The following is a 57,671-nucleotide window of genomic DNA, read 5'->3' on the forward strand; positions in this document are numbered from 1 at the left end:
TTCAGAAGAAATCCAACAAAATACCTTAAAGAGGCTGAAAATAGGTATTGTGCGTTAATTGGTCAGTCGTAGTTTTTTTTATGTTTTAACATTAACACTCAAACTTTTAACATTGACTGTTAAAAGTTTGAGTGTTAATGTTGTAAGTGAGGAGGGGAATCATGAAAAAAATAAAGGCAGCCATCATTGGAGCGGGTTTTATTGGTAAAGCTCATCTCGAAGCAATACGAAGATTGGGCTATGTAGAAGTTGTGGCTATCGGGCAAAGTAGTGAAAAGCATGCCGAAGAGTATGCAAAGTCTCTGCATATTCCTAAAGCTTACGGTAATTATATGGATTTGCTGCAAGATGATGAGATTGAGGTTGTTCACAACTGTACGCCAAATCATCTTCATTATGAAATAAACAAACAAACGCTTCTCCATGGCAAGCATCTTCTATCTGAGAAGCCACTAACTCTTACGAGTAGCGAAGCAAAAGAACTTTATGAATTAGCCCTTGAGAAAAGGTTAATTACTGGCATTAATTTTAATTACAGGCAGTTTCCAATGGTACAACAGTTAAAGAATATGGTGAATGATAGTGATCTTGGAGAGATTCGAATTATTCGTGGGAGTTACTTACAAGATTGGCTTCTTTATGATACTGACTACAATTGGCGCATGGAGCCTCAATTCGGGGGAGAGACGCGTGCGTTAAGTGATATCGGTTCCCATCTTTTCGATCTCGTGCAATATGTTACCGATCTTAGAATTACTGAGGTTCTTGCTGATCTATCCATCGTTCATCCGATTCGCTATACATCAAGTAAAAACGGAACATCGTCTGAAACAAATGATATTTTAAAACAAGTGGATATTAAAACGGAAGATTATTGTTCGGTTTTGGTGAGGTTTAGTAACGGAGCTCGAGGCGTTTTCACAGTATCACAAGTATCTGCCGGTAAGAAAAATGCATTGGAGATTAATTTGGATGGCTTAACTTCTTCGGGGACCTGGAAACAAGAGGAGCCTTTTAAATTACAAATGGGCTATCGGGATAAGCCAAGTGAAACGATTTTAAGAGACCCCGCTTTACTTAAAAAGAAAGCATTACCCTATCTGCACTATCCCAGTGGTCATGAGGAAGGTTGGACGGATAGTCTTAAGAATACGATGCAGCACTTTTATGATGCTGTATTCAATAACTATGAAACGCCTGCGGATTCAGTTGCTACACTCAAAGATGGCTATCAAGCAATGCTTATTAATGATGCTATCATTAGAAGTGTTAAGTCAGGAACATGGGAAGCGGTTGTATCCGTGTAGTACAAATACCATTGAAAATCGACCTATGATCATGAAGGATATGACATAAAAGGAGACTGCCGAATGGCAGCCTTTTTAATTAGGAAGAATCGCCGCTCTGCTTCCTAGTCGGAATGGAACGGCGATTTCTATTTATATAGGTGAAATTCGATAATGATAGGTTTACGCGGGCGGTACCCAAATCCAGGCATCTTTGGCATAGCCTCGCTGTTCCCAGTAGCCCGTATGATCACTGTCAATGAGCTCGATCCGGTTCAGCCATTTTACTGATTTGTATGCATACATTTGTGGAACCACTAGTCGAACAGGGCCTCCCATATCTCTGGGAATTGGCTTGCCATCTAGCATAACCACAACCATCACGTCCTCCATCCAGGTTTGTTCAATGGTGATATTGTCCGTATATACGCCATCCGCTGAATAAAATTTCACCATCTTTACCCCCTCCTTAACGCCTGCAAGTTCCAACAGTTTGTTCAGAGGAATGCCCTCCCAGGTACAGCTATTGACTGACCAACCTGTGACACAATGAAAATCGCTGATCTGTACTTGACGGGGAAAAGCCAGAAATTCGGTCCAACTCCATTGAAAAGGCTGATTAACAAGCCCGTCGACAGTGAATGTCCACGTATCGGGATTAAACTTGGGTATGTCTGTCACTGTATAGATCCGGAAGCTGCCCTTCGCTCCGCCCCCCTTCGGTGGCAGTGAATCCGACAAGGGCGTCGGCTGTAGAAAATCCACCAACAAGGATTCCTCTTCTTGAAGTGAGGAGAGGTTGGAGCCCCCTACAGCAGAATTCAGCCAACGGATAAAAGGGGGCATGGCGAACCCCGCCAGAACCACCGCCACACCTGTTTTAATGAAGGATCTACGAGATATGTAGCGGAAAATTCTACCCGTTGTCGGCTCATAGGTACCTATCTCCCTGACATCAACGGGTTTGCCCAAGGTGGAAAGTTGATTCCTAGCCGCTTCACGGGCGGCCTTTCTCAACCAACGACTTCGCGTGATGGAGTGGTAAGTGGCATATGGAATACCGATCCATGTCAATAAATCATGGATCAATAATGCCGAATTATTCCAAATAGGCGGAAATGACCGATATCTCCATAAAACAAGACCAGACACAATCCATCCTGCCAATAGTACAAGTACTAGCATCAGATTTCCTTGCTGGGCTTTGCGGGCAGTCAGTAGGCGGAGATGCTTGCGGATGTACGGCAGATATATAAGTATTAAAGCCAGAGATACCAATCCAGCTGCGATATGCAGCTGCTTCAGCCAAACCCGGCCCTCACCTAATAAAGCGCGCATGGGTGGTAGGTAAAGTAATATACCGCTAATTGCTAGAAACAATAGGATCCAAGCATTTGAAGAATGCAACTTGTGCAGTTTAAGACCCAATCCCTGCTTTTTCACACGACTCCCCCCTTATTGTAAGCAATGTCTGTTAAATTCGCTTTACTCAAAACCATTATAAGTACATTTCACCCCAAATTGATATCATTTTAATTTGATATAATTTTTTACGAGTAAGTCCCAATAGGTAGATTCCGAGTCGATGATTGTGTCATAACACTGTTAGTATAACAATGATTCTATCTCTCTACATTTTCGGTCTTTTTTATAACAATTCGTGGATCATTCATATATCAATATCATGGCTGAATTGTTACGATAGTAACAGAAATAAAACAATTAATGAAATACAGGAGGGGTAACAATGTTTAAATGGAAACGTTCTCTAGCCGTATTGGCTACAACAACTGCTTTGGTAGGATCACTTGCTGCTTGTGGTGCTAGCGACAAAGGAGCAACTACTAGTTCAGCGCCAACTGCCGCACCGACAGAGACAGCTAAGGCATCCACAGAGCCAGTTAAGCTTCGCATTATGTGGTGGGGGGCTCAGAATCGTCATGACGCAACTTTGAAGGCTCTCGAATTGTACACGAAGAACAACCCGAACGTAACGTTCGAACCTGAGTACTCAGGTATGGACGGTTATTTGGACAAATTGTCCACACAAGCAGCTGCTAACAATGCGCCAGATGTTGTACAGCTTGACCCGGGCTGGACGCCTGATTGGGCTGCGCGCAAGCAATTAGTTGAATTGACGCCAACTGTAGATGTAAGTAAATTTGATGCCAAACTGATGGCAGGCGGACAATCCGGTGGTAAACAATACGGTATTCCTCTTGGCTCTGTTGCCTTCGGTATGATTTATGACAAAGCGGCAATGGATAAACTAAGCATTAAGAATCCTGCTAATGGTTGGAACTGGGATGAATACTTTGCACTAGCTAAAGAATCCAAGTCGAAATTACCTAGTGGAACTTATTTCACAAAGGATTACGGCGGTAATTACTTCGTTTACTCAGCCTATCAGTATGCAAAAGGGAAAGGTTCGGTTGTCTCCCCAGATGGCAAATTTAATGTAGATCAAGCGACTTACCTAGAATGGACTAAGAAATTCGAAGAATTGCGCAAAGAAGGACTTGTTCCTCCAGCTGACGTAAATGCCTCTGACAAAGAAAATGATCCTAAATTGGATCTAATGGTTTCAGGCAAAATCTTAGTACGCTATGCGTTCTCTAATGGATACGGTACGTATGATAGCTTGAAAAAAGGTGCCTACGCTTTGGTGACTATGCCTCGCGCTTCCGCTCCGGGCGGTTGGTTGAAGCCTTCGATGTACTTAGCTGTTAGCGCAAACTCGAAGAAACAGGAAGAAGCTAAGAAGTTTGTTAACTGGTTCGTTAATGATACTGAAGCAGCTAAAATTTTGGGAACAGTACGCGGTTTGCCTGCTAACAAGGACGTTTCGGCTCTTCTTCAAGCAAGCTTCAGTGACCAAGATAAAGTCGGTTTGGATCTGCTTCGCGCAACAGAGAAAGACGGTCAAACTTGGGATTCAACAAGCGGCTGGACTAATTTCATTGACAAGGATTGGACATTGGTCGGTGATCAACTTACTTTTGGTAAAATTACCCCACAACAAGCTTTTGATCAGTTGAAATCTGCATCGAAATCATACGAAAAGTAGTCTAAGTCAGATACCCTGGAACGGATACTTGTTCCAGGGTATCTTTTAATCTTTTGGAATGGGATTGGAGGATATCATGGAAAGTCTAATACTAACAGCCAGAAGCGCAAAAAGCATGGATTATACGGGTTTGCAAGATGCTGGGTTAAGCGCTTTGGTAAATGTAATCGGTGGAACGGGCAGCCCCAAAGATCCCTACCAGGCAAAGATATTAGTAAGCAATGAGGGCAGTGCTGCATGGTCAGGGGTGATCCATGTGGAATTACCGTTTGCGAAAAAAGAGCCTCGTTATTTCCTTCCTGCATTCATGTATGGCAGAAATCGAGGGGAAGCTCCCCTGAACGTGCCCAAAGAATTTCCGAGATTAAGGGACGGAAATCCGCCACGTCCGGCATCGCCTTGGTGGATGGTGAGAAGTGATCGGCTGTCTCACCCTGCTGCATTTGTATATGACAACAGGAAAGTATACGGACTAAGTGCCAGCCCTTATTTCATCTATGGAAATGGCGTGAAGCAGCAGTGGAAGCCTGAGATCGAAGGGGAATTTTATCAGTACGGCGGATATTCGTGTTCCCTCTCCAAAGGAACTGTCGGTTATACGCTTGGTTATGAAAATGCGCCGTGGTTGTTCATTAAGGCGACGCTAGTGAAAGATCGGGCACCTCTTGAAGAGAATTGCTTTGAGTTGGCCGCAGGGGAATCTGTGGCGTTTACAATAGAGTTATTTGAGTATGAGGCTGACTCCGAATTGGGCATTAATGCAGCGATGCAAGAGGTCTATTATCGCTATCATCAAAGCCCGAGAAAAGCCAGCGATCCAATTACAACAGTAGCCGACTTATCAAAGGCAATTTATCAGTATGCCTGGCTTCCAGAAGACAGGAGTTATTCAGGATTTGTTATTGAAGATAAAGAGAAGGGTGGATATCGATATAATAAAATATTTTCGCTGACCTGGACAAATGGATTGTCAGTAGCAGTACCCGTTTTAATGGCAGCACTGCGGCTCGATGATGAGTCCATGCGAAATCAGGCTCTTTCAAGTATTACTAATATGGTTGAGAATTCTCTAAACCCTGCTACGGGTCTTCCCTTTGAAACTTATGAGAATGGCACTTGGTCCAACCGCGGTTGGTGGTTTGACGGCATGCATACACCAGGGCATACCTCTTACCTGACAGGTCAGGCTATGTATTATATTCTCAAAGCATATGAGTACGAAAAACGTATGAAGCAATGCATCCATGATGATTGGCTGGCATTTGTAACGAATATACTTGTGAAAGTGGAGGGAACAAAAAATACAGATGATGAATACCCTTACATTCTATCGGAAACAACAGGCGCTGGCATAGAATATGATGCCTTCTGCGGTACTTGGTGTATGGCGGCAATGGCGTATAAAAGCTGGTTGACAGGCGATAAGACATATATTGAAAGCTTACGGAGAAGTGAAAGACATTATTATGATACCTATGTAAAGCGAATGGAGTGTTACGGAGCTCCCCTCGACGCAGACAAGGCAGTAGATTCAGAGGGTATTCTAGCTTATATAAAGGCACTTCGATACCTGCATGCTCTTACTGGCGATAAGCTATATTTGGAGCATATGAGAGATGCGATAGACTACGAATTCACCTTCAAGTTCTGTTACAATTCGCCGATAAAGATACCGCCTCTGAGTAAACTCAGCTGGTCGAGCTCTGGGGGAAGTGTCACTTCTACAGCGAATCCGCATATCCATCCCATGTCAAGCAACATTGTTGATGAGCTGCTGTACTACGTGGAGAACACGAACGATCACTATGTTCGTGATCGGATGATGGATACCATCGAATGGGGATGTCAGACTTATAATCGGTACGATAATGAATTTGATTATGGGAAAAAGGGTTGGATGTCCGAGCGTTTCTGTCATTCAGAAGGGCTGCTAACAGAGACATATCGCGATGGTTCGCCGGCTAGTACCTGGTTCTGCCTTATGCCATGGGCTAGTGGATGCATTATAGAAAGTCTTTCAGGGGACATTTGGGAATACAAATACTGAGGAAATCATGGGGACAACACGAGGAGGATTTATTTATACATGGGAACTTTATCTAACTTACATACTGGCAGCGGCTATCAAGCATGGCTAGGATACCGCCAATTGTTACCTGGAGATCGTTATGATCAATACGCGGACTATAGCCGAATTCATGTAACGGAAAAGGATGCCGTTATCCAAACCGCAGTATCTGAATTAATCTATGGACTAGAGGGTATCTTGGGCGTGAAGCCCGAAATTGTCGCCCAAGAGAAACATGTCATTGCCATTGGCACATTTGGCAACAATCCTGTAGTAGATCGTATAGTTACACCGGAGAAAATTGCACGAATTGGACAGGAAGGCTATGTCATTATAACGGATAAAGAAAACGCATGTGTGGCAGTTGGTGCAACTTCCTCTAATGGTGTTATATACGGAACTTTCCACTTGCTTCGTTTGTTAAGTACAGGATCGGATATTAACGAATTAGATATTGTTGAGAACCCAATCAATAGGTTACGGATGATTAATCAGTGGGATAATATGGACGGTTCCGTGGAAAGAGGGTATGCAGGTGAATCCATCTTTTTCAAAGACAACCTGATTGTAGAAGATCATGACCGTATCCGAGATTATGCCAGAATGCTTGCCTCAGCAGGGCTGAACGGTATTGTGATCAATAATGTGAATGTTCATAAAGTGGAAAGTAAACTGATTACAGAATTTTTGCCTGAGGTGGCCAAACTGGCAGCTATTTTCCGTAAGTACGCAATCAAGCTCTTTCTATCGGTCAATTATGCCAGCCCTATTGAAATCGGCGGTCTGACGACTGCGGATCCCCTTGACTCGGATGTGCGCCAATGGTGGAGGGATAAAACAGCTGACGTTTACGCAGTTATCCCGGATTTCGGCGGCTACTTAGTAAAAGCCGATTCGGAGAACCGACCGGGACCTTTTACTTACGACCGAGATCATGCTGATGGCTCCAACATGCTGGCTGAAGCATTAGAGCCTTTTGGTGGCATGGTTATTTGGCGTTGCTTTGTGTATAACTGCAAGCAGGATTGGCGTGATAGAAAAACGGATCGTGCTCGAGCCGCCTATGATCACTTCAAGCCCTTGGACGGTCGCTTTAAGGATAACGTCATTTTGCAGATCAAAAACGGTCCCATGGATTTCCAAGTCAGAGAACCTGTATCTCCACTGCTGGGAGCCATGCCATCCACAAATCAAGTGCTAGAATTCCAAATTGCCCAAGAATATACAGGACAGCAACGACACTTATTTTATTTGATCCCTCATTGGAAGGAAATCCTAGACTTTGAATCCTACACCAAAGGTAACGGATCCACCATTAAGCGTATTGCTAGTGGTGAGGTTCATGGCAATCGGTTGGCAGGCATTGCTGCTGTTTCCAATATTGGAAATGACATGAACTGGACAGGACATTTGCTGGCGCAAGCCAATTTGTATGGCTATGGTAGGTTGATTTGGAATCCAGACTTGACTTCTGAGCATATTGCCGAGGAATGGATCAAGCTTACGTTCGGGAATAATGCCAATATCATCCATGTAATTAAGAACATGCTATTGAGTTCGCCCGCTATCTATGAGTCCTATACGGCACCGCTAGGCGTTGGTTTTATGGTCACTCCCCATACACACTATGGCCCTGATGTAGATGGATACGAATACGCCAAATGGGGGACGTATCACTATGCCGATTGGCATGGAATCGGTGTAGATCGGACACTTGCAACAGGTACGGGATATACATCCCAATACAATTCACCTAATTTTGAACGATATGAATCGCTAGCCCATTGCCCGGATGAACTTTTGCTTTTCTTCCACCATGTTCCGTATACTCACGTTCTTCAATCAGGTAAAACCGTTATTCAACATATATATGACACGCATTTCGAAGGTGTGGAAAAGGCGGAGCAGCTTGTTTCACAATGGGACAGTCTAGCTGGAACCATGGATGAGGTACTGCATAAGCAAGTTGCTGTGCGAATTGAAGAACAAGTGGAGCATGCCAAAGAATGGAGAGATCGGATCAATACGTATTTTTACAGAAAAAGTGGGATTGCCGACAAGTCCGAACGATTGATTTATTCCTAAAGTAATTCTCTCTATGTATCGCACTACGAGGAAGCAGCCATGGCTAGCTTCTTCGTTTTTCGTTATATTTTATAATAATTCGATGATTTCCCTACTTTAGACAAAGATGAGTGACTTATATAATTAAGTTATAAAATACCGATTATAAAGAAAGTACAGAGGTGATTATACTTGAACAATTCTACTATCGTTGCTGCAAACGGGGCTGAAGTGAAAAAGAAGCGCAAGTTTTTCAGCAGATGGGATGCCCCGTTAGCAGGTTATTTGTTTATTGCTCCATGGTTAATCGGATTCTTTGGTTTGACGGCGTATCCTATGTTTCTATCATTGTATTATTCTCTTACCGATTATACGTTGCTCGAACCCATCAAATGGATTGGTTTACGGAACTACACCCGTATCTTTACAGATGATCCGAGATTTACCCAATCAGTCAAAGTAACATTTCAATATGTGCTGGCATCGGTGCCGTTGAAATTGATTGCGGCTTTGTTGGTGGCAACACTCTTAAATAAGGCAATGAAAGGTATTTCCTTTTACCGTACGGCGGTTTATTTCCCTTCTCTCATTGGTGGAAGTATTGCCGTATCAATTTTGTGGCGTAATATCTTTGGTGTTGACGGCATCTTTAACGAAATTCTATCCATATTCGGTATAGTAGGAAAAGGTTGGATCACGAATCCAGGTTCAGCCTTGTGGACGCTGATTCTCCTAACAGTTTGGCAGTTTGGTTCAGCCATGGTTATCTTCCTTGCAGGATTAAAGCAAATTCCAAACGATCTTTACGAAGCCTCATCCGTTGATGGTGCGAACAAGGTTTTACAATTTTTCAAAATTACACTGCCAATGCTTTCACCGATTATCTACTTTAATTTAATTATGGGTGTTATCAATTCATTCCAAATGTTTACTTCCGCTTTCGTTATTACCAATGGCGGTCCGATGAATTCTACGTATGTATACGCATTGTATCTATATGAGAGGGCCTTCAGTCGCTATGAACTCGGATATGCTTCAGCTTTAGCGTGGATTATGTTGGTCATGATTGTTATAGTAGCAGCCATTATTGCTGGCACTTCGAAATATTGGGTCTTCTATGAAACTGACACAGGAGGGAAGAAAAGGAAATGAACATAAAATGGAATTCTACTGTCCGCCACACCCTTATGATTATGTTCAGTATTGTTATGGTCTATCCCTTGATCTGGTGGGTAGGCGCATCGCTTAAATCCAATGCTGAGCTTGGATCGCCTGGCATCTTTCCTTCGGTTCCCAAATGGAGCAACTACACGGATGGATGGCATGCAATTCCCGGGCGCACATTTACTGACTTTTATCTAAATACTTTCGGTCTTGAAGCCATGGTTTTAATCGCAACGCTTTTTTCAACTACCTTGGTAGCGTTCGGCTTTGCTCGTCTAGATTTCCCATTAAAGAATCTCTGGTTTTCTATACTTATGATGACTTTAATGATGCCTTCACAGGTACTCATTATTCCGCAATATGCAATGTTCCACCAACTGGGTTGGGTAAACACCTATCTTCCGTTTGTGGTTCCTCACTTGGTAGCAAGTGGAGCGGGCGGTAGTTTCTTCGTCTTCCTGCTGATTCAGTTTATCAGAGGTATCCCAAAGGATCTTGATGAGTCTGCAAAGATTGACGGTTGTTCATGGTTTGGTATATTCTGGCGTGTGGTTCTGCCATTGACACAACCCGCAATTGTAACGATTATGATTTTCTGCTTCCTCTGGAACTGGGACGACTTCCTTGGCCACTTGCTGTACTTAAACTCGGTAGATAAATATACCGTAGGTTTGGCGTTGCGGATGATCAACGATGCGCAATCAGCTCAAGAATGGGGCCAATTGCTGGCAATGTCTCTAGTATCCATTCTCCCTGCAACAATCGTATTTACGTTTTTGCAACGTTATTTTGTTGAGGGCATTGCGACAACGGGTATTAAAGGTTAAGATTAAATTGAATATGCAAATTGGACGGTAAAGAGACGAGTTTCCTTCGTAGCTTTACCGTTTTCTTTCACAGTAATCAAAGTTGGGAGATACCCCAGATGACTAACATTTTCAAGAAGTTTCGTATTGAGAGCCTGTTTTTCCGCAGCTTTTTTGTTCTTATCTTTCTGGTTCTAGTCAGTATTGTGTGGACAAGCTACAATATTTCTTCTAAAGCTCTGGTGAGAAACACCTCCCATTATCAACAACAATTGTTGGAAGAATTGAACAACGAAATTTCAACACGGCTAACCATGATTGAGCAGATTTCCTTGTCCACTTCCCGTGACAATGAATTGATTAGACTTCTTTGGAATAGTCAGGATGAATTCGATCGTCACCAAAAAGCCGATAATGTCCAGAATGCGATGGCCAATCTTACGTATTCCATTCCGATCATTCAAGGTATTGATCTGTATATGGAGCGTCCTTTCCGAAAAGAGGAAAACAGTTATATCCAATTCTGGGACATAGAGGATTTGGATAATCGGAGGGAATGGAGTCAGTATTTGGACAAGAGTGATTTTGCCTGGACATCTGAGTATGAAATTCCTAGCTTCACGGGGAATGTGCCAGTTCTTAGTTTTGGGCGGAAAATATTATTTAATGATACTTTTTTAGGTGTCGTTGTTATTCATGTAAAAGCGGAAGAAATCCGAACCCTGTTAAAAGGCCGCTCAAGGGACTCCAATCGGATTATGACAGATAGTAACGGGCAGGAAATACTGAAAATAGGTGAAATGCAGGAACAGTTGGAAATGAGTAAGAGGGTGAACATGGAAACCGAGAAATCCGGCTATATCCATATTCGTGGGAATTCCACGGTGGGAGATTCGCTTTTGGTGTATTCGAAGTTGAATGATTCCAATTGGACTTTAGTCGAGATGACACCGTGGAATCAGATTACTGCGAGTAGTATCCGTTTGGCGGAAGTTATCGGTATCATTGGTGTTGCCGCTGTGCTGCTGATGTTGATGCTGACCCTCTATTTAAGCAGACAATTTACAAAGCCGATTAATATGCTGGTCTCTGCCATGAGCTCCTATTCGATCGGTGGTAAGAATCAGGATTTGCCAGGGGATTATCAGAATGAGTTTGGTTATTTATTTGCCGGTTACCGAAAGCAAAACGAGCGTATCGAGGATTTGTACGTATCCCTCCAGCAGCGATATGAGCAGCAGCGCAAAGCTGAAATTGAAGCGCTTCAGGCTAATATTAACCCTCATTTTCTCTACAATATGCTGGACCAGCTGAATTGGATGGCCATTGAAGCCGGACATGAAGAGCTTAGCCGAATTCTGGAACTAATGGGACAAATGTTTCGGATCGGCCTATCTAACGGAGACAGTTTCATTCCGATTGCAAATGAATTGGAGCATATTAAATGCTACCTGGAAATCCAGCAACTTCGCTGGGGGAACGGTCTTCATTATGGCATTGATGTGCCCGTAGATGTTATGGAACTGTATATTCCTAAGCTGACATTGCAGCCCTTCGTAGAAAATTCTATCGTTCATGGATTTAACACAAGGTTGGCCGGTTATGTCCATATTCAGATGAACCGTTTGGAGAACTCGCTTCAAATCATCATCGATGATGACGGTATTGGTCTCCAACAAGTGGTGGAGAATAAGAGGAAACGTCATACAGGTGGCTACGGTGTTCGCAATGTAAGGGAAAGAATTGCTGGTTATTTCCGGCATATCTACGGTGTTGAGTTGTATGAGCGGGAAGAAGGGGGAACTAGGGTAGAAATATTCCTTCCGTTATTGACGGAGCCTCCTACCAAATAATTGTAATTGAAAAATGAAGGAATGAATGAAGTGAAGGAATCGTGATATTTTATAATAATTTGTGCATCATTCCTATTTAAACCTTTATACTAGGTCGTTATTATGAAGATGATGGCACTCAGAAGCGAATAGGATCCAGTCATACATGTTAGGCTAGTTACTCTTAAATGCTACGAAATGCAATAGCTAAAGGAGGTAAATATGGTGTGGAAGATCGCGATTATTGACGATGAACGCCAAGTGCTTCAAGGAATGAAGCGTGCCATTCCTTGGGATGAATTGGAAGCAGAGTGGGTTGGGGAAGCCATGAATGGCGTCGATGGGTTAAATATGATCCGAAGTACACAGCCGGATATTATTATAACGGATATATACATGCCCCTTATGAATGGCTTAGATATGATTGAACAGTTAAGAAAGGAAGATTTTCCTGGAAAGATAATCATCTTGAGCGGGTATTCTGATTTTGAACATGCTAGACAAGCTCTGAGGTACAACGTCAGTGATTATGTATCAAAGCCGATTAGCATGCCAACGCTAAAAGTGATTATAAACAAGGTGATCCAAGAACTGATGGATGTGGAAGAAAAACGGATAAAGCAAGGCGAGTTAGAGCACAAGCTGATGTTGTACGAGCCGTTTATTGAGAAGGAATGGGTGCGTTCAGCTGTGGTTGGTACATTGGAAAGCGCTAACCAAAGCGGAGAAATCTTGCCTCAGCCGTATCGTTTCTGGTCCAATACTAACCATGCCGTGATCGGGATTGAACTCGTTCGGGATGAAAGGGTACGCAAATTTTCAGTATCGGATTGGAACTTATATCGATTCGCGGTTAGTAATATCGTTTACGAGTTGGCTCGAAAGGTATTTCCATCTGTCGAGTATACAGAGCTCCACAGCACTCGTGCTGTATTAATCATTCATCCGGAATTGGATAACAGTGAATATACACACACAGCGATTAAAGATTTGAGTATTCAGATTATTGAAAGCGTTGCAAGTTATCTGAAATTGATGAGTCGTGTCGGAAGCGGTAGCATCAAGTCCGATTGGACCCAAATGCCAGATTCAACAGAGGAAGCATTCCGTGCGATCGATATGAGACAACTGCGGGTAAACCCGTCCTTTGAGTTTTATGTATATCAGAGAGAAGCGGCGGCTGAACAGGAGCAGGTCGCATTGTTTCCAGTGAAATTCTCATACGAGCTTGCGAATGCCATGAAGGGTGTCCAGAAAACGAAGGCTCAGCAGCTCGTTGCTGATTATATTGGAGAATTGGAGAACCAGGTAGGGATAAGATCTGAATATGTACAGATGTTAGGTAGTGAATTATGGGGGATTATCTCGTACTGTCTGTATGAGGCTGGACATGTACTTGACGATCTATTCACGAACGACCAGATTGCGAAGGAGATTAAGGACTTAATCCAGCCTGATCAGCTGCAGAAGTGGTTATCAGAGAAAATTTCCATTATTTGCGACAGCAGACAATGGAAGGGGAGCAGCAAACACCGTCAAGTCGTTGACTTCATTACGCAATATATTCATGAGCATTATGCGGAGGATTTAACGCTGGCTATTCTCTCGGATAAAGTGTTTATCTCACGGAACCACCTGTCGATCATATTCAAAAATATGACCGGTGAAACCTTCAACACCTATCTGACTCGTGTCAGGATTGAAAAAGCTCGCGAACTGCTTTTGGAACGAAATATGCTGGTTTATGAGGTTGCAGAGAGCGTTGGATACAAGAATTTCCCTTATTTCAGTCTTCTTTTCAAAAAAATGACAGGCATGAACCCGACAGATCTCATTAAACTATAATCTCGCTACCTGTTCTACTAATGAGTTACTGACAGATAATATATACACCCAAAGGAGTGGAAGTGCGTGATTCGTATTGCTCTTATCGGAACAGGATCCATTGCTGATGCCCATCTCGAAGCTTACACTCGTTTTCCAGATCGCTGTCAAGTGGTTGCCTTAGTAAACAATACGGTTGAAAAGGCGAACAAGCTAAAAATGAAATATGATTTGGATTGCCGGATTATACAGGATTACAGGGAACTTCTAGAATTGGATGAGGTGGACTTGGTCTCAATCTGCATCCCTCCACAGCAACATGCTGAAGTGACGATAGACTGTTTGCATGCAGGCAAGCATGTACTCCTTGAGAAACCAATGGCGATGTCATTGGAAGAATGCGACAGAATGATTGAAGCTGCGGAGGAATCGGGGCGAATATTGTCTGTAGTTGGGCAAAACCGTTATTTCGATCCAATGATGAAACTCAAAACTACGTTATCATCAAGCCTGGTCGGCAGAATTATCCATGCCAAGGTGGAATCACATTGGTGGCGAGGTCACAATTATTATGATCTGTGGTGGCGAGGTACCTGGGAGACGGAAGGCGGTGGATGCACCCTTAACCATGGTGTTCACCATATTGATATCCTGCAGTGGATGATGGGTATGCCCGAAACCGTACAAGCTGTTATGAGCAATGCTATGCATCCGAATTCGGAAGTAGAGGATCTATCAATAGCCCATTTGTCTTATTCTAATGGCAGCATGGCCCAAATTACATGTTCGGTCAATCATCATGGCGAAGAGCAGGAGATTGTTTTTCAAGCAGAGAACGCAAGGGTTTCTGCTCCATGGAAGATAAGTGCCTCGACGCAGCTAGAGAATGGTTTTCCGGAACGCAACACCGTATTGGAGCAGAAGATCGATGAATTCTATAACGAGTTAGATTCATTGCCTTTTACGGGTCATTCCGGTCAAATTCATGAAGTATTAAGCAATATTGAAAATGATTCACGAGATGTCATGATTGATGGTATTGAGGGACGGAAAGTCATCGAATTGGTGACTGCCATCTACGAAGCGGCTATAACAGCCTTACCGGTTCAGCTGCCTTTAACGAAAGAAAACCTGTTGTATACACGTGAAGGTATTCTCGCTCATGCCCCCCGTTTCAACCAAAAGCTATCCATGACTTAATTCTTTAGTCACGTGAGATATTTACATATTTAGTTAAATATTGAATTATTTAGGAGTGAGTAAAATGGCAGTGAAAATCAGCATTATCGGAGGAGCTGGCTTCCGTGCGCAGTATTTTTTGCGAATTGCGCAAGCGTTACCGGAGAGTTTCCAGATCATCAGTATGGTGATAAGAGACGTATCTAAAAGGATAACGATGCAAGAACAATGGAGAGTACCGGCCTATCCTTCTCTAGATGAGCTACTAAAGTATGAGCAACCGGACTTCATTGTACTTTGTGTAAGCGGCTCTCAGAGCCTAGATTACCTGTTTAAGCTAGCGGAAATAGGGATTCCGGTTTTGGTAGAAACCCCGCCTGCTCCGGATATGCAGGGATTGGAACTTCTTCATGACAAGTTAACATTGACAGGAGCACGCGTACAAGTAGCTGAACAATACCAATTTCATCCCGTGCAGGAAGCGCGTTTGGCCCTAATCCGTTCGGGCAAACTCGGAGTTGTCACGGAAACGACAGTCTCCATCTCCCATCTTTACCACGCCGTCAGTTTGATCCGTCGAATGCTAGGTATCACCTTTGAAGAAGTCAAGATTAAAGCCATGCGTTTTGAATCCAGATGGGTTAGCGGTCCTACACGGAACGGTCCACCAACGGAAGACAGGATGATTCCGATGCAAAGGGATATGGCGTGGTTAGATTTCGGAGATAGATTGGGGATTTATGACTTTACCAAAGACCAGCACCGTTCTTGGACTCGTTCCAACCATCTCTCCGTAAGGGGAGAGCGGGGAGAAATCTTCGACAACCGGATTCTGATCCAGCAGGAGAACACGGTGCCATTGCAAATGGAAATGAAACGAGTCAACCGAGGCGAATATGAAAATGCAGAAGGTTACTTCCTGCAAGGAATTCTTTGCGGAGACCAATGGTTATATCAGAATCCTTTTGCTCCTGCTAGGCTTTACGATGATGAAATTGCTATCGCAAGCTGTCTGGCGAAGATGGCTGCCTATATCAATGGTGGTTCAGAGTTTTACAGTTTGTCAGAGGCTTCCCAGGATCACTACTTGGGCATGATGATTGAAAAGGCGATAACTACAGGAGAAACCGTGATCGCTGCAAGACCATATTGGGCTAAATAATGCGGACTATATATTTTCGGTCTATTTTATAACAAATCGTGGATCATTCATATATATTACTTATTCCCTAGTTGTTACTATAGTAACAGGCAGGTGAGAATATATTGATCAAAATTAGAAGGGGGAACAAAATCGAATTCGAGCATTCCGAAACGTTTTGGCTATAACAAATGCAGTTTAGAATTGCTGCTATGGAGCTTTAGCGAAGATTCGAAGATGTACTGTGTGAAAGCGTATTCAAAAAGTTAAGGAGGAACATGTAGAATGAATATAAAGAATTGGCGCAAGTCGCTTTCAATTAATTTGATTAGCGCTCTAATGCTCTCGGCCATCGCCCCTATGGTGGTTTCACCTTCCGTTCATGCAGCGGTAACCGCTGCACCAGTAACAGCCAACTGGTATACGCAATATCAGACGATGGATGGTTTAGGTGCTGCTTATGCCTTCACAGATTCCGTCCATATGATGCAGCTTGCTTCAGCAGGCCATCAGGATACTGTCAGACATTTACTGAATCTGACATTCAGTGAGAAAGACGGAACTGGACACGATATCGTACGTGTCATCATCGGCGATAACGGTGGCCTCACCACGGCTAATGCGACAGCAACTAGCCCAGGCTTCAACCCTTTGACTGGCTTGCTTGCCGATGTTACAAAACCAGGATTCGATATCCAGAACAATCCGATTCCTATGAGAGGAACGGCCGGTCAGTACGGATATAAGATTGAAGCAAGCGACCGTTTCTATGACGGGAATACGGATAGTATTTGGCCCAACGAGCCTGAACATGCCCCAGGTACACTGGTACCTGTAGAGGGTTTTGTATGGGATTCCCCATCTTGGAATCAACCGATTGCTAATGACGACGGAGGCCCAACCAATCTCTTGAGTGCGCCAGGCCAAGATCCAGTAATCATTAAAAACACACCACGAACACGGAAAGAGCTCTTCGACTTCGATCAGGTATGGACAATGCTTCAGGCTCAGCAGTATGGCGTGAATCAATTCTATGCCTGCACATGGACTGCGCCTTATTGGATGAGTAATTCATCAACCAATGCACCTAACAAAATTATTCGAGCGGACGTTGCTACAATCGATGGAAAGCCAGTAAAAATATATTACCAAGCTTTTGCTGATTATCTTGTCAATTATATCCGAGGTATGTGGGAGCAGTACGGCATTCCCATTACCGATATCAATCCGTTTAATGAAGTTGACCTTGCAGGCGGAAGCGCTGCCTATGTGACAGAAATTATTGACAGCTACGTCGGTCCTACCCTGAAGAAATCGATGCAGCCAGGCGGTGCGCTCTACGATATTAAGAACCCAAGTGGTAAGATTATAGATTTCATACCTAAACTTGCTGCTGTAGATGGTACCAACCTTAGTGCGTCTTTAAGCAGAGGCGGCGCAGTATTTTCTGAAACTGACCCGGGTAATGCAACAGATAAAAATCCATATCTCGACACGTTTACGACTCACTTGTATGGTACGGTCGGTATCGGGACAGATGACACGAAACTGTACCATACTGGTGACTTTTCCCAAAGTCCATTGGACTATACCAAGGATGGATCCAAGTATCCGGAATATCTGACGAAATATAAGTTATGGCAAGCCGAATTTATGAATCAGGATACTGGTGATGGTTCTGCAGGTGCTTATACGCAAAGGTATAACAATCAGAATATCAATGATGCTGTTCGTTGGTCCAACCTGTTGACCAATATGTTTACCAGTAATCCGGGTTTCAATGGTTTCGTCTGGTGGAGCATGTGGGATAGCAACGGAGCAGATGGTTCCGACCTGATTCGCTTCGCACACACCAATTCCCAACAGAAGGCTGGGCACGCAAGTACACTAACTGGCGAATACCGTTTGTTTAAACGCTTTTACGGTTATGGTCATTTCTCTAGATTTATTAAGCCGGGCGACGTACGCTTTGATGTGACACGCGCACCTGCAACCGATATTAATGTTGTTGGTTTCAAGAATCCGATGAATAATGATTTTGCGATGACAGTGTCAAACGCGAAGAATGATGACAGTGTTCAGCCATTGGAATTCACATTGAAGGACTTCCCTGCAGGTACCTCAAGCGTAACTGTGTTCCGCACTTCGGGTAGTGAGAACCAGAAGAAGCTGGCTACGATTCCTGTCAGTAATGGCAAGTTCGTTATCGACATCCCTTCGGCTAGCATCGTTACCATTGTACCGTCACAGGGCACATTTGCCACTTATAACGGTCTTGATGGCGAGCGCGATATTTTCTCTTCGCTTGAAGCGGAAGGAAATGACAATAGCGTACCTGGTACCACAACAGGTGATGCCGGTCGTGCCAACGAGGCAGTCACTTTGAGAAATGGAGACTATCTAGCCTACAAAAACCTAAACTTTGCAGATGGTTCTGCTAACGGCGGTGTGGTTCGTAGACACTTGTTATACCTGACCGCACAGACGAAGGCAGCTAAAGGTGGCAATCTACAAGCCTATGTCTTGCCTGTGGGAACATCTGTGAACAACACAGGAGATATCTTATCTCAAGGAACCAAAGTAGCTGATATTTACGTGCCGGCTAATGATAAATTTGGCAAGTTTCAGGATATGGTAGATACAGGTGATCTTAGCGCATATGGCCATAAGGATCTCTATATCGTAGCTGCTGCGAGCGGATCCAGTGATACGATTACCGTAGACCGTTTCTTATTCGGAGCCAACGATTCCGATTGGAGTACAGCCGCCAACAACTCAACGGTTTCCATACCAGGCAATATTCTACTTAATGGAGACTTTGATACGACAACAGCCTCCAATACAAACAATTGGTCTGCAGGTCGTTATAACAATGGAACGTTTGAACAGACCGTTACAGGACCAGTTTTAACAGCGGATAACATTCAGAGCTACTCGGGTATATCTCGATATCTGAAAAACAGCAACACATCGAAAGTAGCTGGATCTGGAAAAATTGCCAACCGTGTCAACGCCCAAGGGCAGTATGACGGATTGTGGCAAGATGTTACTGGTAAACTGGTCAAGGGAGAAAAGTACAATTTCAAAGGGTACTTCCTCGCCATGAAGACTAATCCAGGAAGCTATGATATTGCTGCTGAAAACCCTGGGGACGTTGAAGCCCAACTGGTATATTACGATAGTTTAGGTAATCAACTAGGCATGACCCCAATCAATGGTCGCGATATGCCTGAACCGTACGCAGCTCGTGAGGCCGGGGATCCTGCTTATTGGAATAATGGCCAGTTCGTTGGCCGCATCCTTGAGGGCGGACCACTGAGCTTAACCTCCTTCCAGCCTGTAGATATCAAGATAGCAGACTGGCATGAGACACCGAACCAACCATTCACTTATAGTGAACCAGATGGTACTGCTAAGGTTGTTTTGGCTCTATATGCGAAGGATTCCAACATTCTTTATGCAGATCAACTATCACTAACACCTGATTTGATACCATCGTACAGTGTTTTCATTGATGGAGCGCAACCTTCCAACTTTGATGCTAATAAGTTTGACTATACGTACACGGTAACTGGAAGTACAATTCCAACTGTAACGGCATCTACGAATGATAAAGATGTACAAGTAAGTATTTCTCAAGCGGATAGTACGCAAGGTACTGCTGTTGTACGTTTTATTAAAGGTCAAAATGTGAAAACCTATAAGATAGCACTTAGTACTACTGAGGTCGTAAATTTTGCCAATGGACTTCCAACGGGTTGGAAGGTAACGAACCCAACGGATCCTCAGAATCCTCAAAGTGCCCTAACTTATAGTGCAACAGGAGCATCCGTCGCAACTCAAAAAGCGGATACGGATTATCCAATTAGCCATAATATCCTGGAATTCCCGGGGACAGCTAATGGGAACTGGACACTTTCTGCGAAGCTCACTGTGAATAAAGCACTAAGTGATTCTTCATTTGCAGAGAATACACAAATTGGTTTAGGGATGAGCCGAGCTTCCACGGGTGAATTCTTCCGAATCAATGCAAGAAAGAATAGTACTTCTATTAAAATCAATAATTCGGATATGGTGGGTACAACACCACATTCCAATACGACTGGCCAAACAACCTTAAGCGGCACAGACTATTATCTTCGCATTGTAAAGACTGGCAATGATGTGCAAGGGTACTATTCAAGAGATAATGGTTCAACTTACTCACCATTAGGGAATACTTCGTCCAATGTCGCGACGACTTTCTCTCCAGCTTTCTTTGATGATGCCAAACTGCAATTGTATGCAGTCAATCTTAGTGCGACAGCGGATTTGCAAGCAACATTCTCCAATGTGACATTCGTGAAGACATTGGCTAGTTCAGGCGATGTTAGTGCGGATCAACAGGCAGTAGAACAAGCAGCATCGCTAATCGGTACTACGATTACAGTTCCGAATGCAACGGGTGATGACGCAGCAACACTGAAAACAAAAGCTCAACAATTACTTAATAATGATGCTAATTTAGTTTCACTTGGGGTTACCGCCCAAATCCTCGGATCAAATGGTGATTATGTACTTAGCTTATCGAAAGGAACCTCAACAATAACTGTAAATGCCTTTACTATTATTGGGCAAGCAGGATTCTCAGCGGCACTAACAGGAACAACGACTGTTACTACTGGTCAGTCATTTAACGTAAACTATGGATTAGTAAACGTAACACAAGGCGTATATGCGCAGGATGTAACGTTAAACTTTAACGCTTCCCAACTGGAGCTTCAAGGTGTTCAATCCTTGAAAACAGGTGTTATCGTAGCAGATAGTCAAGTTATAGCTCCGGGACAAGTTCGTGTTCTGGCATACTCTCAAGGAGTAGCGAATGCCGTGTACGGAAGTGGGGACCTTCTTCAATTCCAGTTTAAGGCACTTTCTACATCCAGTACGGTAAATAGTTCCGTTTACCTGACTAATGTTAAAGTATCCGACGAAATCGGAACTGTTACGAATGTGAATAGCGGTGCGCCGTATACCGTTACCATTGAAGCAATCGTAATCGATAAAACTGCTCTAAATAGTGCTATTGAATCTGCAGTCGCGAGTCGCGATGCGGCAACGTATGGTCCTCTGTGGGGACAATATCCATCCGGCTCCAAAGCGGCATTGCAAGCAGCTATTAGCTCTGCACAAGGAGTAGCATCGAATCCAACTGCTACACAAGATCAGGTCAACCAGTCGGCCATGATGCTTAGCAGCGCACTGCAAACCTTCACGAATTCTATTCTTACACAAGCTACAATCGGTGATTTAGGCTACTTAGCTAACCGCTATAATTTAACTTTCGATGCATCGGACTGGAACGAAACTAAGCGTTATGATAATAATCATAACGGACGAATTGACATCTCTGACCTTGCGTTCATCGCAAGACTTATCCTGAATTACTAAAGCAAGCAATGGTTTCCGGAGGAAGGTTATATAATACCTTCCTTCCGGTATTTCGGAGGAGAGGATGAAGAAGGTATGCTTAGAAGACAAGGTTTGATGGGTAGTGTTCTTGCAATTATGTTTCTATGCACAATGTATTTGCTTCCTGTATCTCCTGTACATGCGGAGGATTCACCTCAGTTAGTTCTGACAACAACTTCCGACTCAGTAACTGTTGGCAGCGAACTGAAGGTTACTATTCGAGGCCAGCAGCTAAATGACTTATATGCCTATGAGTTAAACCTTACGTATGATTCGACAAAGCTCAAATATATAACTGCTGTAAGCGAAGTGAAAAATGAATTTACAGTCCCTACCATACAAAACGGAAATCAACTTCAATTGGCACACACAAGTGTAGGACCCAAAAGAGGATTAGATGGGAATGTTAACTTATATACACTTACATTTGAAAGTCTTTCTGTTGGTTCAGCCGACATTTCGCTTGATAAGATCACTTTAATTGATTCTCAATTGCAATCTTCAGATGCAGTCGATGTTTCTAAAAAAACGATTAACATTGTGAATAGCAATAGCGGAAATGGTGGTAACGGTGGTGACGGTGGTAATGGTGGTAACAATGGTAGCGGTGGAAGTGGAAGTGGAACCACTGACCCTATTAGTGAACCAGTAAAGATTACAGATGATGGTAAAGGTAAAAAAATAATTGAACTTCCGGCTGCTGCCAATGAAGCGAATATACCGTTGAACCAAATTGGAAGTGATCCCCAGACACATTTGGAGATTAAGAAAGATAATCTTAGTGTGGAGCTTCCTTCTGAGGTGTTGCAGCAATTAAGAGGTAGTTTATCACTTGAACAATGGAATGACAGCAGGCTTTTATTCACTATGAAACCTCTTTCAGATAATGACGCAGATACACTTATAGACAAGAGCCAACAGTCTTATAATGTTGATTTAAAACCTTCTGGCAACGTATACGAATTCAGTTTACAACTAGTCACAGGTGGGAATGAGATTACGTCATTGAAAAATTTCACAACACCTATCACTTTGCGATTCAAAGTAGATCCTTCCCTAAATGCTAAACTAGTCTCCATTTATTACATTGCGGATGATGGAACGCTTGAGTTTATAGGGGGTACCTACGCAAACGGAGTCATATCTGCCGAGGTTTATCACTTTAGTAAGTACGCTGCTATAGAGTACACTAAAAACTTCAAGGATGTACCTAATGTTCACTGGGCGAAAAATGTGATTACAGAGCTTGCTTCCAGGCATATTGTAACGGGTACAAGCAGTACGGATTTCGAGCCAGAACGTCAGATTACTAGGGCTGAATTCACTGCCTTACTGGTGAGAGCACTTCATTTAACCGACAATGGAAATAGCAATTTCTCGGATGTGTCAGTATCAGACTGGTTCTATCCTGAGGTTTCGATTGCAGTGAAGTCTGGCATTGTTGAAGGAAAGAGTGAAACGACTTTTGCGCCTGAAGCATCGATCACACGAGAAGAAATGGTCGCTATGCTTATGCGCGCATATGAAAAGCAACACAATAATACTGCTGTGCCTTCTGTAAACGCTTTTGACGATGAGGATGCTGTATCTTCATGGGCAACGACTTATGTCAGGAACGCGAGAGCGTTGCATCTTATTGAGGGAAGAGAGGGCAATTTGTTCATACCGAAAGGAGTCGGAACTAGAGCAGAAGCCTCTCAAGTTATTTATAATTTCTTGGGGCAATAAAGCTGTAACTCTCGAGTTAGGCAATTTAATGTTTCTTGCTTTCCCCAACAGACTAATAGCCCTTGGGCGCTCCAGTATGGGCGTTCAAGGGCTGTTAGCTTTAGAATATTATATTTGAAAGGATAATTTCTATGGAATATCTCGGGATTAATCCTCAAATTGAATTATTTATCAATAGAAACTCCACACCTAATTGGATTATTGAAGATGCGACAACAGATTTCTACGATTTAACTTATATTTTCAAAGGAAGGGCTTACTACCGCATTAACGGAACGGTGTATGAAGTCAATCAAGGAGATCTCCTGTGCATCCCTAAAGGCAGTCGTCGAAGTGCAACCACGGACACTGCAAATCTAATGATCAGTTATGCGCTGAATATCCAAATCTACGATAGGGAAGGCAAGGATGTTAATTTGCCGTTTCCTTTAATATCTCATATCGGTGAGCCCGAAGAATTGCATTCATTGTACAATGAGCTGACATTTGAATGGTTAAAGAAAAATAGAGGTTATGAATTGAAAACACGCGCATTATTGCTTATGATCCTACATTACTATTTCAAGGCCTTATACTATAAAGACAACAATGTGAACATAGACAAACGAATACAGCGATCCATTAGATATATTTTGAGCAACTTGCAAAATCAAATAGAAGTTGAGGTGCTAGCATCCATTGCTGGCTTGACCACAGCGTATTTTGGCACTCTTTTTAAGAAATACATGGGTGCATCTGTTAAGGAGTATATTAACAAAATGAAAATTAATAATGCAGAGAATATTCTCCTTAGCGGTGAATTTACCGTGCAGGAAGCCGCTTATAAATGTGGCTTTGAAGATATTTATTACTTCAGTAAAGTATTCAAAAAAATAAAAGGTTTCCCGCCATCTAGAATTCTGATAGAGAATAGTAGGTCAGATCGGCAGGAAGTTGAAACTTTAAGCAAAAGGATTTCTGAAACGAATGCTGTCTGAACAACATACTGAATGTAACCGCTTTCCAAAAAAGTACAAATGATCGATTATCCATCCATGGCGTTCATTCTAAGGCTTGTATATCATATTATTAGTAGTCATTTTTTAAGAAAAGGAGTAAACAAAGATGAATTTTCAAAATCCCTTAATTAACGTCTCACGTATGCTGGTAGTCATGATGCTTCTCTCTGTATTTGCGTTTGCCCCCGTCCCTGCCGCCGCAGCTGGAGGCGAACTGACACATGAACTGAACGACCTTATCGCAAAAGCCGAAACTTTAAAAAGTGGTAATGAGGAATTCCCGCTCCAGATTAGCAACACGGACGTTGGATCCGATGTGAACAAAGCGTTCCCCTGGGTGTACGCTAACGAACTCAAAGATCTTAATAACGCGCTTGAGTTCGCGCGCAATGCGATGACTCCCACCAGCGAAGCTATAGCCAGTCTGCAAAACGCCATAGTGAGCTTCACTGGGAAAATCAAAGCGGACGGTTCAGATCCCTATTTCCGTCTTGATCCGGGCCCTGGTAAAGTACCTGTAAATATTACTGCGCCAAGCAATGTCTGGACCTCAAGAACCCCGCTTGACAACCGTGTCCCTGCTGACTTTGCTGGTGGTACATACAAAATGATTCCGTATCCATTTGCAGATTCCCAAGGCAAATCTGATGTACTCCAGATCAATTACGTCCATAACGGAAAGACCACCTTCGGAGGAATGACTCTTCAGTCTCCGTTGTCTCCAAGTGTTGATGTTCCCGCAGGCTCAAATATTGAGTTTGATGTGTTCTATCCCAAGAGCGCGCAGGGAAAATTCATGAGGTGGAGAATTAGGAATGCCGGTTCTGACATCGATTCCTATCTCAGGGAATACGAGTACAACAACCTTAACCCTGACTGGATTGGCTCCTTCAACGGTGAAACTTGGTTGTTGAAGCACACGAGCATTACCGCCACTACAGGTACTTCCTCAAACTTCATTCTTGAGCTCCATGGCGAGAATGGGCGTCCCGCAGAAACGGGTATGCTTCTTGTCGGCAACATCAAAATCACCGCACCGGACCCTAACGGCGTTGCGCTTCCTAACGTTGTTAACAAGGAAAACCAGAGTGTCGTAACGCCTTTAAAGAATGTTTACAACAAGCAGAATGGCACGTTCATGGTCGGTACGATCGGAACTGGAGCAGTAACCGGAACCAGAGCTAATCACTATGAAATCTTTGTCGACGGCAACAATCTCAAGGCGGAAAGCACGCATCCCCGCGGCCCAAGTTGGTTAAAAAGCGTTACTGGCGAGGCGCTGAGCGGTGCAACCACCACGCCTGGTGTAGGTGAATACAGTTTCCCGACGAGCTCTTATCAAGCAATCAGGGATTCCGGAACTCCTGGACAGTATAAGTCCCACGCCCACGTTTTGGCATGGTACAACCAGGCCCCTGCGTGGATGAGACAGATGATTCCCGCTACCCTTACCCTGGGATATAATGGAACAACTGATTACTACGGATTGGGCAACGGCGTTACAACTACGGTTAAAGTAGACAAAGAAATGGCCAGAAGAGTGCAGTTTAACCACACTATGTATGTGATGCGGCACTTCCTGACCACAGATACGAAGTATGGCTCAAGTGAATCTCGCGGAGTAATTCCCATCCATTCATGGGATGTACTTAACGAAGAGGTTCACGAAAGCCGTCACAGCGAAACGATCCCCGCGGATCCGAACAGCTGGAGACAGTCACTCAAAAATACGAACTGGCTTTCTGCAATGTCGGATGATCTAATTGGCGGCGATATCACCGAGCATTACATTTACCTGCTCTTCAAAAACGCACACATCGCGGCCCCTAACGCTAAGATGGCGGCGGCTTACAAAGCCAACTACGCTAACCTTCCGGCGTACATGAAGCTCGACGGGCACGACAACGTAGGCAGCATTGATGCGTATATCGTAAATGATCCTCCGAAACTGACCTATAACGATTACGACATTTCTAATCGCACTAAAGCGAGAACTGTATACAACATGATTCGCGCAGTGAACACGGCATGGCTCTCCGATCCGCTGTATGACGGAAGACCCCTTATCGAAGACATGGGTATTCAGGGACATGATTCGATTGGAAAGACACTTGCAAGCGATAACCAATATGCCATGGCCCTCTATGCTTCTCTTATTGACGAAGGCCTTCTTTCCGGTATTGCCTACTCAGAACTTGACCTTAAGGCACCGACTAGCACCCCAGGCGGCGGAGCTGTCGCTCCAGCAGTGCTCAATGTCAGACAGTCTGACGCCCTTGGTTATGAGTACGCCCTGATGTACAAACTGTTCAATAGGTTCGCCCCTTACATCGATCACATCATCAGCTGGGGTGTAGCCGGTTCAGGATGGCAGGGAAGCTATGTGCTGTTTGACAGTCAGAGCAATGCCAATGCCGGCTACTATGGCGCCGTGAATCCGGACAGATTCGTTCTTGGACATTCATACCTAGAAGATTTCTTTAAAGGCGAATACGAGAAACTTCAGAACAATTATGCGATTGACCTTGGCGATCTTGGAATCTATACACCCGGTAATGGAGAAACCAATTCGCTTACAGCAACAATCGCAGCTAACGATAGTGTGACACCTGGAAGTACTTTCGCAGCAGTTGTTGGCCTGGATAGCGTGACACAAAGCGTATACGCACAGGATATCACACTAAGCTATGATTCCAGCGTGTTCGATTATGTCAGTGCAGCGGGTACAAACAGTAACATTCAGGTTCTGAGAGAAGATACGGCTACCCCTGGAAAAGTGAGAATCATTTCCGTAAATCTCGGAGGGCTAGCTGGAACCAGCACAGCTGTCTTGAATGTAACCTTTGGAGTAAAGGCTGGTGTTCAGAATACTACTGGGATCATTGCAGTCTCTGAAGCGAAAATTGGCGGTTCCGATGGAACCGTAACTACTGCGGTACCGAGCAGTAAGACTATTTCCGTTAGTGCTGTTCCACAGGATAAAACTGCTTTGATTGCAGCTGTTATGAGTGCACAAACGCTGTACAACACAGCTGTAGTTGGTATTAAACCTGGCCAATATCCGCAAGCAGCTAAGGATGCATTCCAGGTAGCAATCAACGCAGCAATTGTTGTAAGAGACGACACGAATTCTACTCAATCACAAGTAGACGGCGCTCTCGCAGCACTTAATAGTGCCACCGACACCTTCAAGGCCACGGCTTACAAGTCGACAGACATTAGTGGAAAAGATGGAATCCCAGATGGCGTCACTGATGTAGGTGATCTTTCGACGGTTGTTACTTACTATGGCAAGAACTCCACTAGCGCAAATTGGACAAAAGCTAAGATCGCTGATATGAACAACGATAATAAAATTGATATCTGGGATCTTGCGTATGTCGCAACCAACATCAAGTAATGCGTTCGTTATGAACTTAGCGTGCAAGCAGGGAGATGGATGTAACTAGTTCTATTGAAATGAGTGAAGTTGTCAAAGCCTCCGGCTGCGGCAAATTCACTCATTTTTTTGTTGTTTTAGAGAGTAGACATGAATTAGCTGTTCAATTCGGCCTTCCTTAAAAAAGCGCACTTCTCGCTTAAATTTCTGCATCAGAAATCTGGTACAATAGCTTTATTATCTAAAGCCAGGAATGAGGCAGGATCATGACATCGAACCCTTTTCGAGTGCACAAGAGCATATTCGCCAAATTTACGCTTTCCTTTATTTCGGTTGGGCTTATCCCCTTAATTATCCTCAGCTACATCTCGCTGCAAACTTTCAGCGGATTTATGGAACGCTACGCAACGAACAATTATGATCAAATGCTGCTCTATGCGAGTCGGAATGTTGAAGATATGTTCATGAAATACAACAACATCTCTAAACTTATGTATTCCTATGGGGTAGGTGGGCAATATGGCCAGTTAGGGCAAGCGATTGCGGCACTTAGCAAGGAGAACGATTATCGGTTGACGATGACGGTCAACGATTTTCTACAAACGATACTTTATACGGACCGCGACCTGCTGAGCGTCTTTTTCGTTCAGCCGAACGGCACTTACCATAATTTAACCAAGAATAATGCGGCCTTAGATTATCAATATAAATACCCAAGAACAGAATGGAAATCCCAAATGGAGAAGAACCGTAATGGGCTTGCCTTTTTCCCGACGCATAAACAAGAGTATTACCTAGGGGCCACTGAGCAGGTGATGACGTTTGGGCGAAATTTAACGGATGTACTGGGTTCATCCAAAATTGAAGGGGATCTTGTCGGTACATTTTATATGGACGTTGGACTTGGGGCATTCCATGAAATTTTCAAGCAAATGTCTCTGAATAATCGTGATCGCGTCTATGTTGTAGATGAACATGGCATCATTCTCTACTGCAATAATACGAGTGAGATCGGAACGATGTATGAAGCCAATCTCTCGGATGATATACTGCATTTACGGCAGGAAACGGCAGCAAATCATCTGCAAATTATCGGTGAATTTTATAAAAAAGAAATGTTTCTTAAGCTGGAGCAACTATTACAAACGATTACAATCGTGATTGGATTATGCATTGTATCTTTGATTGTCGTAGCTGTATGGTTCTCAAACCGGTTTTCTAGACCGATTAGAAGCATTACGCGAGAAATGGCGAAGGTCGAATCCGGCAATTTCGATACTCAAGTGACGGTTCAATCTGCAGATGAGTTAGGGCTGCTGGCCCATGGTTTTAATAAAATGGTAGGGCGTTTGCAAGAATACATTAACGTCGTATACGTTGCGGGGCTTAAGCAGAAGCAGGCGGAACTAAACGCCTTGAAAAGTCAGATACGACCTCACTATTTGTACAATACGCTTGAAGTCATCCGAATGAATGCTATTGCAGAAGATGCGAATGAAGTGGGCGATATGATATTATCGCTCTCCCACCAACTTAAATATGTGCTTGATTATGGCGAGGAAACCGTCCCCATCCGAGCGGAGAAAGCGAATGTGGAGCAATACTTTCAATTGATGGTGATTCGGTACGGGGAGCATAGGCTTGTCTTGGATTTCCGATTCGACAGTAACTTATTAGACTGCGCCATTCCCAAGCTTTCGCTACAGCCGATTGTGGAGAACGCGATCTATCACGGCATCATGCCTAAGCAAGGGAAAGGTACGATAAGGATCACAATTGAAAAGTCGGAAGCCAATCAACTCTTTATTTCCGTGGACGACGATGGCGTGGGGATGAGTGAGGAGACATTGGCATCCGTTCAACATAATCTGGGGCAAAGTAGTTCGCTGGATACGGGGAGCAGTATTGGACTCATTAACGTCCATGAGCGCATCGTGGCCCTGTATGGAATGGAATATGGCGTTGAGATCACTAGCAGCAAGCATATAGGGACTACGGTTCGGCTGGTCCTTCCTATAACGAGAGAGGTGAATAACCGTGCTAAACGCCATTCTGGCTGATGATGAACCGATCATTATTAAAGGCTTAAAGAAACTCATCCCGTGGCAAGAGCTCGGTATTAACATTATCGGCGAAGCGATGACCGGTCGAAGCTTGATGGAGCAAATCGAGCTGTTCAAACCAGATCTCGTCATCACAGATATTTCTATGCCTGACGGAACAGGAATAGATGTGATTAAGCACGTGCAGAGCTTGCAGCTTCGGACGAAAATTATTTTCATCTCTGCCTATCAGGAGTTTTCGTATGCAAAGGACGCTTTAGCTTACGGCGCCGTTGAATATTTGGTCAAGCCGATCGAGAAGAGTTTGCTGCTCGAAGCGGTTCAGAAAGCGATCACGCAGCTGCAGGAGGCGACCGAAGATCAAACATCCAAAGGAAAGTTGGCCGTTTATGAGCAAAAGGATAAAAAAACGCAGCTCGAGGAGCTATTCGATCGTTTAACCCAAGGGGATATCGGGCCGGAGGAAGCAAACCGCAAGCTGCAAGCGTTGGGGATTTCGTTAAATAGGGCGAGTTTCTCCGTGTTTTCTATGGAGTTAGAGCGGTTGCAGTTACAGGACGGCAGATGGGGCGAACATGAGATGCGGTTGCTGCTATTTGCGGTGTCCAATTTGGCGGAGGAGCTGATTGGTTATTACGGGAGTGGACTTGTCATTCGCAAGGCTGAGAACCTGTGTGTGATCGTGAATCACGAGAGTAGCTGCGCGGATATGAAGCAGCTTGCCAGCGAGATGCGGGATAAGATGCTCTTTTATTTGAAAGTCCATGTGACGATTAGTATCGGGAAGCCGGTTCACTCGCTCGAAGACATTCGTTATGCCTATAAGTCCGCAGTGGATACAATGGCTCGCAGCTATTTTGAAGAGGCAGGGACAGTCTTAGCGTGGACCCGGCATGAAGGCAATGATCGACTAGAGTCGAATGTAGAGCAAGCCAAGCAAGCGATTATTCAATCCGTTATTGCGAAGGATAAGGCACATGTCGAGGTGTTGCTCTCTGATTTCTTCAAAGATGTCCACATCCATGCTAATGGAAGCAAGGAAACGGCTGTTATGGCTGGCTATTCCTTGCTTATTGACATCGTCAATGAACTGGCTGAGGTTGGGATTGCGATAAACATTTCGCCAGAGGTGAGGAAGGACTGGCTTCAGCAGATGCATCACTGTTCTCGCTTTGCAGCTTTGACCGATTTCCTGACCATGCAAGTCATGGGTATTCTTGATCAAGTCAGCGGCTCGGGCGGCTCCCGAGAAGCGCAGCAGATGAAATGGATCAAAGAATACATCGAAGAGCATTACAAACAGAATATTACACTCGAAAGTATAGCTTCCCAGGTTTTTATGAACCCGTATTATTTCAGCAGTTTCTTCAAAAAACATATGCAGGAAAACTTTAAACAGTATGTGACCAACATTCGGATGAAGCATGCGGTTAGACTGCTGCTGAATACGGATCTACTTGTGTATGAAATTGCCGAACAAGTTGGCTACCAGAATCCGCGGCAGTTCAGCGACATGTTCAAGAAGTGCTACGGCAAGCTTCCGCATGAGTATAAAAGTCAAACTAAAAGCTAGGATGTCGAAAATTGCGACAACCTAGCTTTTCTTTCTAGCCTCTGTAGGATGCCCAAGGAAAGCTGCTTTTTCCATTCGCTTAACCTTTTGAAGCTTCTTAAATTCATGCATATCAAGCTTAAAAAACTTCATTCAAACCGTTTTCACCGTATGTTAGTCTTAATTCATGGAACAGAATAACAGAAGATGCGGCTTCGCGAACCGCCTGGCTCTGTTCAAAGCATATGCAGAACAAAGGGAGGTTTACATATAATATGATTAAAATTTTTTCCAAAGTACTCGTCAGTTCGACAGTGATTGCATTGATATTAGCAGGCTGTGGTAATAGTGAATCTACAGATACGAAATCAAGCTCAGCGCCGGCAGGCACGGCAGCAGCGACCGCCGCTCCGAAGAAAGATGTGACGTTTAGCATCATTTATGCAACTGGAGATCCCGCTACTAAACAGGCCGTAACGGATTCCATTGCTGCTTTTACGAAAGCTAACCCGAACATTAAAATTAAAGATTTAAGTGAAACGACATCTGCTGCCTATCTCGACTTTTTGAAAACAAAGGATGCGGTTGGCGAATTCCCGGATCTAGTTGAAATGCGTGATACGCAGTTGTTCGCCGATGCCGGGAAATTAGCGGAACTGCCGAAGGAACTGCAAGGGCTGTTCGATAGCGTACCTCAAGTTAATGGCAAAGTGTACAACGCACCGATCTCGCTCCCTGCGCCACAAGGGATCATCTATAGCAAGAAAGCTTACGCAGATGCAGGCATTACGGATGAGCCTAAGACATATGCCGATTTCATCGCCGCACAAGAAAAGCTGAAAGCGAAAGGCATTTCTCCGATCGTCGTCGGTGGTAAAGACATCTTCCATTGGGGCTTCTGGGTGAATAAATTCCTGATTGACGAAGTGTTTATTAAAGATCCGGATTGGAACTCCAAGCGTTCGGAAGGGAAAGTAAGCTTCACGGATCCCGGTCCGGCGAAAGCCATGCAGTTGCTAACGGATTTGTTTACGAAAGGATACGTGGACAAAGGTTACATGAGTACAGCGGATAACCAAACGGCCTCGATGCTAGTTACCGGCAAGGCAGCGAGCTTGTTTTCCGGTCCTTGGATGTTTCCGACCATTGCACAAGCAGATCCGAAATTTGACTTCGGCTGGTACCCCGTACCTGATCAAAACGGCGCTATCAACGTTGTAGGTGTAGCACAACCAAGTGGTTGGTCGTTATCGAACGGGGCAGCGAAAGATGCTGACAAAACAGCAGCAATTACACAGTTTATCCAATTCTTCTTCAGTAAAGAGCAATATCCGAAATATTTGAAAGTGGCGAGTGCAATTCCGTCTACGAAGGAAAAAGTGACATATGAAGCTTCTCCTCAGCTTCAAGAAGTACTAACGATGATGTCTGATCCTAACGTGAAAAAATCACTGCAAATTAATAACTTCTGGGGTGCGAACCAAATCCCGCCGCAATTCCGCAACTGGTTCTACAAGTCCGTTCAAGATTGGCTTGTGAAAGGCGATTTCAGCGTAGATAGCCTGAAAAAGGCCGACGCGGAGTGGGACACTGAAGTGAAGGCAATGAAAAAATAATGGCATAAAGGCTGCACACGGAGAACCTCATCTTAACAGCTGAGGTTCTCCTGCTAACTAGGAGGCTAAGAGAATGACTACCATACAGCCTGTAAAGAGAAAAAGAAAATGGCTATCCTTTTCCATCGTGTTTCTTATTCCTGCATTGATTCTTTATACCGTGTTCGTCATGGTTCCAACAGCAAGCAGCATATACCTTAGTTTCACTTCTTGGGATGGTGTTAGTTCAGATATTCGCTTCATTGGTTTCGATAACTTCGTCGAGATGTGGCACAGCGAGCGCGTCCATAATGCGTTGAAGAATACGTTGATTCTTTCGGTCGTATTAGTAGTCTTGGAAAATATATTAGCACTACTGCTGGCGATGCTGGTGGATCAAGTTCGATGGTTCCGCAACATGTTTCGAAGCATTTTCTATTTTCCAACCTTATTGTCCGGGATTGTCATGGGGTTTGTCTGGACGATCATTATGAATTATAACTTCGGTGTCTTATCGCAATTGTTCGATAATATGAACCTTCCTTTTCTCAAAATCGATTGGCTTGGAAATCCGGATTATGCCTTGATGGCAATCATTCTTACGACCGTATGGAAAGGCGCAGGCTACTATATGATCATTTATCTAGCCGGTCTGCAAGGCGTTCCGCCAGAGCTGACAGAGGCTGCGAGCATAGACGGAGCCAACCGGTGGCAGCAATTCCGCCACATCACATTTCCGCTGCTGGCAGGCGCATTTACGGTGTGTATGATGCTATCGATGATTGCGTCCTTGAAAATATTCGACCAAATTGCCGTTATGACGGATGGCGGCCCTGGTTTTGCAACGGAAACGCTGACGTACATTATTTATAAAGTCGGCTTCGGCGAGTTACGGCAAGGTTTTGGTACAGCGCTATCGCTTGTGCTTTTCACATTGATCCTAATCGTATCACTGATTCAGATTAAGCTGCTGCGCAGCAGGGAGGTGCAGTTATAAGATGAAAAAACAAAAATCCATGCTTGAGCTGCTCATCTTTGCCCTGACGCTAGTTCTTGCCCTCATCTTTTTCTTCCCGATTTACTTTAGTTTGATCTCTGCTTTTAAAAGTAATGGTGCGATTATGCGCGATGCCATTGCTTTCCCGACCAGCTTGTACGTAGATAGCTTCGTCTACTTATGGACGAAAACGGATTTCCCACGGGCAATGGTGAACTCGATTATATTGACGGTCACCTCGATTGTTGCCATGATTTTGGTCATTCCAATGGCGGCGTACGCGATTGAACGTACGCATAAAAAATGGACCAATGCCATCTATGTGTACTTTCTGGCTGGTTTGATGATTCCGTTCCAGGTGTATATGATTCCGTTATTCAAAGAGATGAAAATGTTTGGTTTGTATGGCACGTTGGGAGCGCCAATTCTAATCTACGTGTCCGGTTCCGTCGGCTTCGGTGTACTGCTGTATACCAGCTTCTTGAAGGGCATTCCCCAAGAAATTGAAGAAGCCGCTGAAATCGATGGTTGTTCCAGATACGGCATCTTTTGGCGAATCGTATTTCCGCTCCTTGGGCCGTGTACAGCAAGTTTAGTCGTACTTAATGGCCTCGGTATTTGGAACGATTTCCTGATGCCAAGTCTCGTACTGCCGTCGGATAAACCGAAGACGATGATCGTCGAGATCTTCGGCTTTGTCGGTGAATACGCATCACAATGGGACATGGTCTTTGCGGGTACAGCGATTTCCATTATTCCTGTCTTGATCGCTTTCATCGCGCTGCAGAAGTATTTCGTGAAAGGGATTGCTGCAGGAGCTACAAAGGGATAGACGAGGAGAATATAGACAAACCAGAGAAAGAGGGGAAATGGGATGTTGGACGGAAACAATCAAGTTTGGTTACAGGCAGTTATCGACAAGATCACAATGAAAATGGACTGGGTGAGCGAAAAGTCGAGACATAAGATTCCATATACCACAGTGAACGGGACGCATGATAACCGCATCGTAGATAACCCATCAGGACTTGAATCAGACGAGATCAATTGGTGGACCAATGGGTTCTGGGGTGGCATGATGTGGCTGATGCATCACGAAACCGGAGATGATAAGTACAAGGAGATTGCGCATATTTCGGAAGGAGAGATGGATCGTTGCTTCCAGGAATTCTATGGCTTGCACCATGATGTCGGATTCATGTGGCTGCCGACGAGTGTGGCGAATTATCGGGTGACGGGGAATCCGGAATCCCGCAAAAGAGCGCTGCATGCAGCGAACTTGCTTGCTGGCCGATTTAATCTGGCAGGCGGATTCATTCGGGCATGGAACGATCTGGAAGAAGGCGACACAAGAGGCTGGGCGATTATCGACTGTATGTTTAATATCCCGCTCTTGTATTGGGCTTCGGAGGAAACTGGCGATCCACGGTACAAGCAAATCGCGATGAAGCATGCGGACACAGCGATTACTGCGTTTGTGAGGCCCGACGGATCGGTCAACCATATTGTGGAGTTCGATCCCTTCGTGGGGGGCGTAGTCAAAACTTACGGCGGTCAGGGCTATGAAGAGGGTTCGTCTTGGACGCGAGGTCAGACGTGGGCGCTTTATGGTTTCATGATGAGCTATATCCACACGCAGAAGGATGAGTATCTGCAAACCGCGAAACGGATTGCCAACTATTTTATCGCAAATATGCCAGCTGACGGTATTATTCCTGTTGATTTCAGACAACCGAAGGAGCCGAAGCTTGAAGATGATACAGCCGCGGCCATCGCAGCATGCGGATTCATTGAAATTGCCAAAGTCGTTGGCGAATTTGAAAAAGAAATGTACCTAGGTGCAGCGCTGAAGTTGCTTCGAACCTTAGATCAATCTCGTATTGACTGGACGACGGATAATGACTGTCTCATCCAATACGGTTCGGCATCGTATCATAATGAGAAGCATCATCACCCGATTATTTATGGCGACTATTATTTCATGGAAGCCATCTTCAAACTGAAAGGAAACGATTTGTATCTATGGTAATTCAGAATCCGATACTTCGCGGTTTCCATCCGGATGCTTCCATCATCCGAGTAGACCATGATTATTATATTGCAACATCGACGTTCGAGTGGTTTCCGGGCGTGCTCATTCATCACTCGCGGGATTTAATGAATTGGCGGCCTTTGGTCCGTCCCCTGGATCGTCTCAGCCAATTGGATTTGCGCGGCGTGCCAAGCTCAGGCGGTATTTGGGCGCCATCATTAAGCTATGATAATGGCACGTATTACTTATGTTTTACGAATGTCGTAGGCCGTAAGGGCGTATATAAGGACTTACACAATTATGTGGTGACGGCACCGTCGATTACAGGGCCTTGGTCAGATCCGATTTATCTGAACGCAAGCGGTTTTGATCACTTTTTGTACCATGACACGGATGGCCGTAAGTATGTGTTTAATATGCAGTGGGATTTTCGTAAAAATAAACGCAGATTCGCCGGCATTGTCATGCAGGAGTTTAGTTTGGCGGAAGGCAAGCTGATCGGAGCTATCAAGCAGGTTACGGAAGGCACGGACCTAGGCGTAACGGAAGGGCCGATGGTGTACAAGAAGGACGGATATTACTATTTGTTGCTGGCCGAAGGCGGAACGGGCCCGATGCACGCCGCGACGCTCATGCGAGCTGAGTCGATAGACGGTCCGTATGAAGTCGATCCCGACTATCCGATCATGACGACAAGAACAAGCCCTGATCATCCACTGCAAAATGCGGGACATGGTTCTTTGGTGCAAACGCAGTTAGGCGATTGGTACATGGTGTTTATCTGTTCGCGTCCGCTCAAAGACGGAAGTGGGCTTAGTCCATTAGGCAGGGAGACTTCGCTGCAAAAGGTCGTCTGGACGCAGGAGGGTTGGCTGCGTTTGGCATCAGGCGGAAAGCAGCCACAGCTGCTGATTCCGGAGACGGAGCTAACGCCGCACCCTTGGATGCTAGAACCGGTCCGCGATGATTTCGATGAGCCGCAGCTCAGCATCCACTGGCATTCGCTTCGTGTTCCCTACGACGAGTCATGGATAAGCTTATCTGAGCGCTCTGGATTTATGCGGTTGAGGGGAAGAGAATCGCTGACCTCCTTGCACAATCAAAGCCTTGTGGCAAGGCGGATTCAAAGTTTCCAGTGCGAGATGACGACGTGCGTGTCGTTCGAGCCGCTTTCTTTTACCCAAATGGCAGGTCTTGTCCTCTACTATGATGAGTCCGATCATTACTATTTACGCATATCGCATGATGACGAGCTGGGGAAACACCTCGCGATCATCGTAAGCGATCAAGGACACTATGAAGAGCTGGATGTTTATTTGCCGATTCCAGTAGGAGAGAGCATTTATTTAAAAGCTACGATGGATTTCGAGCAGATTCAATTCAGTTACTCGCTGGATAGTCATTACTGGCAGTGCATCGGGCCGGCGTTGTATGCAGGTAATCTAGCGGACAGTTATGCGAAGAAATTATCATTTACTGGTGCTTTTGTTGGGCTTTGCGCTCAGGATCTAAGAGGCACTAGGCTGCAAGCAGACTTTGATTTCTTTGATTACAAGGAATTGGATTAATAGCGACGCGCAAATAAATGATAGTGCAATGAATGTAAATCGTCAGTTTCCTTAGAGGAACTGGCGATTTTTTCTCTATCTTTAAGGAATAAGTAAAGAAAAAAGGGTTTCCTGTAGAAGGGTGGAAGTAAATGGAATGAGTTATTGTACGAGGAAGACGATACTGCACATAGATTTGAAACCCATGGAGGCTTATAAATGATGAGAAACAAATTGATAACTTCGCTTGTCCTAATGGCAAGTATATTAGTGCCGACAAATTCCATGGCTAATGGAACTCTTATTGAAGACGCTAGACTAGAGTCAGCTATAAAAAGTAAGTTGAACGTTACTGAATTAACTAAAGAGAATCTGAGTGAGTTGCAATACCTGCTAATATATAAGGACAATAATATAAAATCATTAAATGGAATGGAGTATGCAACTAATCTCGGGCAATTTTTAGTACAATACAATCAGATCTCTGATTTAAAGCCAATTGCAAATTTAACAAATCTATGGTTTCTAAGTCTAAATCATAACGAAATAACAGATATTTCTGCTGTAGCTAATCTGAAAAGACTTAATACCTTAGGTTTGGATTTTAACAATATCATAGATATCCGTGCATTAAAGGGGCTGAAAATTGGAAGTTTGTCTTTGGAAAGTAATCCATATTTAAAAGATATTTCAGTTATGAATCAGATGCAAAATATCCATAAACTGGACCTAGCCAATACTTCCGTTGCTGATCTGACGCCATTAATACATCATCCGATCAACTCCTTGAACATTTGTGATACCGAGATCTCAGACTTGTCTCCATTAACAAAAATCCAGAGTTTAAAGACGTTATATTTGAAGAATCTACCGTTAGACACAAGAGCAGAAGAAGTATTAACACTTTTGAAGGATAAAGGTGTAGAAATTGTTGTTCCTGATGAATTGATGTCCAAAAGCAACATTAAAGTGAATGGTGAAATACAAAAATTTGATGTAGCTCCTACACTTTCCTATGTTCGAACTATGATGCCTATGAGAACCATCTTTGAGCTTTTAGGCGCCGAAGTAAGCTGGGACGAAAAGACGAAGAGTATACTAGCAAAAACAAACACTAATGTAGTGAGTTTAACACTAGGATCAAGAAAAGTAGTGGTGAACGATAAAGACTTTTATTTTGAAGTTAAACCACAACTGTATAAGGACACAACAATGGTACCGCTTCGCTTTATAACGGAAACATTAGGAGCATCTTTGGAGTGGGAAGAATTAACTTCTACGATTAACATTAAAACGAAATAGTGTAGGAAGCTCCAGTACTTGCAAGCTATTACTTCCCCACTTGTTGGAATTGCCGGTGAGTATTCCGCCATTCCTTTTGGTATTATGATATGTACAACCAGTGTACTGGCCATCGTCGTCTATATCGTCCTTATTAGGAAGGTGGAGACTGTAGGCGTTGTAAGCAACACATAACAATTACGTAACTCACAAGGAGGCTGATAGAAAATGGAAATTAGAAAAGTCGGGTCACAACCTTCAGGCAAAGGACCATCGGAGTATTTCACGGGTACGGTTCGCATTGATCCACTGATAGAAGCAGCAGAGCCTGCTCGTGTAGCAGGAGCAAGTGTTACTTTCGAGCCAGGTGCGCGGACAGCATGGCATACGCATCCACTCGGTCAGACGTTAATCGTAACGTCAGGAAAAGGATGGGTTCAACGATGGGGAGGTCAGATCGAGGAGATTAGTCCTGGTGATGTAGTTTGGTTCCCGCCTGGCGAGAAACACTGGCACGGAGCTTCGCCAACCACAGCTATGGTGCATATAGCGATTCAAGAGCGACTGAATGGGAAAGCTGTAGAATGGATGGAGAAAGTCAGTGACGATCAATACCAAATGCAATGATGTAATTATAATCAAATGTCAAACAACAAAAACGGAGCTCCGCGGCGGGTTAGCAGGCTCCGTTTTCCAATTAATTATGGCGTATCGAATTGAAAACTAAGCTCCTTCATTACTTTCCTACGATATACGCCAGGGGTAACGCCAGTGAATTTCTTGAACAATTTATGAAAATAAGGCAAGCTCTCATATCCGCAATTGTGCGCAATCGTATCAATACCTAAATCGGTCGTTAACAGAAGTTCCTTAGCAGTTGAAATTCGCTTGGCGTTCACATAGTCGGTGATATTCATACCCGTTAATTGTTTAAACACCCTAGATAAATGAGCGGCTGAGACTGATGTATGCTTCGCTAGAGACGAAAGTCCAACGCTTTGGTCTGTGTGAAACTGGTCTAGATATTGAAGTATGTTGAGTAACCAGGAGGGGCCGACATCGGACTCAGCCAGTTGATGGCGGGAATCTTTCAATATCAAACGATTAATGATAATTAAGAGGCTATTTAAATGTAGCTGAACTGCGTATCTAAAACCAGCTTCGTGTCGTTCCAATTCTTCATGAAGTTGGTTGAATTTATCTTCAATAAGGGGGCGCACGGCTGCTGGGATCACAAGCTTATAGCTCTTATACTTGCGGGCACGCTCAAAAACTTGCATATTCGTGAACGAATCACCAGCTGAATAATGTCCGATCAGTTGCGGATCAAAATAGACAGCGGTGGCTGTAACTGGAGATTCAGAATCAGGCAATGCCTGATGAATGGTATTGCCAGGAATGATGAAGAAGTCTCCTTCATTCATCTCATAGAGCATTTGGTTTAAGAAGAATGTCCCTTTTCCACTATACACATACACCAATTCGTACCGATCATGCAGATGTTCGGGTAGTTCTCGATTTGGTGTTTTGGTGTCCTTAAATACAAGGTCAAACGGCAGGAGGTGGTCGTTAAAAAAGTTCTTTATCAGTGGGTTTTGCACCTTGTGAACCTCCCTAGTTCAGCTTGCTTGATTTTTATTCCGTATTTATAGAATATCAAAATAGAGTATGTTTGTGCAAAGGTAAAGAATTAACAAATGCCATAATCTTGGTACAATATGAGGTATATACTCGGAAATAGAAATTTTCATCAAAGGAGTCAATCATCGATGGACGTTGTTTACCAATTTGAAGAAGTAGCGAGACTTCCCTTGCCCGAGGATAACTGCGCCGTTGCGATTCGCCAATTGAACGCGGGAACCGTTATTCTATATGAAGGTCAATCCCTTACCTTGGATTATACCGTAATGGAAGGCCATCGGTTTGCTGTGAAAGCGATTGCAGCTGGTGAAAATCTACTCTCGTGGCATTTGCCTTTTGGAATAGCGCTTAAACCGATTCAACCCGGTCATTACGTAATCAATGAAACCGTATTGGAAGCGCTTAGTGTGCGCCAGTTGACATTCGCAGTGCCAGATGCGCCCAATTTCGGTGATCAAATTCCTCCATACATCTTTGATGAGGAGAACTTCCAGCCAGCTCCAGCTTCGCCAGCTTATACGGAGACGCCTACGTTCATGGGCTATCGCCGCCATGAAGATCGCGGAGTTGGTACACGGAATTACATCGTATTGCTCGGTACCACCTCGCACACGGGGAGTTATGTGAATGAGCTTGCTGCTCGTCTACAAGCCGATTGGAAGAACGATTCAAATATAGACGGGATAGTTCCCGTCGCGCACACGGAAGGCGGCATTGAGAAGCCGAATAACGTGGAGTTGCTGCTAAGGACTCTCGCGGGGTTCATGGTCAACCCGAACGTTGGCGCGGTATTAGTAGTCGATTATGGGAATGAGTCGGTAACGAACAAGATGGTGGAAGCTTACGCTCACGAACATAACTACCCGATCGACGAAGTGCTTCACAAGTTCGTTTCACTCACAGGGAGTTTTGAGGAGGAGCTGCTTAAAGGTGAAGCGTTAGTACGAGAATGGCTGCCAACGGTCAGTGCCATGCAGCGGACACCAGAATCCATCCGTCACTTGCGATTTGGTTTGCAGTGCGGCGGTTCAGACGCATTTTCTGGCGTATCCGCCAATCCCCTCCTCGGCTGGATCTCGGAGCAATTGGTTCGTTACGGCGGTGGGGCTAGCTTGGCCGAAACCGATGAATTGATTGGCGCAGAGCCCCATGTGTTGTCCAAAGTGCGCAACGTGGAAACCGCTCGCAAATTTCTGGAGCTTGTGAATCGATTTAAGGAACGTACATCCTGGCACGGAACTAGCGCAGAAGGCAACCCGTCCGGTGGCAATATGTATCGCGGTTTGTACAACATCTATCTCAAATCCATAGGCGCCGCCATGAAGAAAGACCCCACAACCCGAATCGACTTTGCAACCGAGTACGGGGAGATCATGAAGGATGGCGGCTACTATTTCATGGACAGCCCAGGCAATGATCTGGAGAGTATCGCTGGACAAGTGGCAGCAGGCTGCAATGTCATCTTCTTTACGACGGGCAATGGTTCGATCACGAACTTTCCGTATGTGCCAACTGTCAAAGTGGTCACGACAACTCGCCGCTTCCAATTGTTGTCGAACGATATGGATGTGAACGCGGGGCAGTATCTGGAAGGCAAGTCGATGGAAGAGCTGGGCCAGGAAGTGTTTGAACTAGCGATCCGAATTGCATCTGGACAGCGAAGTGTCGGCGAAAAGGCAGGTCATGCTCAGGTACAGATTTGGCGTAACTGGCAGCAGAGCGATGCGAGCCAGCTCAAGACGCTGCTTCACCCTCCTGTACCGACTGGAGCTCCGATAGAAATTGGGGATTGGGCTGCTGTAACGACAGTTGACCCGATTCAGTTTTCTTTTACACGCCATCGGGATCGACAATCTAGTGATAGCATCGGCTTGATCGTGCCGACAAGTCTTTGTGCGGGACAGGTCGCGGGCATGATTACACGGAGTCTGAATAAACAAGGAACAGGGCAGCCCGAACTCTCACGCTTTGTCACATTGGCGCACACAGAAGGCTGCGGCACATCAGGAGGGCCAGCTGAATCGCTGTTTGCCCGTACGATGATCGGTTATATGACGCATCCGATGGTGGAGCATTGTTTGCTTCTGGAGCATGGTTGCGAGAAAACGCATAACGACTACATGCGCCATCAGATGGAAGTGATGGGCGTCGATGCGAGCCGGCTCGGTTATGCCAGCATTCAACTCGACGGTGGTATTGCCAAGGTGAGTGAGAAGGTCGAATCTTGGTTCGCCGATCGAGTGACTGCAGCTGCTCCAGCGGAGAAGGTGACGGTCGGTCTAGACGGACTGCGGATCGGTATCGTAAGTGTTGGCCCCGTTTCGGAAGATGCGGCGGAGCAGTTGGCACTACTAACCAAGATAATTGTCGGGGCAGGAGGTATGGTCGTCGTTCCCGAGAACAGTGAGTTGCTTACTGCAGCTGCGTTCGGCAAGCATCTATTGAACGTGTCCCAAGTTCAGCCGTCTATCGCTTACGGGGAACATGTCCGCCATAATGGATTCCACATCATGGAGACCCCTACAACGCATGGGGTAGAGACGATAACAGGACTCGCTGCAACAGGGGTGGAATTAATCATTGCGTTGATCGGTGATCGTCCGATGCAGACACACCCTTTCGTCCCGATGCTGCAAATAACTTCGGAGCAGGACGTGCTGCGTAACTATCAGCAAGATGTTGATTTGGTGTTGGCGGGTAACCCGAGCTTATGGGGGAATCATATTCTCGAGCGCAGCAAACAAATTTTGGAACATACGTATGTACCACGTCTCTATCTACAAGGAAATATCGATTTTCAAATGACGCGGGGCTTCCTAGGCGTGTCGTTATAATGCCGATCATATAGAAAGTGAGGAACACACCATGTCGAACGAATTATTAACCAAACGCCAGCTTGGCAGTACCGGCTTACTCGTAACACCGCTATGTATTGGAGCTGCTCCACTCGGGGATATGCCAGAAACTTTTCAATATAGTATTTCGGAAGAACAAGCGCTGGAGACGCTGCGCAGCGCCTTCGAAAGTTCAATCAACTTTCTCGATACGGCTGCGGCATATGGCGAAGGAGAGAGCGAGCGGCGAATCGGCAAGGCGATTCAAGCGAATGGCGGACTTCCGGCTGGATTCATACTGGCAACCAAAGCCGACCGCGACTTCAATACAGGAGATTTCAGCGGCGAACAGATCAAACGCTCCATCGAAGGAAGTCTCGAACGTTTAGGACTTGACCGTCTGCAATATGTTTATATCCACGATCCAGAACACAGTACCTTCGAGAATGTGATGGGAGCAGGCGGGCCGTTAGAAGTGCTACAAAAATTCCAAGAGCAGGGAGTCATCGATCACATCGGTATGTCCGGCGGACCGATCGATATGCTCATTCGCTATGTTGAAACGGGAGCGTTCAGCGCAGTTGAAACCCACAATCGTTATACACTTCTTAATCGAGCAGCCGAACCTTTGCTTGATGTCGCAAGTCGCTTGGGGGTAGCAGTCGTTAATGCCGCTCCGTATGGCAGCGGCATATTGGCCAAAGGACCGGATGCATACGCCCGTTATGCTTATAGCGATGCGCCGCCAACTGTATTGGAGAGGGCGCGTAAGTACGCCAAGATTTGCCAGGAATACGATGTTCCGCTGGCTGCCGCCGCACTTCAATTCTCGCTTCGCGACCCGCGAATCGTCAGCACTGTTGTCGGCATGTCGAAGCCGGATCGGGTAGCTCAAACCATCGAACTCGCGAATTTCCCGATCCCTCCGGAGCTGTGGTCGGCGTTTGAAGTCATCGGATTCGATACAGATGATCCCGAAAAGGATCGCGTTCTGTAGATCAAATTGTGACCGAGTCCCCTGGGGGATTCATCGTTAATCGGATCCATAAACTCGTCCCGAAGAGTATGGCTTTGGGGCGGGATTTTATTAACTTCTTAATTGCGTGGTGGTATTCCCTCATTAGCTCTCATCATCTCGTTGACAAAAAATGAAAGAGCATTTAGTATTAAAATCATACACGATATATTAAATAAGATTTATTGGAAAAATAAAGAACAGAAACGGAGGAAGACTCGCAATTGAGAATCGATGCGCATCAACATTATTGGAAGCTTTCTCGTGGCGATTACGGCTGGTTATCACCAGAATTGCCCGTGCTCTATAGGGATTACTTGCCTGATGATCTAACAAAGGAATTGATTCATAACGGAATTACGAAAACCATCGCTGTTCAAGCTGCGCCAACGGTTGAAGAGACAGCGTATCTGTTAAGCCTCTGTGAGAGGCATGATACAATAGCTGGCGTAGTCGGATGGCTGGACTTTGACTCGAACACCTTTCAAGAACTATATGCCACATTGCGTCCCAATCCATATTTCGTAGGAATTCGGATTATGCTTCAGGATATTGATGCGGACTCTTATGTTTTCCGTCCTCAGGTGATCGCGAACTTGCAGTTCTTAGCGGAGCAACAGTTTCCTGTTGATCTACTGATCAAGTCACACCAGTTCCCTGCAATTGTGAAAATGTTGGAGAGGATTCCAACGTTGAAAGCTGTCATCGATCATATTGGAAAGCCGCAAATAGCGATCCAAGAAAAGGAACAATGGCAAGCATCACTCGTTGAAGTTGCAGCCTATCCCAATATATATTGCAAATTGTCCGGCATGGTAACAGAAGCAGATCATTCGAATTGGAAGGAATCTGTCTTCACGGGTTATATCCGTCATACGCTCGACGTTTTCGGGGGCAAAAGAGTGATGTTCGGCAGTGATTGGCCAGTATGCTTATTGGCTGCTAGCTATTCGCAGGTATTGGATATCGTAAATCGCAATTTGCCAATCGAATTAACAGACGACGAGAAGGAAGATATTTTCGGTAACAATGCAAGTCGTTTCTACAATTTGAATAATTGATAACCCTCCATCATACATGATATATTCGTGGAAAGGAGTGGGATGGACGACATGGCAACTAAAATTAACCGAGTGAACGTAACGGAAGAAATTTATCGGATTGTCAAAGAGGATATTTTAACGCATAAATTGCCTGCCGGTGAAAAAATTAATATTGACCAGCTAGCCCGAACGTTAGAAGTTAGCAATATTCCAATACGTGAAGCGCTCTCTCGGCTGCAATCAGAAGGATACTTACATATGGTTCCTTTTAAAGGGATGTATGTGAATCTGATGAGTCTTCAGCAATTAAACGAATTGTTCGAGATCAGATTGCGGCTGGAGCCTCTCGCTGTAGAAAAAGCTGTCCTCCAAATTCCGGATGAGAAGCTTGCGAGATTAAGCGAAACCTTGAATGCCATTCGATCCAATTTATCGGCACGCCCTAATGAGGGCTTAGCTTCAATCGAGGAAATGAACGTGTCCATTCATGGTACCATTCTTGCGTATTGCGATAATATTAGCCTGCAAAACTTGGTGAGAGGTTACATCGAGCAGATTCAACGATATCTAACGTTCATTAAAATCAATCTGGATGTGGACAATCGAGAAGTGGAATGGGCTGAGCATAACGCCATTTTGCAGCAATTGATTGAGCGAGACGTCAATGGTGCATCTGCAGCCATGTATGGTCATATCAGCCTCTCTCAAAAGAGGGCAAATATCCATTTCATGAATACGGTAGGATCGCAGTAACAGTTAGATAACTTGTACGTAAAACGTACGGTTATTTCACGCAAATTATCATACACGATACATTATAAATGATTAATGAGAGGCAGGAGTCATTTACCATGAAAATTACAAAAGTTGAAAGCTTTATTCTGCACGTACCATTGAACCCGCCGATTACTGATGCGATTAATTCACCTACTCATTGGGGCTTGCCTGGTGTTCGCATTTTTACAGATGAGGGCATTGTCGGTTATGGGTATACAGGCACCTGCGCACATGGCGATACCATGATTACGGACACGATTGATCACTATTACGCGCCTGTCCTGCTTGGCAAAGATCCATTTCAGGTGAAAGAAATTTGGGATGAACTCCGTTTTGGTAAAATGCATTGGATCGGTCGCGCGGGTATCACGCATATGGCACTTGCCGCTGTTGATATTGCCCTATGGGATGTGATGTCCAAGGCAGCGGGCAAACCGCTGTGGCAATATCTTGGCGGTCATAAGTCCAAAGATAAAGGAATTAAAGCCTACAACACCAATGGGGGTTGGCTGAACTGGACCCAAGAAAGACTGCTGAAAGACATTAGCTCCTATGTCGAAGAAGGTTTTACAGGAGTGAAAATGAAAGTTGGCAAACCTAACACACAGGAAGATTATGATCGCGTGAAGGCAGTGCGGGAACTCATTGGGAAAGATATTATCCTCATGATCGACGTGAATCAGCAATGGAATATCAATACAGCTATGACTTGGGGAAAAAAGTTAGAGGAGTTCGACTTGTTCTGGCTGGAAGAGCCGCTGAACCCGGACGATATTCTTGGACATAAAAAGTTAGCCGATGTTCTCAACGTTCCGATTGCACTTGGCGAACATGTCTACAATAAATATGCATTCCGTGATTACATCCATAATGGCGCGGTTGAGTACGTGCAAGTCGATTGCACGCGCGTCGGCGGGATCACAGAATGGCTTCAAGTAGCAGGGCTTGCTGCAGCCTACGATCTGCCTGTCGTTCCACATGTTGGTGATATGGGACAAATTCATCAACATCTTGTCGGCGCTACGCAGAATGCCATTATGCTGGAGTACATTCCTTGGATTCGAGACATCTTCTTGGAACCTGCAACCGTCAAGAATGGTCACTACATCCTTCCAGAAATGCCAGGAGCTTCGACAGAGGTGATTCCGCAGTATTTTGAGAAGTATCGGGTGAAATAGATCCGAATTAAGAGGGCAGATGACAGTGGCATGGGCAGGAGTTAGAACCTATGGGGGAGCATAGCGTTATGCCATAACCTTATTCGGATAAATTTCGCGTTTTTTCTCCGAATAGGATGATGGCATAACGTTATTTTTAAAGGCTATACATTTTGACTACTATGCTCCGACTTAATAAAATTCACATGTTTCATTCGGTTTAAGACAGCTAACACTTCATGCATCCTCGGTAATTCAAGCCACCTGTCGAAACCAGGGAAGAAGGAAGAGAATACAATGTCCACGCCTTCTCTCTCCATATCTTCGAGTGCTTTTCTAATCTTCTCATGGGGCAAGATGAGGCGATCCTGATTACTTATCGCGATTTTTCGAAGTAGGAAGGCAATAGCGACAAGCTGCGCGTTGGATGTGATGTTGTAAAGCCCTCTGATATCTACTTGTTCATCCCCCATCCCGATGTATCCCATGGTTGAAACCGTCAACTTCTCTGTACCGCTGCCTTGTGGATAGCTCGAGAAGTGATCACTGGTTATTAGTCTTTCTATGTCCCAATGGGTATAGGGAATACGTTCTCGTGGTTTGTCGTTTTCACATAAACGTTTGGCTTCCTGTGTTACGTTCGTCGCCACAAAATTGTCCATCAGGATAATTTGATCGGCAACGGATAGAAATTCACCGCTACCTCCAATCACAAGAACGGAAGATACGTGGGCAGCCTCATAAAGCTCTCTGACACGTTCTGTAAAAGGTGTAATGGGTTCACGTTTGATTAATGAACGCATTTTGATATCTTGAATCATGAAATTCGTCGCACTTCGGTCTTCATCAATAAGAAGAAGTTTACATCCGTAGTTGATCGCCTCCATAATATTGGCCGCTTGTGACGTGGAACCTGAGGCATAGTCCGTTGAAAACTGTTCCGCCGAACCATGTGGGATCCATTTGATGAAAGGCGTAATATTCATATTTTTTATAGAACGGCCTTCCTCAGCGGATATTTCCATGGCAGTGGGATCTGTAATCACAAATTCTCGCCCGTCGCCTAGGATGTGATTGTAAATCCCTGAATTTAGCGCATCCAGCATGGTGCTTTTACCCGAATAACCACCACCCGTGATGACGGTCACACCTCGACTTATTCCCATTCCGCGCAACCCACAAATTTCAATTTCAATATCGTCCGGGGATGTAAAAGGCAATGCGCCTGCAAGTGGTCCGTTGCCCTCTTTATTTCTTGGTAAAATGCTCCCATTCGCAATAAACGCACAGTAACTGCTTGTTTTCAGCCATTCGCGGATCCTATTCTGTTGATTTACCAAGTCATAGGCAGCATTTAATTGGTGAAGATCCCATGTGGTAATGAACTCTTCTACTTCTTTCGGAAGCATTTTGCAGAGCATGCGCATCGCTTTATCATTATTTTTGAAGGGGAGTTGGACTGTAATCATTAAACACAGATACCATGTGTCCGAAATGACTTTGACATGGGAGGCATTACGCTGCAACACCACATTGGTTGGATGAAAACAATAAAAAGCACCATTTTCTTTATCCGATCGTGACCGATTATAAATCAATTGATTTAATGCTTCAATATGATCACCCCATCGTCGTAATGCCCAATCGGAGAGAACAATCTCATTCTTATTTTCATCTAATCCGAGACGGTCAAAAGGTATTTGTATCGTGATACATGGTATATCCAGTGAGAGTTTATGTGTCCTTTCAATGTGATAGGCGACATCGTTATACCAATAGGTTGGATCAGAGATCATCTCCCCTTGATCATAATAGGAACCTTCATAAATCACACCGTAAGTTGATTGTCCTGATTGTAATTCGCGAAAATAATGAGCGAGTCTTTTCATAAAGCATCATCCTTTCCTAGTAGAAAAGCAGTGAATTACGGTCATAAAAAAAACAGCCACTCTGAGAGTGGCTGTCATAGACCGGCAAGAAAGTTGAAACGTTCTTTCTGCCCCATAATAAAAGCTCCGAGAGTGAATCCTACCCTCACAGCCAAATGTATTCGTAGAAAGAATGACTAAAAAGTACGATGAGGATAGGACGTATATGTTGTTGTTTTCATTGTCCTCACCTCATTACGATGTATTTGTTCAGCAACATAAACATAACATTAAGATTACCCTCCATAAAGGGAAAGAATAATTATAATTAAGTTAGACGCTGAATAGATTTTCTCAAACATGTTGAGAAATCTATCATAATGAATTAACATACAGGAAGTGTTCATCCATGTATGTTGGATAGCATATGGATGCTATTTCACTTTTTAGGAGCTGACTAACGGATTATGATTAAGAAAGAAATCGCACATATTCGCAAACATTTTAAATTGGATAACGAAATGCTAAAAATTTACGATATTTTTAACGTGTATATCATGAAAGAAACCAACGAGATTTACCATTATGAACGCCAACCGTTCGCCTTAGTGGATAGAGAAAAACAAGAATTGTATATGGCTAATTTCAAAAAATTATTGACGGGCGAATTAGATCAGAAGATGTACGAGTTGCGGTTTCAGGAGGCGGCGGAGCAGCCTACACAAGTGCTTCTACATCAAGCTTTGGTGACAGGTAATCCGGAAGAATGGCAAGATCTCATGCTATTGTTGGTGGATAAAATGTTGGCGGATACCATCTACGAACAGGATACTGTGATTACTTTTGTTCGCGGCCAATATGCAAATCCAACCAAAAGCAGGAACGAAGATGCCATGGAGAGCGAGAAGAACGAGATGTTCTCGAATCTATTCATTCTATGCAGCGTGAATTCTACGGAACAACAGAAGAAAACGCTCATGTTTGATTATGTGGAGAGAGAATTTAAATATAATGTTTTTGTAGATCCCATCATCAAATTAAACACGCCGGAGCAAGGGTTTTTCTATCCTAGTGTGACGGACAACTATTCCGATGTGAATCGCATTCTGTATTGCTCGGGGAGAGCGCATGAACCCAATTGGCAGTTTATTGATCAAGTGTTGAATGCCGAGAAGACCGTGACAGCATTAGAAGAGAGAGCAATATTTGAAGACATCGTAAATGAGTTGGCAGGGGATCAACTGGATGCCGCGACGATCGCGCATGTCTATGAAGAGATTCATCGGGTCATCGAGTCTAATGAGGAGGAAGAGCCTCCGAAGTTGGACTACAAAGATGTGGAACGCATTCTGGCGACGAGTGGTGTGGAGAACGTAACGATGGAAAGAGTGGAACGAGCGTTCCAAAATGTCGTAGACGACAAAAACTATGAACTCAAAGCGAGCAGCGTTATGCCCAAGTTCACATCGAAATCGATTAAGATTGAAACAAAGGTAGCTACGATCACGGTAAGTCCGCAAGATTTAAGGTACGTCAGACAAGTGAATTATCAAGGAAAACGCTGTATTATGATTGAGGTTGACGAAGACGTCGTAATTGAAGGATTTACGCTTACGATGGAGACGTTGTAGATGTAGAAATGAGGACGATCACGCAGAAAGGAACAGAGTGAAATCACCCGCTGCGGGATCGTTAATAAGAAGCTTCACGATATTCCCGGGGGGTAACCCCGGTTTTTTTCTTAAATAAGCGATGAAAAAACTTCAGATCGTTATACCCCACAGCCCCGCAAATATCCCCTACACTCATGTTGGTACTAGTCAGCTTGCTACAAGCAGCTTCCATACGAATGTTCTGCAAGTATTCGGTAAAACTCATGCCGGTCTGGTGCCGGAAGAGACGGCTGAACTGTCGCTCGCTAAGATTGGCTTGCGTTGCCAACTTGCTTAATCGGATCTCAGCTGCATAATTACAGTCAATGAAAGAAACTGCTTCATCTACGCTTAGCCATTGCGGGCGATGCCTCGTATCTGTATGTATCTGCAAGTGGTGTCGATATAAGAGCATGAATATTCGCGCAACAAGCGAGCTTAGAACGACCAAGTATCCGGGCGGTTTAGCAGAAAATTCTTGGTATAGCTCTCGGAATAGGGCATGGTTTTCCCCTGATGTATCTTGAATGGAGAACCAAGGCAAGGTGCCATTCAGAAACAAGTCAAAGATTTCGGCAGCCTGTGGAAAGCTAGCTCGTAATTCCGACACATACGAAACAGGAAACAAGCAATTGTAAACGATGAGAGGTAAGTCCTTCTTGGAGGTCTTAGGTCGAAATACATGGCTTTGTCCAACTGGAATGAAAAAGAGTGTTCCATAGCCAACAGGAACGGCCTCACCAGCAATATAGTGTACACCAGCGCCTTCGCTCACATATGTGATCTCGATAAATTCGTGAGAATGCTCGATCAGCTCAAACGTCTCGTATGCGCGGTTCACATAGATGGGTATGCCTGGTTCAAAATAACTTTCCCCTGACATGACAAAACTGCTGCGTTTCATGCTCATACTTAAACTCCTATCGATTATGAAGGATATACAATTATCGTATGGTACATGGTTTTGACATCTTCGGTATTTCGGTACGTATGTGGTTGGTCAGCGGAGAAATGAATAGCATCGCCGACCGACATCTGGAAAGTTTCTTGGTGGAACGTCACTTCGAGTCCGCCTTGCATCATAAGGATGTATTCCTCGACGCCTTCATTGTGCGGCTCCGATGCGTGGCTGCAGCCGGGATCCATCTCGACGGTATAGATTTCGAATTGCTTCTTCTGGTCAAAAGGGATGAGCGGGAATGCGCGATAGTGGCCGTCTTCTTCCATGAGAGGCTCCTTGTCGGAGAAGCGGAAATGCGTTACCTTAGGCTCTTCATCTTCAATCAGCGATGTAAATGAAATATGCAGGCCATTAACGATCTTCCAAAGGATCGAGATGGTTGGATTCGAGTCCCCGCGTTCGATTTGGCCGAGCATGGCTTTGCTTACGCCAGTCAACTCCGCCACCTGATCTAAGCTTAACGACCTTGCTTTACGAATCGCTTGCAAGCTTTTGCCAATTTTCTTATGAATCTGTTCATGCTCTTGTTCCAATTACAGTTCCTCCTGCCTACCAAACGGATACGGTCGATTTTATATTCCTCATTATAAACCAACCCAACCTATTGGCAAACAAATCGTAGAAAATGATTCTCTTATAGGCGAAATGCCTATATACATTATAGCGCACATATGTATAATATAGTGTATATGTTATATAGCGCACAAAAAATACATCATAACGCACTTATGTGCGAGACAGGAGGAGAATGCGATGGGAACGATGATGGGGTTGGTTAAAGCGCATCGGGCACCGGGAGCAACTCTGAGAGAGTTGCCGATTCCAAGCTATGGACGGGATGAAGTGTTAGTAAGAGTTAAGGCAACATCGATTTGCGGAACGGATATGCACATTTACAATTGGGATTCTTGGGCGGAAAAGACAGTCGTTACACCGAATGTATTTGGTCATGAATTCGCTGGAATCGTCGCGGGGGTGGGTGCCCATGTGAAGAATGTGAAGCTTGGGGACCATATATCTGCCGAAGGTCATATGATCTGCGGTGTCTGCAAAACGTGTCGTACGGGCAATGGACACGTCTGTCCGAACACACGCAGTTTCGGGATTACAGCGCCGGGGTGCTTCGCGGAATTCGCAGTTGTAAGGGCGACTAACGTGATCCATAATCGTGGGGACATGCCTTTCGAGATTGGCTGCTTGCAGGATCCGTTAGGCAATGCGGTGCAAACGGTGCTCTCAGGAGATATCGTCGGTAAGTCGGTTGCCATTATTGGTGTAGGGCCAATCGGGCTGATGGCTGTCGCCGTTGCGAAGGCAAGTGGAGCAGGCTTGGTCATTGCGGCTGACATAAATCCCTATCGATTAGGATTGGCCGAGCGAATGGGAGCAGATATCACGATCAACAGCACACAAACTCCACTTGATCAAGCCCTTATGGAAGCTACTGGAGGTGAAGGTGCCGAGGTCGTGCTAGAAATGTCTGGGCATCCGGATGCCATTCGCGCTGGCTTCGAAGCTGCAGCTCCTGCTGCCCGAGTATCTTTGCTCGGAATACCGAGCAAAGAGGTTTCGCTTGACTTATCCAAACATATTATCTTCAAAGGGCTTCGGATAGAAGGGATAACAGGCCGCCGCATGTACCAAACCTGGTATCAGCTGAAAGGGCTAATTGACCAGAAGCGAATCGATCTGCGCCCACTTATCACGCATACATTTACGTTGGACCGTTATGAGGAAGCATTTGATCTAATGGCTTCCGGACGATGTGGCAAAGTGATATTCACACACGACAACATACCGCTGAGGCAGAAGGAGGAATTCGAATATGGCCAATTGGGGCGCGCTTGAGCGTGAACTGGAGCAATTGAAGAAGGAGGGGCGTTATCGTCCAATTACGGTTTGGGAGACAGGTTCTGACACCTGGATGAATATCGGCGGTCGGCGTGTCCTGCAGATGTCTTCGAATAACTACTTGGGGCTGACGAATCATCCGGATTTGAAAAAGGCAGCCATCGAGGCCATCGAGCAATATGGAGTTGGCAGTGGGTCGGTTCGAACGATAACGGGTACGTTGCACATTCATGACCAGTTGGAGCAAGAACTTGCAGCATTCAAGGAAACGGAAGCTGCTCTGGTATTCCAATCTGGCTTCACAACGAACCAAGGTGTGATGACAATTCTGGGGGCTGACGATGTCGTCATCAGCGACGAGTTGAATCATGCCAGCATCATCGACGGTATCCGGTTGACCAAGGCGCAGCGCCGCATTTATGCGCATAGGGATATGGACCAGCTCGAGGCGGTGCTTCGCGAGTGCGGGTCGTTTGCGAAACGCGTCGTGGTAACCGACGGCGTGTTCAGCATGGACGGAGACATCGCACCGCTCCCGGCAATTGTAGAACTGGCGGAGAAATACGACGCCATCGTGTTTGTCGACGACGCACATGCGAGCGGCGTGTTGGGACGTAACGGCAAAGGTTCGACTGACCACTTTGGCTTGAAAGGACGCGTACATATTCAAGTAGGTACGTTGTCTAAAGCAGTTGGAGCGGTTGGCGGGTATGCTGCTGGCGACCAGGTGTTGAAGGATTTTCTAATCCAGAAAGCACGTCCATTCCTGTTCAGCACTTCGGCGCCTCCAGCGGTGGCCGCAACCTGTTTAGCTGCAATTCGCGTGCTGAGACGAAGCGAATCGTTGATCGGTCAGCTATGGTCGAATGCGACTTACTTCCGCACCAAGGTGCGGGCGCTTGGTTTCAATACTGGCGGCAGCGAGACGCCAATCGTGCCCGTCATCGTCGGCGATCCGGCGAAGACGATGTTGTTCTCGGATTTACTGCTGCAGCAAGGTGTGTTCGCGCAAGGCATCGTCTTCCCGACAGTCGCGATGGATAAAGGTCGCGTGCGGTTCATTGTCACGGCGAATCATACGCGAGAGGATCTGGATTTCGCTATCGATGCGTTAGAGCTAGTTGGAAATAAGATTGGACTTTTGACATAGCTGGTCACTTTTGCGGAAACTGGTATTATTTTTAGCTAACATCAAAAATGGTTGAGCCATCTATAAAATCGGCCATACACGAGTCGGAGTGTTATCATTACAATGGAGCTATCAAGAGAAGGAGGGGCAACTCATGGATAGCTCATTTTGGAGGAGTACTTTAACAGATATTGAAGCATGTTTATCGATCGTTACGAAGGGGTCAGTCAAGCATCTCGTTACATCGGCAGGCGGGCGAGATATCCATTATGTGGAGTACGGTGCGAAAGAGGATTTGGGCCGTAAAGCGAATTATAATTCCGCCTGCGGAGCCCAAAGTCCTGAACATTATGCACGCAAAGGACGGGATAACAAACCTGTTCTTCTCATCGTAGGAGGGATTCATGGCGGGGAATTAGAGGGAATTACTGCTGTACTGAGCCTGATTAAGCTCCTTGAAACAGGTGAAGATTATCGAGGAAAACCCTACGAATATTTGATTGAACATGCACACCGATTTCGGCTGCTGCTTATTCCTTGCATGAATCCTGACGGTCGAGCGAGACTGCCAATTGATACGCTCATTGATGTACCTGCAGAGAAGGTAGTCTATTACATGCAGGGAACATGGAAGGACGGGACGCTATGCAGATGGCCCGACTGTAAGGCAGTTCATCCGATCAAGGACGCTTCGGATTTCCTAGGAACGTACTTTAATGACGATGGCGTTAATCTGATGCATGATAATTTTTTTGCTCCGATGGCGCGCGAGACAAGCGCTCTGCTGGGTCTTGCTGATGAAGAGGCGCCAGATTTCACACTTTTGCTTCACAGCGGTGCTAATAACAATGTACACCTACCGCCCATTTATCTTATTCCCAAATGGGTCATGCAGAAGCATCAAATGTTTAATCTTCAGCTTGAAAACGCCTATGCCCAACACGGCATTCCTTATTCCAATCTCGATCAGATCGTAGTAGATGACGGGAAATATCCTTTTCCTGCATTCAATTTAACTTCTGCCATCCATCATGTCTGCGGTGGAATGAGCATTACTTTCGAATCCAATACGGGTATGGACGCCCCACCACCGAAATTTACAGCCCATGAAATTCTGGATAGTCACCTGATTTTATTTGAAGAGGCATTCAAATTTATGAGGAAATAGGTAAACGATGCTATGAGATACAGCCCTAATCGTAAGGACAGCCGAGTGATTCGACTGTCTATTAGGCGCTTTTACGAAAGCTAGTATTTTTTTTAGAAAACGACGATTAGCTAACGAATATACCGTTTACACGATTCTAACCGTTTGTTAAGATATGGGTACCACTGGGAATTAAGAAAGCTGCAGTGATTATTCATGATGAAGTGGAGGTTGTATGAAAAATCTTCATCCCGTCCTTTTCATTCGGAATAATGCCAATTCTCTTTTTATGCGACTAATCGCGGGATTCCTTTGTATCATCGTTTTGTTCGCTTCCCTTACACTTTATTCCATGTCCGTTTCCAAAGAAAGCGTCAGGAAGGAGATTGTCAAATACAATACGCTGATGCTTGAAAGTACAAGGGAAAATTATGAAAATCACTTTAACTTGATCAAAAATCAAATGCTTCTGTTTTATTACAGCAAAGAAGTGCAAAATCTACATAAGTCCCCAAGCTATAGTAATTTCCCTTTAATCGTGCGAGATATAACAACTTGGGTCGGCAATCCTTATTTGTTTATAGAAAACATAGCCATTTATTCCAAGCAGAATGATATCGTCTTAGAAAAAGGCACGAGCACGAATGCAGAAGACATGTTTAGTAAGTTTTATTCGAGCAGCGAATATCCACTTGCATTCTGGAGGCAGCAATTCACGGAAAGTTACTCGAATCGGATTTTTCCATCTGCTGCAATGGTTAATACCATTTTTCGTGACCAGCCGCAGATATTAGGTGAGCTCATTCCAATTATATTCCGAGACAATGATCATCCGGACTTCTATATGGTTGTTTTTCTCAATGCCCAGAAGATGTATAAGGCGTTTCATCAAAGCATCTACGATGACTTTATCATTTACAATGATCTCGGCCAAGCGATCTTCGAGAGCCCTAACCAGGAGCCCTTCCTTTCCTATGATGAATTGCAGACACGTGGCGGCGTCGGTGAGTTCGTCCATGAGGATAAGTATTATTTTAAAATGAAGGGTGATGTGACGGGGTATCAATATGTGTACCGGGTGCTTGTCAAACGTATTGCGAGTCAATATCGATTGAACATTACCCTGATTGTAGCCGTGGTGGCGGCAATCTTGCTAAGCATATTGTTTTCTTTCTTATTTACTGCACGGATTAACAACCCGCTCAAAAAAGTAATCGAATCCATTCGTGATATGAACGAGCATGTACCTTACCGCTCGAATATCAAAGAATTTAACATTATAAGCAACGAACTTCACGGTAATCAGATGATTCGCAAGCAGCTGTCGTTTATCCATCATTTGAAAGCGATACGCAGCTCAGATCACGATACCGTCAGACTTGACTTTATCGACAAGCCATTCCTTTTTATTTTGTTTCAAATCAAGGCCAATAATATAGATGCCATTACACAGCCGGTGTTTCAGAAATGGCTCTATTACATGAAGACCTTCATTGACAGCAAGCTTAAGCCCTCATTTCCAGATGTACTGACATTTCAGGTGGA

39 protein-coding genes (1 of these 39 running past the window's edge) are annotated in these 57,671 nt (G+C 44.6%); 34 read left to right on the forward strand and 5 right to left on the reverse strand.

What is annotated here, in order from left to right; all coding sequences use genetic code 11:
• The first annotated feature begins 161 nt into the window (after positions 1 to 161).
• On the forward strand, positions 162 to 1,307 hold the full coding sequence (locus A8708_RS01715; RefSeq protein ID WP_068661820.1) for a Gfo/Idh/MocA family protein: 1,146 nt from the start codon (positions 162 to 164) through the stop codon (positions 1,305 to 1,307).
• Positions 1,308 to 1,469: 162 nt separating this feature from the next.
• Here A8708_RS01715 and A8708_RS01720 read toward each other — a convergent pair whose 3' ends face one another.
• Positions 1,470 to 2,729: a molybdopterin-dependent oxidoreductase gene (locus tag A8708_RS01720; protein ID WP_068661821.1), complete on the reverse strand. Its 1,260-nt coding sequence runs from the start codon at positions 2,727 to 2,729 to the stop codon at positions 1,470 to 1,472.
• Between the two features lie 304 nt (positions 2,730 to 3,033).
• Here A8708_RS01720 and A8708_RS01725 point away from each other — a divergent pair, with 304 nt between their 5' ends.
• The 23 genes from A8708_RS01725 (at position 3,034) to A8708_RS01830 (ending at position 39,678) form a co-directional block, all read left to right on the forward strand.
• Positions 3,034 to 4,353, forward strand: a complete 1,320-nt coding sequence (locus A8708_RS01725; RefSeq protein WP_068661822.1) for an ABC transporter substrate-binding protein — start codon at positions 3,034 to 3,036, stop codon at positions 4,351 to 4,353.
• A gap of 76 nt (positions 4,354 to 4,429) precedes the next feature.
• A complete protein-coding gene (locus A8708_RS01730; RefSeq protein WP_068661823.1) occupies positions 4,430 to 6,400 on the forward strand; it encodes a hypothetical protein in 1,971 nt (656 codons plus the stop codon).
• Positions 6,401 to 6,439: 39 nt separating this feature from the next.
• Complete coding sequence (locus A8708_RS01735) at positions 6,440 to 8,506, forward strand: alpha-glucuronidase family glycosyl hydrolase (protein WP_068661824.1); 2,067 nt, start codon at positions 6,440 to 6,442, stop codon at positions 8,504 to 8,506.
• A 171-nt stretch (positions 8,507 to 8,677) separates the two neighbouring features.
• Positions 8,678 to 9,637, forward strand: coding sequence for a carbohydrate ABC transporter permease (locus A8708_RS01740; RefSeq protein WP_068661825.1), 960 nt, complete (start codon positions 8,678 to 8,680; stop codon positions 9,635 to 9,637).
• Complete coding sequence (locus A8708_RS01745) at positions 9,634 to 10,476, forward strand: carbohydrate ABC transporter permease (RefSeq protein WP_068661826.1); 843 nt, start codon at positions 9,634 to 9,636, stop codon at positions 10,474 to 10,476. Before A8708_RS01740 ends, A8708_RS01745 begins: the two co-directional genes overlap by 4 nt.
• A 98-nt stretch (positions 10,477 to 10,574) precedes the next feature.
• On the forward strand, positions 10,575 to 12,308 hold the full coding sequence (locus A8708_RS01750) for a sensor histidine kinase (protein ID WP_068661827.1): 1,734 nt from the start codon (positions 10,575 to 10,577) through the stop codon (positions 12,306 to 12,308).
• Positions 12,309 to 12,512: 204 nt separating this feature from the next.
• Positions 12,513 to 14,132 carry a response regulator transcription factor gene (locus A8708_RS01755; protein WP_068661856.1) on the forward strand — a complete coding sequence of 540 codons (1,620 nt, stop codon included), beginning with the start codon at positions 12,513 to 12,515 and terminating at the stop codon, positions 14,130 to 14,132.
• Between the two features lie 66 nt (positions 14,133 to 14,198).
• Positions 14,199 to 15,311, forward strand: coding sequence for a Gfo/Idh/MocA family protein (locus tag A8708_RS01760; protein WP_068661828.1), 1,113 nt, complete (start codon positions 14,199 to 14,201; stop codon positions 15,309 to 15,311).
• 64 nt (positions 15,312 to 15,375) lie between these two features.
• Positions 15,376 to 16,452 carry a Gfo/Idh/MocA family protein gene (locus A8708_RS01765; RefSeq protein WP_204787451.1) on the forward strand — a complete coding sequence of 359 codons (1,077 nt, stop codon included), beginning with the start codon at positions 15,376 to 15,378 and terminating at the stop codon, positions 16,450 to 16,452.
• 264 nt (positions 16,453 to 16,716) lie between these two features.
• Positions 16,717 to 21,858, forward strand: a complete 5,142-nt coding sequence (locus A8708_RS01770) for a cohesin domain-containing protein (RefSeq protein ID WP_068661829.1) — start codon at positions 16,717 to 16,719, stop codon at positions 21,856 to 21,858.
• Between the two features lie 75 nt (positions 21,859 to 21,933).
• On the forward strand, positions 21,934 to 23,607 hold the full coding sequence (locus A8708_RS01775) for an S-layer homology domain-containing protein (protein WP_068661830.1): 1,674 nt from the start codon (positions 21,934 to 21,936) through the stop codon (positions 23,605 to 23,607).
• A gap of 131 nt (positions 23,608 to 23,738) precedes the next feature.
• On the forward strand, positions 23,739 to 24,584 hold the full coding sequence (locus tag A8708_RS01780; protein WP_068661831.1) for an AraC family transcriptional regulator: 846 nt from the start codon (positions 23,739 to 23,741) through the stop codon (positions 24,582 to 24,584).
• A 127-nt stretch (positions 24,585 to 24,711) separates the two neighbouring features.
• Positions 24,712 to 28,005 carry an endo-1,4-beta-xylanase gene (locus A8708_RS01785; RefSeq protein WP_068661832.1) on the forward strand — a complete coding sequence of 1,098 codons (3,294 nt, stop codon included), beginning with the start codon at positions 24,712 to 24,714 and terminating at the stop codon, positions 28,003 to 28,005.
• Positions 28,006 to 28,250: 245 nt separating this feature from the next.
• Positions 28,251 to 30,044: a cache domain-containing sensor histidine kinase gene (locus A8708_RS01790; protein WP_068661833.1), complete on the forward strand. Its 1,794-nt coding sequence runs from the start codon at positions 28,251 to 28,253 to the stop codon at positions 30,042 to 30,044.
• On the forward strand, positions 30,022 to 31,620 hold the full coding sequence (locus tag A8708_RS01795) for a response regulator (protein ID WP_068661834.1): 1,599 nt from the start codon (positions 30,022 to 30,024) through the stop codon (positions 31,618 to 31,620). Before A8708_RS01790 ends, A8708_RS01795 begins: the two co-directional genes overlap by 23 nt.
• A gap of 254 nt (positions 31,621 to 31,874) precedes the next feature.
• Positions 31,875 to 33,215 (forward strand): ABC transporter substrate-binding protein, encoded by a 1,341-nt coding sequence (locus A8708_RS01800; RefSeq protein WP_068661835.1) that lies wholly within the window; start codon positions 31,875 to 31,877, stop codon positions 33,213 to 33,215.
• A 73-nt stretch (positions 33,216 to 33,288) separates the two neighbouring features.
• Positions 33,289 to 34,191, forward strand: coding sequence for a carbohydrate ABC transporter permease (locus tag A8708_RS01805; protein ID WP_068661836.1), 903 nt, complete (start codon positions 33,289 to 33,291; stop codon positions 34,189 to 34,191).
• A gap of 1 nt (position 34,192) precedes the next feature.
• Positions 34,193 to 35,023, forward strand: a complete 831-nt coding sequence (locus A8708_RS01810) for a carbohydrate ABC transporter permease (RefSeq protein ID WP_068661837.1) — start codon at positions 34,193 to 34,195, stop codon at positions 35,021 to 35,023.
• A 42-nt stretch (positions 35,024 to 35,065) separates the two neighbouring features.
• Positions 35,066 to 36,220: a glycoside hydrolase family protein gene (locus tag A8708_RS01815; protein ID WP_068661838.1), complete on the forward strand. Its 1,155-nt coding sequence runs from the start codon at positions 35,066 to 35,068 to the stop codon at positions 36,218 to 36,220.
• Positions 36,214 to 37,791 carry a glycoside hydrolase family 43 protein gene (locus A8708_RS01820; RefSeq protein WP_068661839.1) on the forward strand — a complete coding sequence of 526 codons (1,578 nt, stop codon included), beginning with the start codon at positions 36,214 to 36,216 and terminating at the stop codon, positions 37,789 to 37,791. The genes A8708_RS01815 and A8708_RS01820 overlap by 7 nt, the downstream gene beginning before the upstream one ends.
• A 201-nt stretch (positions 37,792 to 37,992) precedes the next feature.
• Positions 37,993 to 39,072 (forward strand): stalk domain-containing protein, encoded by a 1,080-nt coding sequence (locus A8708_RS01825; RefSeq protein WP_204787452.1) that lies wholly within the window; start codon positions 37,993 to 37,995, stop codon positions 39,070 to 39,072.
• An 18-nt stretch (positions 39,073 to 39,090) separates the two neighbouring features.
• Positions 39,091 to 39,246 carry a hypothetical protein gene (locus A8708_RS35200; RefSeq protein WP_157264509.1) on the forward strand — a complete coding sequence of 52 codons (156 nt, stop codon included), beginning with the start codon at positions 39,091 to 39,093 and terminating at the stop codon, positions 39,244 to 39,246.
• 33 nt (positions 39,247 to 39,279) lie between these two features.
• The gene (locus tag A8708_RS01830) at positions 39,280 to 39,678 is read left to right on the forward strand and encodes a (R)-mandelonitrile lyase (protein ID WP_068661841.1); all 399 of its coding nucleotides are present in this window, start codon (positions 39,280 to 39,282) and stop codon (positions 39,676 to 39,678) included.
• 74 nt (positions 39,679 to 39,752) lie between these two features.
• Here A8708_RS01830 and A8708_RS01835 read toward each other — a convergent pair whose 3' ends face one another.
• Entirely contained in the window at positions 39,753 to 40,652 is a 900-nt protein-coding gene (locus A8708_RS01835; RefSeq protein WP_068661842.1) for a helix-turn-helix domain-containing protein, read from the reverse strand.
• A gap of 168 nt (positions 40,653 to 40,820) precedes the next feature.
• On the opposite strand from A8708_RS01835, the gene A8708_RS01840 reads away from it, so the two are divergent.
• The 5 genes from A8708_RS01840 (at position 40,821) to A8708_RS01860 (ending at position 47,539) form a co-directional block, all read left to right on the forward strand.
• Complete coding sequence (locus A8708_RS01840) at positions 40,821 to 43,526, forward strand: UxaA family hydrolase (protein ID WP_068661843.1); 2,706 nt, start codon at positions 40,821 to 40,823, stop codon at positions 43,524 to 43,526.
• 31 nt (positions 43,527 to 43,557) lie between these two features.
• Positions 43,558 to 44,523 carry an aldo/keto reductase gene (locus A8708_RS01845; RefSeq protein WP_068661844.1) on the forward strand — a complete coding sequence of 322 codons (966 nt, stop codon included), beginning with the start codon at positions 43,558 to 43,560 and terminating at the stop codon, positions 44,521 to 44,523.
• Positions 44,524 to 44,765: 242 nt separating this feature from the next.
• Positions 44,766 to 45,602 (forward strand): amidohydrolase family protein, encoded by an 837-nt coding sequence (locus A8708_RS01850; RefSeq protein WP_068661845.1) that lies wholly within the window; start codon positions 44,766 to 44,768, stop codon positions 45,600 to 45,602.
• A 51-nt stretch (positions 45,603 to 45,653) separates the two neighbouring features.
• Positions 45,654 to 46,337: a GntR family transcriptional regulator gene (locus A8708_RS01855; RefSeq protein ID WP_068661846.1), complete on the forward strand. Its 684-nt coding sequence runs from the start codon at positions 45,654 to 45,656 to the stop codon at positions 46,335 to 46,337.
• A 98-nt stretch (positions 46,338 to 46,435) separates the two neighbouring features.
• The gene (locus A8708_RS01860; protein WP_068661847.1) at positions 46,436 to 47,539 is read left to right on the forward strand and encodes a mandelate racemase/muconate lactonizing enzyme family protein; all 1,104 of its coding nucleotides are present in this window, start codon (positions 46,436 to 46,438) and stop codon (positions 47,537 to 47,539) included.
• 143 nt (positions 47,540 to 47,682) lie between these two features.
• Here A8708_RS01860 and A8708_RS01865 read toward each other — a convergent pair whose 3' ends face one another.
• Positions 47,683 to 49,407: a P-loop domain-containing protein gene (locus tag A8708_RS01865; RefSeq protein WP_068661848.1), complete on the reverse strand. Its 1,725-nt coding sequence runs from the start codon at positions 49,405 to 49,407 to the stop codon at positions 47,683 to 47,685.
• 446 nt (positions 49,408 to 49,853) lie between these two features.
• On the opposite strand from A8708_RS01865, the gene A8708_RS01870 reads away from it, so the two are divergent.
• Positions 49,854 to 51,017 carry a DUF4317 domain-containing protein gene (locus A8708_RS01870; protein WP_068661849.1) on the forward strand — a complete coding sequence of 388 codons (1,164 nt, stop codon included), beginning with the start codon at positions 49,854 to 49,856 and terminating at the stop codon, positions 51,015 to 51,017.
• Between the two features lie 61 nt (positions 51,018 to 51,078).
• Here the strand turns inward: A8708_RS01870 and A8708_RS01875 are convergent, their stop codons facing one another.
• Positions 51,079 to 51,948 carry an AraC family transcriptional regulator gene (locus A8708_RS01875; RefSeq protein ID WP_068661850.1) on the reverse strand — a complete coding sequence of 290 codons (870 nt, stop codon included), beginning with the start codon at positions 51,946 to 51,948 and terminating at the stop codon, positions 51,079 to 51,081.
• A 17-nt stretch (positions 51,949 to 51,965) separates the two neighbouring features.
• Entirely contained in the window at positions 51,966 to 52,532 is a 567-nt protein-coding gene (locus A8708_RS01880; RefSeq protein ID WP_068661851.1) for a helix-turn-helix domain-containing protein, read from the reverse strand.
• Positions 52,533 to 52,752: 220 nt separating this feature from the next.
• On the opposite strand from A8708_RS01880, the gene tdh reads away from it, so the two are divergent.
• From tdh to A8708_RS01900, 4 genes are all read left to right on the forward strand, one after another.
• On the forward strand, positions 52,753 to 53,847 hold the full coding sequence (gene tdh / locus A8708_RS01885; RefSeq protein ID WP_068661852.1) for an L-threonine 3-dehydrogenase: 1,095 nt from the start codon (positions 52,753 to 52,755) through the stop codon (positions 53,845 to 53,847).
• The gene (locus A8708_RS01890) at positions 53,825 to 55,000 is read left to right on the forward strand and encodes a glycine C-acetyltransferase (RefSeq protein ID WP_068661853.1); all 1,176 of its coding nucleotides are present in this window, start codon (positions 53,825 to 53,827) and stop codon (positions 54,998 to 55,000) included. Before tdh ends, A8708_RS01890 begins: the two co-directional genes overlap by 23 nt.
• Positions 55,001 to 55,133: 133 nt before the next feature.
• Entirely contained in the window at positions 55,134 to 56,147 is a 1,014-nt protein-coding gene (locus A8708_RS01895; RefSeq protein WP_068661854.1) for a M14 family zinc carboxypeptidase, read from the forward strand.
• Positions 56,148 to 56,361: 214 nt separating this feature from the next.
• Positions 56,362 to 57,671 carry the 5' portion of a helix-turn-helix domain-containing protein gene (locus A8708_RS01900; RefSeq protein ID WP_068661855.1) on the forward strand. 898 nt of this gene lie beyond the right edge of the window, so only the first 1,310 of its 2,208 coding nucleotides appear in the window; it begins with the start codon at positions 56,362 to 56,364; its stop codon lies off the right edge, out of view.

This window comes from Paenibacillus oryzisoli, from assembly GCF_001653565.1.
Lineage (GTDB): Bacteria > Bacillota > Bacilli > Paenibacillales > NBRC-103111 > Paenibacillus_E > Paenibacillus_E oryzisoli.

What these genes read in the sequence shown, in the direction of transcription:
- A8708_RS01715 (WP_068661820.1), top strand. Translation starts at nt 162, where the DNA reads ATGAAAAAAATAAAGGCAGCCATCATTGGAGCGGGTTTTATTGGTAAA.
- A8708_RS01725 (WP_068661822.1), top strand. Translation starts at nt 3,034, where the DNA reads ATGTTTAAATGGAAACGTTCTCTAGCCGTATTGGCTACAACAACTGCT.
- A8708_RS01730 (WP_068661823.1), top strand. Translation starts at nt 4,430, where the DNA reads ATGGAAAGTCTAATACTAACAGCCAGAAGCGCAAAAAGCATGGATTAT.
- A8708_RS01735 (WP_068661824.1), top strand. Translation starts at nt 6,440, where the DNA reads ATGGGAACTTTATCTAACTTACATACTGGCAGCGGCTATCAAGCATGG.
- A8708_RS01745 (WP_068661826.1), top strand. Translation starts at nt 9,634, where the DNA reads ATGAACATAAAATGGAATTCTACTGTCCGCCACACCCTTATGATTATG.
- A8708_RS01750 (WP_068661827.1), top strand. Translation starts at nt 10,575, where the DNA reads ATGACTAACATTTTCAAGAAGTTTCGTATTGAGAGCCTGTTTTTCCGC.
- A8708_RS01765 (WP_204787451.1), top strand. Translation starts at nt 15,376, where the DNA reads ATGGCAGTGAAAATCAGCATTATCGGAGGAGCTGGCTTCCGTGCGCAG.
- A8708_RS01770 (WP_068661829.1), top strand. Translation starts at nt 16,717, where the DNA reads ATGAATATAAAGAATTGGCGCAAGTCGCTTTCAATTAATTTGATTAGC.
- A8708_RS01775 (WP_068661830.1), top strand. Translation starts at nt 21,934, where the DNA reads ATGCTTAGAAGACAAGGTTTGATGGGTAGTGTTCTTGCAATTATGTTT.
- A8708_RS01780 (WP_068661831.1), top strand. Translation starts at nt 23,739, where the DNA reads ATGGAATATCTCGGGATTAATCCTCAAATTGAATTATTTATCAATAGA.
- A8708_RS01785 (WP_068661832.1), top strand. Translation starts at nt 24,712, where the DNA reads ATGAATTTTCAAAATCCCTTAATTAACGTCTCACGTATGCTGGTAGTC.
- A8708_RS01790 (WP_068661833.1), top strand. Translation starts at nt 28,251, where the DNA reads ATGACATCGAACCCTTTTCGAGTGCACAAGAGCATATTCGCCAAATTT.
- A8708_RS01800 (WP_068661835.1), top strand. Translation starts at nt 31,875, where the DNA reads ATGATTAAAATTTTTTCCAAAGTACTCGTCAGTTCGACAGTGATTGCA.
- A8708_RS01805 (WP_068661836.1), top strand. Translation starts at nt 33,289, where the DNA reads ATGACTACCATACAGCCTGTAAAGAGAAAAAGAAAATGGCTATCCTTT.
- A8708_RS01810 (WP_068661837.1), top strand. Translation starts at nt 34,193, where the DNA reads ATGAAAAAACAAAAATCCATGCTTGAGCTGCTCATCTTTGCCCTGACG.
- A8708_RS01815 (WP_068661838.1), top strand. Translation starts at nt 35,066, where the DNA reads ATGTTGGACGGAAACAATCAAGTTTGGTTACAGGCAGTTATCGACAAG.
- A8708_RS01820 (WP_068661839.1), top strand. Translation starts at nt 36,214, where the DNA reads ATGGTAATTCAGAATCCGATACTTCGCGGTTTCCATCCGGATGCTTCC.
- A8708_RS01825 (WP_204787452.1), top strand. Translation starts at nt 37,993, where the DNA reads ATGAGAAACAAATTGATAACTTCGCTTGTCCTAATGGCAAGTATATTA.
- A8708_RS01830 (WP_068661841.1), top strand. Translation starts at nt 39,280, where the DNA reads ATGGAAATTAGAAAAGTCGGGTCACAACCTTCAGGCAAAGGACCATCG.
- A8708_RS01840 (WP_068661843.1), top strand. Translation starts at nt 40,821, where the DNA reads ATGGACGTTGTTTACCAATTTGAAGAAGTAGCGAGACTTCCCTTGCCC.
- A8708_RS01845 (WP_068661844.1), top strand. Translation starts at nt 43,558, where the DNA reads ATGTCGAACGAATTATTAACCAAACGCCAGCTTGGCAGTACCGGCTTA.
- A8708_RS01855 (WP_068661846.1), top strand. Translation starts at nt 45,654, where the DNA reads ATGGCAACTAAAATTAACCGAGTGAACGTAACGGAAGAAATTTATCGG.
- A8708_RS01860 (WP_068661847.1), top strand. Translation starts at nt 46,436, where the DNA reads ATGAAAATTACAAAAGTTGAAAGCTTTATTCTGCACGTACCATTGAAC.
- A8708_RS01865 (WP_068661848.1), bottom strand. Translation starts at nt 49,407, where the DNA reads ATGAAAAGACTCGCTCATTATTTTCGCGAATTACAATCAGGACAATCA.
- A8708_RS01870 (WP_068661849.1), top strand. Translation starts at nt 49,854, where the DNA reads ATGATTAAGAAAGAAATCGCACATATTCGCAAACATTTTAAATTGGAT.
- A8708_RS01875 (WP_068661850.1), bottom strand. Translation starts at nt 51,948, where the DNA reads ATGAGCATGAAACGCAGCAGTTTTGTCATGTCAGGGGAAAGTTATTTT.
- tdh (WP_068661852.1), top strand. Translation starts at nt 52,753, where the DNA reads ATGGGAACGATGATGGGGTTGGTTAAAGCGCATCGGGCACCGGGAGCA.
- A8708_RS01890 (WP_068661853.1), top strand. Translation starts at nt 53,825, where the DNA reads ATGGCCAATTGGGGCGCGCTTGAGCGTGAACTGGAGCAATTGAAGAAG.
- A8708_RS01895 (WP_068661854.1), top strand. Translation starts at nt 55,134, where the DNA reads ATGGATAGCTCATTTTGGAGGAGTACTTTAACAGATATTGAAGCATGT.